Below are 57,268 nucleotides of genomic sequence, written 5' to 3'. Positions count from 1 at the left end.
GCAGGGTCAGCGAGTCCGCGTCGTACTCGTCCTCGAAGGTCGCGGTACTGGTGAGCTCGTCATCCTCGATCTCGAGTTCCTGGACGATGATCGAAGAGATCCTGTCTCGCAGGTTTTCAGATGTCTGTGCAACGTCCTGAGTCACCGGATTCTCCCTATTGCGGTCAGTGGACAAAATCGCCGAGCTGTTCCACTGTCGACGACTGCCGTGTTCACGGTCTACCGGGAATACGTCAGCGACGCTAAGTCAGGAAATGGCACGCTGGCAATTCAGGTGCGCCCAAAGGGGTAGTGTACCCGTCGGAAGTGGTACGTCAGGCGCACTGACGTACCACGTCGTAATCTCCCTTGGAGGGGGAGTGTGCGATTTTTATCCACGATTGATGTCGCTTTGATGTGCGCCGCGTATGAATTGCCGAGCGGAAACGAACTTTCTTCCCTCAGAAACCGGAGAAGAGGATGTCTGTGCCCGAGCGCGGCGTTAGTGAAGTCGACGACCACCCGGCGCTGAGCTTCCAGCGGACGGTGGACCGCTCGCTGGTGCATCGAACGGCCATCGCCGAGGTCTTCGTGGTCGACTCGATCGCGACCGGCGACCGCCAGTGTGAGGTCGGCGCGCAACTCCCGCTGACTCACGGCTACTACAGCGACCATCTCGCCGAACCCGCACGCTACGACCCCATCCTGCTCCTGGAAATCTGCAGGCAGGCGGCCATCTACGGGTCTCACGCGATCGTCGGCGTCTCCCTCGGCACAGCGATGATCATCGGCTCGTTCACCTTGCGGCTGCACAACGACGGACTTCGCACCGGCAGCCGGCCGGGCGACCTCGTGCTCGTCACCACGTATCGCGGCGAGCCGACCAAACGGGGGCGGGTCCGCAACGCGGGTGTCAGCCAGGACCTCGTCCTCGACGGCACCGTCGTGGGCAGGCACGAAATGAAACTCACCGCCTTGCGCGACAGCGAGCTGGAGGCGCTGCGCAGGCATCAGCGCGGCGCCACTCCGCCGAGCACGGCCGACTACCAGGGACACGCGAGCGGGCATCCGGTCCCGTCGCACCTGGTCGGCAGGCGGGATCCGCGCAACGTGGTGCTCACGGACCTGCGGCGCGGTGACGGCGGCGTCACGGCCACCGTCTCACCGTATTTCGGAAACAATGCCCTTTTCGACCACGAATACGACCATCTGCCCGCGATGGTGATTACGGAAGCGGCGAGGCAGGCGGCCACGGCGACGGTGGACGACGGTACCGGCGCGCTCGTCCGGAACCACGTGATCACCGGAATAACCGCCTCCTTCGAGCACTACGCCGAGCTGGACCAAAAGCTCGTCGCCAGCACGTCCACCCGCGCGATGCCGGATGGCGCGAACACCGTGGACGTCGCCTTTTCGCAAGGCTCGTCAAGAGTCGCGGAGATCTCCTTGGAGATCGTTTCGCGCCGCGGTGGTGAATGACATGGGCAAGCGGATTTCGGCGGTGTGGACCGATTTCGGCGGAGTGCTCACTCCTCCGCTCAGTCACACCATGAGCAAGTTCTGCACCACGATGAAGCTCGATCCCGCGGCGGTGATGGACGCGGTCGGCAAGGTCACCCAGACCTACGGCACGACCGACATGATGGAGCCGTTGGACACCCCGCTGGTGACCGAGGCCGAGTGGCTCGCCCAGGTGGACGCGGTGTTGCGCGAGGACCACGGCGTCTCCACCCACCTGACCACGTTGGCCGATATCTGGTTCGACGGCAGGGAAACCAATCACGAGTGGGTGCGGGCTCTGCGCGAGTTCTCCGCGGCGGGCCTGTTCGTCGGGTTGATGTCGAACATGGTTCCCACCTGGGACGCCCACTGGCGGCGCATGGTGCCGGTATCGGAGCTGTTCGACGACGTCCTGCTCTCTTTCGAGGTCGGTTGCCGCAAGCCCGACCCCGCCATGTTCCAGCTCGCGGCCCGGCGTGCGGGGGTGCCCGCGGGAGAGTGCCTGCTCGTGGACGACCTGGAACACAACTGCGCCGGAGCGCGCGAGGCCGGCTGGCACGCGGTGCGGTTCGACGACGCGGCAGGAGCACTTGCCGAGATAACACCTTTGATCACCACGCGGGAGCTCGCATGACACGTTCAGTACTCATCACCGGTGGCAACCGGGGCATCGGCTTGGCCATCGCGGAGGCGTTCGCCGCGGCGGGCGACAAGGTCGCCATCACCTACCGCACCGGCACACCCCCGCCGGGGTTCTTCCCGGTGCGCTGCGACGTGACCGACACCGACTCCGTGAACGACGCGGTCGAGCAGGTCACCTCCCAGCAAGGGCCGGTAGAGGTCATGGTGTCCAACGCCGGGGTGATCAACGACGGACTGCTGTTGCGCATGTCCGACGCCGACTTCCTGCGGGTGCTGGACACCAATCTGCTCGGTGCGATGCGCCTGACCCGTGCGGTCATGCCGGGCATGATCTCCGCTCGGTGGGGCCGGTTGATCTACGTGTCGTCGATGACCGCGCTACTCGGCGCGCCGGGTCAGACCAATTACGCCTCCGCCAAGGCAGGCCTGATCGGCTTCGCCAGGTCCGTCGCGCGCGAGCTGGGCACCCGCCGCATCACGGCCAATGTCGTGATGCCCGGTCTGGTGGACACGGACATGACCAAGGAGATCACCGACCAGCGTCGCGCACAGATCCTCACGCAGACGGCGCTCAACCGCGCTGGCACCCCCGAGGAGGTCGCGGCCGCCGTCACCTTTCTCGCCTGCGAGAACGCCAGCTACATCACCGCCGCCCTGTTGCCCGTCACCGGCGGCGCGGGCACCGGGAACTGACCGGAAGACGAGGTGAATCGGAATGTGTGAAGAACTGGCCGAACGAGCCCGGCGGATGAGTTCCAGCCGGGAGCCGGCCGCCGGAGCCGGTGTTCCGGCAGCCACGCGGAGGCAGGGGTGAGCATCGACGAGGCCGCCCGGGCTTCCGTCTCGACCGGTGTGGCGCCTGGCGACACCTTCCGCGCCCAGGTCGCCGAGCTGGCGCGCATGAAGGAGGCGCTCAAGGCCGGTCCGGGGCCGCAGGCCACCCAGCGGCAACACGACAAGGGGAAGCAGACGGCGCATGAGCGGATAGCCGCCTTGCTGGACGACGACTCCTTCGTCGAGATCGAAGGGTTCCGGCGTCATCAGGTGACCGGATTCGGACTGGAGCACAACCGGCCGCACGGGGACGGGGTGATCGTCGGCTGGGGCACGATCGAAGGCCGCCAGGTCTTCCTGTACGCCACCGACTTCAGGGTGTTCGGTGGCTCACTGGGCGAGGCACACGCGGAGAAGATCCACAAGGTGATGGACCTCGCGCTGGCCACGGGAGCACCGTTGATCGCGCTGAACGACGGGGCGGGCGCCCGGATCCAGGAAGGGGTCGGCGGGCTCGCCGGGTACGGCGGGATCTTCCAGCGCGCGGTGCGCGCGTCCGGGGTCATCCCGCAGATCAGCGTGATCCTCGGTCCGTGCGCGGGCGGGGCGGTGTACGCGCCGGCGCTCACCGATTTCGTGTTCATGGTGCGCGGCACCGCGCAGATGTTCCTCACCGGTCCGGACGTCGTGCACGCGGTGACCGGCGAGCAGATCACCCATGAGGATCTCGGCGGCGCCGGAGTGCACGCGACCAGCTCCGGCGTGGCGGCGTTCGTGTCGGACGACGAGCGCTCGTGTCTTCGGGACGTGCGCTATCTCGTCTCACTGCTGCCATCGAACAATCACGAGGCGCCGCCGTCCGCATCGACCGCGGGCGTGCCGGAGGCCGACGGCGAGCGGTTGCTCGACATCGTCCCCGCCAATCCCCGCATGCCCTACGACATGGTGCGAGTCATCGAGGAACTGGTGGATCACGGGGACTTCCTCGAGATGCACGAGACCTGGGCGAGCAACATCATCTGTGGGCTCGCCCGCATCGGCGGCGAGGTGGCCGGGATCATCGCGAACCAGCCCGCCGTCTTGGCGGGCGTGCTCGACATCGCGGCGGCGCAGAAGGCCGCGCGGTTCGTGCAGACCTGCGACGCGTTCAACATTCCGCTGATCACCTTGGTGGATGTGCCGGGATTCCTGCCCGGCTCGCGCCAGGAGCATGACGGGATCATCCGGCACGGCGCGAAGCTGCTGCACGCCTATTGCGCCGCCACCGTGCCGCGCGTTCAGGTCATTCTGCGCAAGGCGTACGGCGGTGCGTACATCGTCATGGACTCGCGGTCGATCGGCGCGGACCTCTCGTTCGCCTGGCCGATCAACGAAGTCGCGGTGATGGGCGCCGAGGGCGCGGCGAACATCATCCACCGCAAGGCGATCGCCGCCGCACCGGACCCGGACGCGGAACGGCAGCGGCGCATCAAGGAGTACCGCAGCGAGCTGATGCACCCGTACTACGCCGCGGAGCGCGGGCTGGTCGACGACGTCATCGATCCGCGCTCGACGCGACGTGTACTCATCCGTTCGCTCTCGGCGCTTCGCCGCAAACGGACGCCGAACGTGGACCGCAAGCACGCGAATCCGCCCTTCTGACCTCGGGCCGGTGCTGGAAAGGAAGTCAGGAATGGACCTTCGAATCGTCGGCGGACAGCCCGACGAGACAGAGATCGCCGCACTCGTCGTCGCACTGCACGTGGTGTCGCGCGAGCCGGACACATACCGGCAGGCAGGCGAGTCGCGGCCAGGATGGGGCGGCCGCGCCCGCGCCGGAACCTGGTCACCCACGAGCGAATGGGGGATGTTTCATGGATGACGCCGCCGTCGTCGACGCCATCGGTCATTTTCTGCCCGAAGGCCGGGAAACGAATGAGGAACTGGCGAGTCGCATCGATACCAGCGACGAGTGGATCAAGACCAGGACCGGTATCGCCGCCAGGTCCCGTGCGGACGCCGACCAGCCGACTTCGGAGCTCGCGACCGCGGCGGGCCGGGACGCTCTGCGGCGCGCCTCGGTGGACGAGGTGGACACCGTCATCGTGGCCACCACGACTCCGGACATGAAGTGCCCGGCGACAGCCCCGGTCGTGGCCGACGCGCTCGGCCTGGCAGGCACGGCGACGTTCGACATCAACAGCGCTTGCACCGGGTTCCTCGCGGGCCTCGCCACCGCCTCCGGCCTGATCGCCACCGGCAACGCCCGCTCGGTGCTGCTGATCGGGGCGGAGAAGTACTCCTCGATCATCTACCCGTACGACCGGGGCACCGCACCCATCTTCGGTGACGGCGCCGCGGCCATGGTGCTGCGCTCGGGCACCGCGCGGGAGTGGGGAGCGATCGGCCGGGTACACCTCGGCTCCGACGGCGGTTTGTGGAGCCTGGCTCATGTGCGCACCGGCGGCAGCCAGTACCCGGTCGCCTCGGACGATCCGCATGACCCCTATCTGCGGATGGACGGCCGGGCGACCTACCGGCACGCGGTGGAGCGGATGACGCAATCCTGCGTGCAGGCACTCAAGCACGAGGCGATCACCAAGGAATCGGTGGATCTCCTGGTGGCACACCAGGCCAATGCGCGGATCCTCCGGGAAGTCGCGCGAGAGCTCGAGATACCACCGGAGCGGGCACTCGTGGACCTCACCGATGTCGGCAACACAGCGGCCGCGTCGATCCCGCTCGCGCTGAGCCGGGCGCAGCAGCGCGAGGACCTGCGGGGCGGCGAAACGCTGTTGCTGACGGCGTTCGGCGCGGGGGCCAGCTGGGGCGCGACGGTGTTGCGGTGGCCCGCACTCGGAATGGCGAACAAGGAAGGGTGAAACGGATGCACGAGATCACTGTTACCGAGGTGGGCGAGTTCCTGCGCGGCCTCGCAGAGCGGTTGGACCTTGATCTGGACGGCGTGGAGATCACCGCGGCGTCCTTGCTCGAGGAAGACCTGGAAATGGACTCACTGAACCTGATGGACTTCCTGGTCATGCTGGAGCGCAAGTACCAGGTCAAGATCACCGACGAGAACCTGCGCGAGGTCGACACGGTCGCCGATGTGGTGACCCTGCTCAACGAGCTGACCCGAGCGAGCACGGTGGCGAACTGATGACCGTGGTAGCGGAGACGGCGCGATTCTGCGCGGACGTGCTCACCTGTGCGGAGCTTCCGGACGGGGACACCGTGTACGACGACGCGCATCCTCTCTGGCAGAAGTTCGTCGCGGCGGGGCTCGCGAACTGGTGGTTACCCGAACGGTACGGCGGACGGGCGTTCTCGCTGGGCGATTCGGTCGAGATCTCGGCGCGGCTGTCCTACCACGACCCGGGGTTCGCGTTCAGCGCGTTCCTGCCGATACTGGCTTCGCGCATGCTCGAATTCTTCGGTAGCGCCGAACTGGCCCAGCGATATCTGCCGGAGCTGAGCGGCACGGGATCCTTCTGCGCCACACTGGGCAGTGAGGCCAGGGCCGGGAGCGAACTCACGAACACCGAGACGACGTTCCGGCGGCACGGGGACAGCTTGGTGATCAACGGGCACAAGCAGTTTTCCACGAACCTGGCCTTTGCGCGCTTCTGCCTCGTCCTCGCGCGCAACGCCGACGACGAGCGTGACTTCGCGGTGATCCTCGTGCCGGGAGAGGCGGAGGGATTCCGGGTCGAGCAGCGCTGGCGGATGTCCGGCCTCCTGGGCACCGGAACCTATGCGGCTACCTTCACCGACTGTGCTGTGCCCGCGGGCAACGCGCTGAACGGCAACGGCATCCGCGTTCTCGAAGTGGGACTCAACGGGAGCCGGATCCTGATGGCCGCCATGGCCATCGGTATGAGCAGGCGAATCCGTGACCTCAGCATGGAGTACGCGGCCACCAAGCGACTCGGCGGGGCGCCACTGAGCCGGAACGCCGTGTTCGGCGCCCGAATGGGTCAGCTGGAAATGGAACTCGAAACCATCAAAAGCCAGTGCGACCGCGCGGCGCGGGACTACGACGAGCTCTATCTAGGCGCCCGGCCCGCGGAGAAATTCCTCGGTCAGGGCGTCCTGAAGTCGGCGGTCGTGGCGAAGATGCACAGTGGCCAGGTGGGCTGGAAGATCGCCAGCGCCGCCTCGGAGGGTTTCGGTGGGCTCGGGTACACCGAGCAACACGAGATCCAGCGCCTGATGCGTGCGATGCGGCATATCTCGATCGTCGAAGGCAGCGACGACGTGCTCCGGGACCTGATCTACGGCCGATACGTCAGGCGCGCCTCGCGGCGTGGGTGAGTCCTGCCGCACCGGCCCTGCCCGCCTGCCAGTCATTCCGACAGATGCGTCCAGGAAACGCGCCGCCCTAGCTTCGGACACAAGCGACTGGACGTTGCGATAACAAGGAAAGGTTTCCCATGGGTGTGCAGCAGAGCACGACCGCACAGACTCGCGACGGCCTTCTCTTTCTGGGGGAGTTCGCACGTCGTCCACTCAAGACCGCTGCCATCGCGCCGAGTTCCCCGGCGCTGGCGGCCGGCATGGTCGCGCCGGTTCCCGAGAGCGGTCAGCCCGTCGTCGTCGAACTGGGCGCCGGGACCGGCTCGTTCACCAAGGCGATCCAGCACAAACTGCGTGGTCGTGGCAGACACGTGGCCATCGAACTGAACCCGAAGCTGGCCGATCTCCTCCGGCATCGCTATCCCGGTGTCGATGTGGTGTGCGCCGACGCGACCGAGCTGCCGTCGGTGCTCGAACAGCGCGATCTCGGCCCGGTGGACGTGGTCGTCAGCGGTCTGCCGTGGGTTTCGTTCCCGACCGAGGCGGGCAGGTCGCTCGCCACGTCGGTGGCCGATTCGTTGTCGCCGAACGGGGTGTTCACGCAGTTCACCTACTCGTGGACGAGGTGGGCGAACCCGGCGCGGACCAGACTGCAGGCACTGCGCGAACGGTTCGAGGAAGTGGTCGTCAGCACCACGGTGTGGCGCAACCTTCCGCCCGCGGCGGTGTACGTCGCGCGTCGAGCCCGGCGAGTGGAGGCTTGACGGCTTGAGTATGTGAACGGTCTTCACCAGAACGCATTCGTCACTCCCGTCGGGCGCCACGCGGCCCCGACGGGAGTGATCCTCACGTATCAGCCCAGGCAGGCCGCTCGGCGACCGGTCGCTGCCGGACCGTCGAGCGGTGTGGCGTGGCTTTCTCCACCGTGAGGACTTCAGGGCAGGGCGTGAGGACGGGACCTCCCCAAGACAGTGCTGACGTCCGCGACGATGCTGCGCACCAAGGGCCCGGGGTCGTCCTGGAAGTAGAAGTGGCCGCCGGGAAAGTGCCGTACGCCGAGGAATTCGTTGGTGTGCTGGGACCAGTTCGCCGCGTCGGTGATCCCGGCGACCGGGTCGCGGTCGCCGCAGAACGCCGAGACGGGCCGGGTCAGCAGGCTGCCGTGGCGCGTCGGATGCCAGGTCTCCGCGGCTTCGAGATCGGCGCGCACCAGTGGCTCCACCCGTTGCCAGAGCCACTTGTCGCGCAGCACCCGATCAGGTAGCCCGTCAAGCGCGATCAGTTCGGCTCGCAGGTCGGCCGACGGCAGACCGTACAGCGGCGGCCGTGTGCGCGTGATCGAATGGAACGGTCCGGGATGACCGGACACGCCGACCCATTCGGGCTGCGGCATGCCCCCCGCCTGCAGCGCGAGGGCGGTGTCGAACGCGACCAGGCCACCCATGCTGTGGCCGAACATCGCGTAGGGCGTCGGCCGCCGCTCATCGAGATGGCGGGCGAACGCGTCACTGAGCGTGGTGATGTCCCGAGCGGCGGGATAGGAGGCCTTCGCTCGGCCCGGCGCGATGACCAGCCGGACCTCCCAGCTCTCGGGGAGCAGGGCAAGCCAGGGCCGGAACACGGTATGCGAACCACCCGCGTGGTGCAGCAGGTAGAGCCGCAACTTCGCGTCCGGCACCGGTTTGGGGCACACGATCGAGAGGATCCCGCCGGTCATGCGGCCTGCCTCAGCACGACAAGCGCGTGGGCGCGCCCCAAGACCTTCGTGGTGCCCTGGTGGACGGTCAGCCGGATCCGGAACCGGCCAGGCCCCGGCGTCGCGGTGACGATCCCCCCGACCGACAGGCACACGCCCGTGTCATCGTCGGGCACCACCACCGGCTGGGTGAAGCCCGCCCGGCAGTCGAGAACCACCGCCTGTGGCCCGGCCCATTCGACGACCGCGCGGATCGCCAGCCCCAGCGTCAGCATGCCGTGCGCGATCACCCCGGGCAGGCCGGCTCGCCGCGCACTGCGGTCGCTCCAGTGGATCGGATTCAGGTCTCCGGACGCGGCGGCGTACCGGATGAGGTCGGACCGGGTGACGGTGAACTGCCGGATCGGGAGGCTGCTGCCCTCGGTCGGCACTGTCGGCGTGATCGCCTGCGCTGACGCGGTCATCCCGCCCTCCTGCCCGGCGTCGCGAGCGCGACGATCGTCGACGTCGATGTGCACACATGGTTACCGGACATGTCGTCGATTTCCGTGATTGCGGTGATGACACCGGCCTTGGCGATCGATTCGCTGTCGGACAGGGAAACCGTCGCGGTGAGGACGTCACCGGAATGAATGGGGCGCGTGTAGGCGAAGTGCTGGTCCCGGTGCACGACCTCGGACAGTTCCGCGCCGTACTGGGCGAGCGCCGACTCGAGTGCGCGCATCGACAGCGCCAGTGGAAAGGTCGCGGGAGCCGTCAACTCGCCGTCCCAGTCGTCAGCCGGAAATCCGAGCGCGATGGTGAAATCTCGAATCTGCTGGCGGCTTACCTCGATCTCGACAGTGGTGACTACCTTTTGTGCCGGTGGATGTTCGTTGGGTTCCACATAGGTCATGATACTGAGAATTACGATGTCGAGGAATGGCCCGATTGATGACTTTCGGCGGCGGCGTGATGTTCCTTTGGAGGCACGCCGCGGCATCTTCGGATTCGAACGTCCACAGGGTTCGGCAAGGACACTACACTGAGGGATGGTACATACTTCTGGGGAGGAATCGTGCTGCTGAACATCCTTGGCCCGCCGGAATTGTGTGGCCGCCGCCGCGATACGCGGATCACCGGGGGAAAACTCAGTAAAGTGGCCGGGCTGCTCGCCGTTCGGGCGAATCAATATGTCGCCATGCAGACGATCAGCGAAGAGTTGTGGGCCGGCTCTCCACCGCGAAATGAGCTGACGACAATCCGCACGCACGTGTACAACTTGCGGCGAATACTGGAGTCGGTGCAGGGCGAGCCACCGCAGGCCCGCTTGCTGACCCGGCCGATGGGGTACCTGCTCTCGGTTCCCGCCGAGCTGGTCGACGTCGCGGTGTTCAAACAGGGCGTGACGCGCGGTCGCGTCCTGCTCGCCGAGGGCAGGAACGCCGAAGCCGCGGACACCTTCCGGGACGCCCTCGCGGTGTGGCGGGGAAGTGCGCTCGCCGGGGTGGCCGCGGGCCCGGTGCTCGCCGGTCACGTCGCCGAGCTGACCGAACGGCGCGCGAGTGCTCTCGAGTACCGCATCGAGGCGGACCTGCTGGCGGGGCGCCACCGTGATCTGGTTCCCGAGCTGCGGGAGCTCGTCGGTGCCGATCCGCTGAACGAATGGATGCAGGCTCGGTTGATCGAGGCACTGGTCCGGTCAGGCCGCTCCGGTGAGGCCTTGCGCAGCTTCCAGGACGCGCGTACCCATCTCGACGAGCAACTCGGCCTGGAGCCCTCGATCGAGCTGCGCCAGGCGCAGCACCGGATTTTCGCGGCGGCGAACGGTCAGAGGTAGGCCGGTAGCAAGGACGCCCCTTGGGCTTTGCGCACCGCGTCTATGCGGGAATTCGCGTCGAGCTTCTCGAATATGTTGCGCAGGTGGCGTTTGACGGTGCCTTCGGTGATGGACAGACGCGTGGCGATCTGCCGGTTGCTGAGGGCCTCGGCCACCAGGTCCAGCACCTCGAGCTCCCGTCTCGACAGCGAGATCGGTCTGTCGGCGGGGTCGGTGCCGTCGCCCAGCCCGCCGGACGTCGCCACGATCACCGCCTGCCCGGCCCGCACACTGCGGATCGTGGACACGAGGTGCTGGCGGCTCACGTTCTTCGACACGTAGGCCGAAACGCCCGCGTTGAGCAGCTTGTGGACCGACGCGGCGCCGTCGTGCATGGTCAGGATGATGATGCGGGGCGCGGGGGTGATCTGCCGCAGGCCCGCCACCGTCCGGATCGGATTGTGCTTCGGCATCTCGAGGTCGAGCAGGACGATATGGGGCTTGGCGCGGGCGGCGACGGCGAGAACCTCTTCACCGTCGCCTGCGACGCCACTGACCTGCATGTCTTCCTCGACCAGAAGAGTGTCGCGGAGCGCTTCACGCAGTAGTGTGTGGTCGTCGGCGATGACGATGCGGATGTCTTCAGTTGACATGGTCGTCCAACTCCGTCCTGACGGGAATCCAGATATTGATTCGGGTTCCTCGGTTCGGCGCGCTGGTGAGCACGAACTTTCCGGACAGGTTCTCGACGCGTTCCTTCATGGACAGCAATCCGGTTCCGCCGAGCGTGCCGAGGTCGTCGGGAACCGCGAAGCCACGTCCGCTGTCCTTGATGACCGCACCGATCTGCCCGGCGGAGACTTCGACCATCACGAACGCGCTCGGCGCGCCGGCATGGGCGATGATGTTGCGCAGCGCCTCCCGGAGCAGGATGAACATCTCGCTTCGCATATGGCCGGAAATGGATCTTTCGTCGCCCTTGACGAAGATCTCGATGCTGGACGGCTCGACCTCGAGTGAATTCACGAACGACTGGAGCGCGGACCTGATGCTGTTCACCGGGGATTCGAGCCGGAGGCCCGCGGCGAAACGCCGCGTTCCTGTGAACAGGTCGGACAGCACCACGCGCAGTTGCTCGAGATAGTCGGCGCTGTCCCCGTGGTCGAGTTCGACCAGTTCGAGCCTGCGCAACGCCAGGCTGAGGTTGCTGCCGTACCAGTCGTGCAGTTCCCGGGCGATGCGCTCGCGTTCCGCGGTCTGCGCCTGCTCCGTCCGATGGATCGCCACCGTCTGGTACCAGGCGTTCGAGATCCGGCTCCGGGTGGCGATGCTGTGCTGCAGTGATCGTATCGTGAGCAATTGTCGGTCGGAAGTGTGCGCGGCGGGATCAGGCCAAAGGTGCTCGAGCAGCGAATCGAACATGCTGGACCACGCGTGGGTCAACTCGTCGAGTGGGATTCCCGCGTTCGCCGCCGCCATGCCCATTACCGAGGCGAGTGCCAGCTTTGCTTCGTTGACCACCACCCGCCCCAGGCGCATGGTCTCCGTGCAATCTGCGAGAACATAACCCAATTGGACGTAGCATTCGTTGAGCACGTCCTCGTTTCCGAGTAATTTGTCCGCGAACTGCGCGAGCCGGACGCGGTAATCGTTCCGTAGCAGTTCGATCTCGTCCGCAACGACGCAGCATCCTGTAGATCGATGTGACATTTCCCCCCCAATGTGGCACTGCCCCCCAAAAAACACCGGCCGCTGCACGCGGCTACAGCCGGCGCGGTCGCCTGTTACCCTGTGTGTGCACCCACTGGTAGTCGACCTCTCCGTAGCTATATCACAGTTTCACGGTCCGGTCCCGTTCGATTTCTTCGCGACCGGCGCGGTTCCTCTTTGTTCGCAAGCGATTTCGCACGGCGAGGGTGACGATCAGGAGAAGTCCGGCGACGCACAGCGCCGGAAGCCCGGCCATTGAGACCGCCATCTCCGTTCTTTGGTACGCGTCACCCGCGGTCCATCCGAGCGTGATCAGTGTGCACGCCCAGACGGTGGCGGCCGCGGCCGTGATCACGGCATGCCGCAGCCTCGAGACACCGGCCTGCGCGGCGAGCCTCGGGGCGACCGTTCGCAACACGCCCAGGCACTGGCAGACCGCGAGAGTCAGCGCTGCTCGCCTCTCCAAACCGTTCAGCAACGCGGAGGTACGGGTGGAACCAAGCCGGCGTGTCGTGGCCCGCCACAGGACGCCCTGGTGCGCGCGACCGCGCAAATACCCTACCTGGCTGCCCACCGCCGACGACAACGCCACGGTGGCGGCGATCGTCACCACCGGCACGACGTCGAAGCGCGCCAGGGCGCCGACGGTGAGCACGGTGGTGGCGGCCGGAAGGAACACGCCGATGGCCAAGCCCGACTCGGCGATGAGTAACGCCGCCAAGGCGAGATGGAGCAGTGGCCCGGGCAGCCCGGTCATGAACTCGATCACGTCACAACTCCCCCCACATGTCTTGCCGGGTTCGAGCATGCTGTGCTCGCCTGCGGAGCGAATCCGTCGCGATGACTGATATTCGTTGATAGGGTTGATCTGTGCTTCACGGCCGTGAGCAAGAAATCCATCTGATCCGTCGCCTCGTCGATGACGCCGGTCGTAGCGACCCCGGGGTTCTGGTGCTGCGCGGGCAAGCGGGGGTCGGCAAGACGGCCTTGCTGGACGAAGCGCGCGCCCGCGCCCACGCCGACGGCGTGACGGTGCTGTCCTGCTCGGGCCACGAACTCGAAGCGGGTTTCGCGTTCAGCGGACTGCATCAGCTCTTGTTGCCGGTTCTCGACCAGATCGACTCCCTGCCGCAGGCACAGTCGGCGGCACTGCGCAGGGCGCTGGGCATGACCAACGGCCAGGTAACGGATTTCGCGGTTTCCGCGGCTGCCTTTTCACTGATCACCACGATTTCCGAACAGAATCCGGTGCTGATCGTTGTCGACGACCTGCAGTGGCTGGACGGCGCCTCCCTGGCCGCGTTCATGTTCCTGGTACGCAGGCTGGTGGCCGATCCCATCGCCGTTCTGATGGCCGTGCGCGAACCCAGTGACCTCGACACCTCGTCCCTGCCGGAACTGCACCTGACCGGACTCACCAGTGACAGCGCCGCCGAACTGCTGGACCAGCACGGATGGCACTCGTCGCATCAGGTGCGCACGGCGTTGATCGAGACGACCGGTGGCAACCCGCTGGCGTTGATCGAACTCACCCGCGGTGGCGCGACCGGCCAGTTGGCCCACGATCTGATGCTGAGTGGAACCGTGCCGCTGAGTGACTCGCTCGGCAACGTCTTCGCGAAGCGAGCGGACGAACTGGGGGACCAGTCGCGGCTGTTGACCCTGGTCATCGCCGCGCAGAACGGGGCGGACGTGGGCCTCACCCTGGCCGCCGCACGCCGGCTCGGGATCACCGAGACCGCGATGGAGCCCATCGAGGCGTCCGGGTTGGCGCGGCTTTCCGGAGCGACGGTGGAATTCTCCCACCCGCTCATCCGGTCGGCCCTGTACCGGCGCGCCTTGTCGCGAAACCGGTCGCGGGTCCACCTCGCACTGGCCGCCGAACTCACCGAACGTGGCGATCACCTGCGCTCGATTCATCACCGGACGATGGCCGCGACCGCACCCGACGAGGCACTCGCGGCGGAACTGGAACGAGTGGCCGAGAAGGTGGTCGAGCGGGGCGGGGCCGCCGCCGCGGCGCACACCATGCAACGGGCGGCGGAGCTGAGCCCGGATCCGCTGGACCACCGAAGGCGACTGACCGCGGCGGCGTTCGCCGCCTGGCGATCGGGCCAGGCCGACGTCGCCCGTGCGATCACCGAGCGGATCGGTCCGGCACTGGCCGGTACCGGCACGAGCGTGGAGGCGCAGTTGTCGCGGCTGCGGGGGCTCATCGAGACCGACAGCGGCGACCCGTCGCTGGCCTTCTCGCTGCTCGTCCGCAGTGCCGAGAAGATCGCTCCAGAACTGCCCGAGGACGCGCTTTGGCTGCTGTTCCTGGCTACGGAAGCCGCCGGGCTCGCAGGCGATCCGCACGGCCAGGTGGAGGCCGCGAGGCGGCTCGCGAATCTCCGCATCGACAAGGCGTATGACCGGATCGGGCGCTGGGTATACGGCGCGGCTGTCGGGAACCTGGACCCGGAGAGCAGTGACCCGGACACGGTACTGGGCTCGATTCCCCCGTCCGTGCCGGCCAACGACCCGCGCCGGGTGATGTTGGTGCTGGGGGTCGGTATTCGCGGGCACAATCTGCGGCAGGTGCGGGACCACGCCGTGGAGATCTGTGCGCAGTTGCGTTCGGTGGGGATGACCAACGTCCTCACCACGATTCTCACCTGGCTCTCCGATCTGGAGTATCACCTCGGATTGTGGGATGCCGGGATCACGCATGCCGACGAGGCGGCCCGGCTCAGCCAGGACAGCGGGCAATGTTCGCGCAGGGCGGTCGCCGTCGCACTACTGGCGCGCTTCGCGGCGGTCAGGGGCGACGAGCAGTCATGCCTCGAGCATGCCGATCTCGCCCTGAACCTGGCGACGCCGCTGGGCAACCGGACGGCCACGGCGATCACGTTGTGGGCACGCGGGCAGCTCGACCTGGTCAAGGCGGATCCGCGTAGCGCGCTGGAGCGGATGCTCGCGATGACCTCCCCGCTCTCACCGCACGCCAACCCCATCGTGGCCAGGAGGGCGATACCGGACTTGGTGGAAGCGGCATACCAGGTGGGTGACCTCGATCGGGTCCGCGAGGAGCTACGGGCCTTCGAGCTGTGGGCCGGGCGGTCCAACCTCGGGTGGCCCGCGCTGTATGTGGACTGGTGCCGCGCGATGGCCGGACAGGGCGACGTCGAAACCTCCATGAAGCGCGTGCTCGCCGCGGCCGCGGTGGCCGAGTTCCCGTTCGACCGCGGTCGGATCCACCTGTTCTACGGTGGCTGGCTGCGTCGTAACCGCAGGTTGCTGGAAGCCCGCGAGCATCTCCGTGTGGCGGCTCAGTTGTTCGACAGCCTGGGTGCGAGCCCCTGGGAAGCCAACGCCACCACCGAGCTACGTGCGGCGGGCGGGCAGGCCACGCCGAGTGACGAGCGGACGGCGGCGTTGACCCCGCAGGAACTGCACGTGGCGCAGTTGGCGGCTCGCGGGCTCAGCAACAAGGAGATCGCGATGGAGCTGTTCATCAGCCCACGCACGGTCGGATATCACCTGTACAAGCTTTTTCCGAAGCTGGGGATCACCGCTCGGTCGCAGTTGCGGTCGCTCCGGATGTTCGAGAGAGCCTAGGCGTTCAGAAGGGAACCCTGCGCAACCAGAACTTCGTCTCGGTCATCCCGCCGGTCAGCAGCTTGTCCATCTGGCCGCTCAGCGCGTATGTGCCCATCGGTCCGTACGCCACCGCCGTCGGCGCCTTCAGCGGCCACGGTTCGACCCGGTTGACCAGCCGAGCCGTGTGCCAGCCGTCGGCACTGCCGAGCCCGATGACAGCGTCCAGCCCGCCAGGCGCGCCGAGGCTGTTCCGTGCGGCCAGCAGGGTTCCGTCGGGCCGCAGGGTGAAACCCTCGATGCCGCTGAGCGGTGCTTTCGTGGCGACCACCGAGGCCTTCGGCCGTCCGCCCAGGGAGATCCGGAACAGGGATCCGGTGTCGTATCGCGCCGTGAGAAGGTAGCCACCGGGATGCCAGGCGATCCCGTTCAGGCCGATGTCCGGGCTGCGGAATCGCGGATCGGTGATCAGCGCCCCGACGTTTCCGTGGCGATCGATGACCTGCACGGTGTCGGAGACACAGTCGGTCACATAGACCGAGCCGGTGGCGTGGTCGACCGTGAGGTCGTTGGCGAAGGTATCGGCACGACCGAGCGCGGTGTCGATCTTCCGCACTACACGTCCGGTGACCAGGTTGATGACGGCCACACCGGACGTGGGCGGCTGCGTGACGGGGACGAAACGCCGGACCCAGTAGTCGCTGTAGGCCACGTAGAGGCGCTTCCGCGACCGGTCCACCTCCATGCCCAACGTGGACACGAGCCCAAGACTCGGCACGAGTGGCCGTACCGTGCCGTCCAGGCCGACCACGGACACCGTGCCCTGGGTGGCCGAACCGACCAGCAAGGCGTGCCGGTACGGGTCCCATGCGGTGCCTTCGGGGTAGAGCGCGGGTGCCGTCGCGGTGATCAGCTCCGGGCCGCAGTTCGGCGCCATGCCGAGCGCGGCGGCGGACGCCGTCCGGTGGGGGACGACGAGTGTGGCCGCCCCCAACGAAGCGAACCCCGTGAGCGCCACCCTGCGCGAAATGCCCGCCATTTTCCGTCCTCCAGACGTTCGGTCTTTCACAGTGTCAGTCAACCGCCGCAGGCAGCGAATCCTGCGTGACTCGGGTGGTGTCGGTGCCACGGGCCGTGCTGTCGAGCGCCCGGCGAATGAACAACGCCGCGGGCACACCCGCGGCGACGACCACGACACCGAGCCAAAGGGCGTGCTGGGTTCCCACGGTGAAGGATTCGGCGGCCGTGGCCTGCGAGCCGGTACCCGAACCGGCCGCGCGCGAGCTGGTGAACCCGTGGGTGAACAGCGTGGTCAGCACCGCGATACCGAGGGCGCCACCCAGTTCCCGAACGGTGTTGTTCACCCCCGATGCCTTGTTGTGCTCGGCGTCGGCCACCGAGCCGATGACCGTCGCGGGATTGGCCGCGAATACCAGGCCCATGCCGATGCCCGCCAGGATGAAGGCCGGGATCATGGCGCCGTAGGACATTCCCGGTGCGATCGTCAGCGCGAGCCAGGCGAGCGCCGCGGCCTGCATACCGGAGCCGAGTGCCTGGAGAACGCCGCCCCCGACGCGCTCGATCAGCAGGCTCGCCAGCGGCACGACGACCACGGGCACGGCCGTCCACGGCAACGTGCGCAACCCGGCTTCGAACGGCGTGTACCCCATCGGGCCTTGCATGAACTGCGCAAGGAAGAACACCGAACCGAAGACGCCGAAGTGCGTCGTCAAGGCGACCACATTGCTCAGCATGAACGCCCGGACGCGATACATCCGCAGCGGAACGAGGGGTTCGGCGACACGCCGCTCGTAGAACACGAATCCGGTGAAGAGAACAGCGGCCGAGGCGATACCCGTAAGCGCGCGGCCGCTGCCCCAACCGTGGTCGGCGGCCCCGACGATCCCCCACACCGCGGCGACCACCGATCCGATGATCAGCACGCCGCCGACGAGGTCGATGCTCCGATCGTCACCACGGCTCTCCCTGATCGCCCACAGCGCCATCGGCAGAACGAGGAGCCCGATCGGCACGTTAATCCAGAAGATCCAGTTCCACTCCAGGTATTCGGTCACCAGCCCGCCTGCCAACGGACCGAGTGCGATCCCGAGACCATTCACCCCGCCCCACACCCCGACGGCCATGTTGCGTTGTTTCTCGGGAACCGCCGCGACGGCGAGGGTCAGTGAGACGGGGAGAATCATCGCCGCCCCGGCGCCCTGCAGGACGCGTGCGGCAACCAGTGTTTCCACGGAACCCGAGATCGCACAGGCCGCGGACGCCACCGTGAACAGGGCGATACCGAGCAAGAACACTCGGCGCCTGCCGAAGCGGTCACCGAGGGCTGCTCCCGCGAGCAAGAGGCCGGCGAAAGCGAGGACGTAGCCGTTGACCACCCACTGCAAGGTCGACTGCCGCACGCCGAAGTCCTCGGCGATTTTCGCCAGCGCGCTGGTGACGACCAGGTTGTCCAAGGCCACCATGAACATGGGTAGCGCGGATGCCAGCAATGCCCACAAGGTCCGCGGGGTCTTTCGCGTCATTCCTGGTCTCCTGGTCAGTCAATAGAACGTCGTTCCTTTGCCCGCGCATCGAGCGTTCTGATACGACGGTACTCGCGGCGATCCGCGCGCAGTGCGATATTCGTCCAAAGTGACACACGGGATGTGACTTAGGAACAGGATGGCGCCTGGTCCTGCGACCTGACTATTAGACTCTCACCTGCGCATCCTCCTGTGCCTGCGGTGCAAGAGAAATGTGATTTGACGAGGTCGCTCGACGGCACGTTGGCCCATTGAGCGGATAGGTTCGATTTCATTCACACGAAGGGAAACCGATGGTTGAAAACCTTGCTGAACTCGCTGAGGAAGTCGGCGCCAGCGGAGAAGTCGTCCAGCAGGTACTCGCCGTGCCGCCGGAGATGGTGGAGACGATCATCGGCATCGCCAAGGTCGTCGCGGCCGCTGACCTGGAAGGGGCGCGTAAGTATTTGAGCGCCGACTTCATCGACCATGAGTCGGCTCCGAATGAGCCCATCGGTCCGGAGGGCTTCATTTCGGTCGTGCAGGACGTGCACAAGGCGTTCCCCGACGCGACCTGGGAGCCGGAGGATTTGTTCGCCACGCAGGACCGGTACGCGGTCCGGGTGAAGTTCGAGGGAACGCAGCTGGGCGAGTTCCTGGGCTACCCGCCCACCGGAAAGCGGGTTTCGGTGACGCAGCTGCACTATTACCGCGTCGTCGACGGAAAGGCCGTCGAGCACTGGGGCGGGCGCGATGTCATCAAGATGCTTCGCCAGCTCGGCCTGTACTCGCGCGAGGACAGCATCGAGGCCATCGCGGCCGACCACGCCAAGGCCGCTGCCGCGGAGTGAAGGACCCCCGGCCATCTCGCACCGGCATCACCGGTGCGAGATGGCCGTTTTCGCGTCCCGGGCCGCCCCCGCCCCGTGACGCTCGCTGGAACACACGATGCGGGATCGGCCCCGCCGAGGAGCCGATCCCGATCGCGTCGAAGCGATCCGCGCTCAGACGGACGCTGACGTGTGCGGTTTCGCCGGCTCCGAACCGGTGTTCTCCGGGAGGCCGTGCCGTTCCCACCATCTGGCCATGGGGCCCGGCGCCCACCATGCCCATTTGCCGAGCAGTTTCATCGAGGCCGGCACCAGCAAGCCACGGACCACGGTGGCGTCGACAAGGATCGCCACCACCAGCCCGACCCCGATCATCTTCATCAGCGTGACGCTGGCGAGAACGAATCCGCCGATGACCACCAGCATCAGCAACACGGCGCCGGACACGATCCGCGAGTTCTGCTGTACCCCGGCGGCGATGGACTCGTCCACATCACCGGTGCGGTCCCAGCGTTCCTTGATCCTGGCGAGCAGGAAGACCTCGTAATCCATGGCGAGCCCGAACGCGATCGCGACGATGAACACGGGGAAGTTGACGTCGACCGCGCCGATCGGGACGAATCCGAGGAAGTCGTGCAGGAACCCGTCCTGGAAGATCACCTTGATCACGCCGAACGCGGCGGACAGTGACAGCAGGTTCAGCACGATCGCCTTGATCGGCAACAGCACGGACCCGAACGCGAGGAACATGACCACGAAACTCAGCAACGCGATGAACAGGATCACCCAGGGCAGCCGCGAGCTGATCATTTCCACGATGCCGAACCGCGATGCGGGCATGCCGGTCACCAACGCGGTCGCCCCGTCGGGAGGCCGCACCGCGTGCAGACCGTCGACCATGGCGCGTGCTTCTCTCGCCTGCGGATCCATCGAATAGTGCAGGGTGACCCTGGCGAGATCGTCCACGGTTCCCGTCACCGCGGCTCCGGTGATGCCCGGTACCGCGGCCAGCTTGTCCGCATAGGTGTCCAGCGCGGGCTTGGTCGCCGGGTCCGTCGCGGGCCCCGGTGTGCGCACCACGACGGTCATCAGCCGGGCCGGATCCTGCTTGAAGTCGTTCGCCATCCGTTCGGTGACCGTCCTGGCGTCCGCGCCCGGCGGCAAGACCCAGTCGCCGGGGCGCGCCCAGTTGGCACTGAGCACCGGAGCGCCGAGGCCGAGCAGCGCGGCCACGATGAGAGCGGTGGCCACCACGGGCCGCTTCATGACCAGCCGGGCCACCCGGGACCAACGCCCCTCCGTGGAGTCGGGCCGAGTCCGCCACGGCAGGGGTACCCGCAACGAGTCGATCCGGTGTCCGGCGATCCGCAACAGCGCGGGCATGAGGAGCAGCGAACCCAGCACGGCGAAGAGGACGACCGCGATACCGGCGTAGCCCATCGAATTGAGGAACTGTGCCGGGAAAAGAGTCAGACAGCCGAACGACGCGGCGGCGGTGAGGCCGGAGATCATCACCGTCCTGCCGGCCGTGGCCGAGGTGATCCGCACCGCCTCGTCGAGGCTCGACCCGGCCGCCAGTTGTTCGCGAAAGCGGCTCACCATCAGCAATCCGTAGTCGATGGCGAGGCCAAGGGCGAGAATCGTGATGACGTTGACGGCGAACGACGACACGTTGGTGAACATCGTGACGACGCGGACGACGACAAAGGAGCCCATGGCGACGAAGACCGCCACGGCGAGCGGAAGAGCGGCGGCGACCACGGTCCGGAAGACCACCAGCATCAGCACCAGCAGGATCGGGATCGAGATCATCTCCGCCCGCACGAGGTCACTGGTGTTCCGTTCGTTGACCTGATCGGTCATCGCGGTGAGGCCGCCGAACCGGGTTTGCAGCACCGGTGAGGTCAGGCCCGGTTCGATCGCCTCGAACTGGTCGACCCGTTCGTACTCGTCAGTGGACGGGAGCTGGATCGTGGCGTAGGTGGCGTGCCGGTCCTCCGAGACGAACGCGGGGTCGTTGCTCGTCCAGAAGGTGTCCAGGGACACCACGGCGCCGGGTGGCACCGTACCGACCGCGCTGCGCACCGCATCGGCGAACTCCGGCTGGTCTACGGTCAGCGTCGGGTGCTCGTAGAGCACGACCAGGTCGGCGGTCTTGCGTCCGAGTGGGCCGGCGAGAACCGCGTCCGCCCGAGCCGATTCGCTGCTCGGGTCCTCGAAACCCGCGCCGGTGCTCAGCGCGCCGAACACGCCGGCTCCCCAGATCGAGGCGAAGATGAAAAACAGAACTGACCCGATAGCGACGAGCCGGCGCCGGCGCGCCGCGAATTCGCCGATGGCGGAGAACATGGAGGTCCCTTTCTTCAAGGTATGGAACGGAGTGCTATCAGGTCGGTCACCGGAATATCAGCTGATCTGCGATTCCCCCAAGGAATTCCGGGGCCGATCGAGGCGCGGTCGGCGGGTCAGTCGATGCCTCCGGTGTCGATACCGTGAACGCCGAGCGCACTCGAAGCGCCGGCGGGAGTGGGCGTGCGCGTGGCATGCATCTCCATTCCCCACTCAGCTCCGGGCGGGCCGGTGAGGCCGCCGCGCCCCCAGAGACCTGCGGCGCGCAGGCGTTGCCGGACCTCGTCCTGTCCCCGGACCGCTGGGCGGCGCTGGCCGCGCGCAGCGGAGAGATGGTTCATGGCCGGTGTCCTTTGCCGCCGTCCTTCTGAGGCCGATCGCATCATCGGACCTCGAAGAGGTCGTCCACATCCGTCAAAGTGACTGGCTACTCAAAGTCGCCGAAATCGCCACTGACAGTTGCTTTCTCACCGAGTGGGTAAACCGCGGTTCAGGCAGGCAACTCGCCGTTGAGAACCGCCACGCCGACGACTGGCTGTCTTGTCATGCCAAAGCGCCACCACCTTGCCGGGATTGAAGATCCCGTGCGTGGTTTGAGCAGACCGACTCCGTGCTCTCCGGTCACCGTGCCGCCCAGCTCCTGCGTCGCCGCGATGATGTCGTCTCGCTCGTCCTCGAGCCCAGCGGGGCGAGTGCGCCGGCGGCGCTCGTCTCGTCCGCTGTCCACCCGCATCGGGCTGGTCAACTCGGGCGGGAACGTCGACGTGAGCCGGTTCGGCGAATTCCGCGGGTGCGCGGAGGCGTCGCCTGCGGGCGGGCCGGTCGGCGGCAGCGGCACTCCGGACGGGATACCGTGCACGGATTCCTCCGGAAGCACGTCCTGGCCGCACGAAAGGATGCTTCGGTCCGTGAGAGACGCGGAGTTCGACGAACTCGACATCGCGATCGTGGACGCGGTGAGGTCGGCGCCGCGCGTGAGCTGGCGTGACCTGGCGCCCGTCATGGGGGTCAACGCGGCGACGATCCGCAGGCGCTGGTCGCGCATGCAGGCGGCGGGCGTCGTCTGGGTGACCGCTCATCCCGCGGGCGAGGTCGATCATCGGGTTCGTGGTCGTGCACCGGCGACGGAGGCACAGCGCGCCACGGCGATGGCCGACGAGAACGCTGACGGCTGGGTTCCAGTCGAAGCCGTGCTCGGCCGTCAGTTTGATGACGTTGAATCACGGCGAGGATGGTGCAGGGCGCGGTATCCGGGCAGCGGCGATGGCCTCAGCGCCGGCAGCAGGATCATGACGGGGACGTTGATCAGGAAGGCCGAGCCTCGCGTCCTCGGCCTGGGCGGAACGGGCTGAAGCAGCCTTCATCCGTAGCCACTTCCGTCCTCGAAGTTTGTCATTCAGGTCAGTGTCGTGCACGAGCTTACAGCGCGTATGGAGTTGAGCTTGTCCCGCCGAGATCGATTATCGCGATGACAGATCGGTGATCGGGTTACCCGGCATCACTGACAAGCAGGCTCGTATGCGAATAAGGTCTACGCTTGGTTTCACAGGTGCTGTCCGCTGCCCACACTATCGAGTGGAGGCCAGGTGCTGGTGGCTGACGCCTGTTGTGCTCGTGCTCGGAGACTCGCACTCTGTTATTTGGTAATCCATCGACCGCCAACTATCCCGAGGGAAATTCAGATGGCTAGCAGAACTGCGGATCCTGTTGACGTTGTTATCGAAGCGGAGTTCGACAAACTGGACCTCGACCACGACGGCCAACTCGAATGGTCGGACTACGAGACCCTCATCGATCGGTACCGGCAGACGGCCGGTGTGGGCGAAGACGACCGTCGGATCAGGGAACTCCGGGCTTTCTACCAAATGCACTGGATGGAGTTGCTGCGTCACGCCCAGGTCGAGGGGCATCACCTGTCGAAGGGCCAGTTCGTCGGCGCGACTCGCCTCGCCTCGTCCGATACGAGCCGGATCAACGTCGCTCAGGTCGGCGGCCACGTGATCTTCGATCTCGTCGATGCCGACGGCGATGGCGAGATCAGTCACGAAGAACTCGGGCGCTACCTCCAAGGCGTCTGGCAGATCGACCAGTCCGATGCGAATTTCAGCTTCGATGCGCTGGACGCCAACAAGGACGGCAGGATTTCGAGGGCCGAGTTCGTCGACGGAATTCAGGAAGTCCTGACACCGAACCGCTGACCGCGGCCAAACGGGTGGTGTTCAGTCTGGATGAGGTAACGGACTGTCCGGGTGCAACTGGTATTGCTGCTGGGCTGTGCCATTGACGTTCGTGTCGGCACGTACGTCCTCCGTCTCGAAGTGTTTCGTCGACGGTTGACGTACGTGCCGATTTGTGTTTCGGCCGGTCAGGCGGAAGTCACCAGCGCACGAGCAGCCGTTCGAGCCCGCCGACGACCAGGCCGTCCCGGATTGCCAGATCCGCGGGCGGTTCGGCGAGTTCGAGCGCGGGGAGCTTGCGCAGCAGTACCTCCAGCACCACGTTCAGTTCGAGCCGGGCGAGAGCCTGACCGACACAGCCGTGCGGTCCGACGCCGAACGCGAGGTGCGGGTTCGGGGTGCGAAGCAGGTCCATGCGGTCGGCACCGGCGAACGCGCCGTCGTCCCGGTTGGCCGCGCCCAGGCTGCACACGACCATTGTGCCGCCGGGAATCGTGCGGTCCGCGATCTGGACATCGGCGGAGAGGTAGCGTGGCACCCCGAAGCCGGGGTTGGCGTCGAAGCGCAGCACTTCTTCGACGGCGGTGCGGACCAAGCCGGGTTCGGCGTGCAGCCGCGCCCAGCCACCCGGTGCGGAGAGCAGCAGCGCGACCATCTTGCCGATCATGCCTGCCGTCGTCTCGTATCCGGCCACCAGCAGGCCCTGGCTGGTGCCGATGAGTATCTCTTCGGAGAGTCGTCCGTCGAATTCGTCGGTGAACCGGATGAATTCACTGATCAGGTCATCGCCAGGGGCGGCCCGTTTGGCGGCGATATGCGCCGCGAAGTACGCGCCGAACTCCGACTGCGCGGCATCGATCTCCGCTTGCGTGAACCGGGTCATGTTGAGCATGGTGTCCGACCAGTGCGCGAACCGGTCCCGGTCGCTGTCGGGCACCCCGAGCTGGTCGCAGATCACCCATCGGGGCAGCGGAAATCCCAATCCCCGCAACAGGTCGCCCGGTGCGCCATGCTCGATCATCGCGGTGACGAGCGACTCGGCCATCTTCTCGATCCGCGGCCGCATGGCCTGCACACGTTTCGGTGCGAAGGCCCTGCTGATGATTTGCCGCCAGCGATGGTGCAGGTCGTCCTCTGTCAGCTTGCCGCCGAAGACCCCACCGCCCTCGTTCACGGTGACACGCGCGGCGCCGTCACCATCGGGGTGCCGGGTGAAGCGAGGGTCCGAGAGCACCCGCCGGACGTCTTCGTACCGGGTGAGCAGGAGGGCTTCGTCCCCACTGGGCAAGCGCACCGGCGCCACCGGCTCGTCCGCCCGCAGGGCTGCCCATTCCGACGGCGGGCTGAGCGCGTCAGGCAGACGGAACGGGTAGGCGGGCACTTTTTCGGTCATGGACAACTCCCGACATCGACTCGGTTTTGGCCTGAGTCGGTTGGTCAATTCCGGTTACGGCTGAGTTCCACCAAAGATCGCATGAGGACGATAACGGGACGGCCGCGCCCGCGCACCTATGACGGCGACCAGGCAGGAGGATCACGGTGATCGCGGCCGGGAATGTAGCCCTGGTAGGTGAAACATGCGCACGGACGTCCGCGAGTGCGGGTTGTGAGAGACGCATCCGGCGAGCTCGCCGGCGTCACCTTGGCACCACTCTTGGTGTGAGGAAAGGGCTCGATCTCGTCACTTACAGTGCTATCCCGCAGACTCGGCTGGGCGTATCCGGCCGGAACACCCGATCTTGCGAAAAGTCCCGTAAGGGGTTGTTGTTTTGGTCGGTGAACTCATAAATGTAAGTGTTGATCAGTGGTGTCGAGGCCTGCTGCCGGGTCGGGTTCGACAAGGTGGCGGCGGCTGACGAATATTTCCGGCGACTGACCGTGTACTGAAGGGTGGAATCGGATGGATCGCGAACGCTGTGGGGAAGCTACGCACTCCGCCAGCCGCGGCGACGCCGATGCACCATCGCTCTGGAATACCTACAATTCGGGCAAGGCGCCCTCCGGGCTGGTGTCGGTCGACTCGGTGCGGCTCGGTGAGTTGCCGCGGGTGCGTGGGGTGGACGACGAACACGTGGATGCGCTGGCGAAACTGGATATCCGCCTGCCGCCGATCATCGTGCACCGGCCGACCATGCGGGTGATCGACGGTGCCCACCGGCTACGGGCCGCCGAACTCGGCGCCCGTGAGCACATCGAGGCACGGTTCTTCGACGGTGACGAGCACGACGCTTTCGTGCTCGCGGTGGAGGCGAACACGGCCAACGGCCTGCCGCTCTCACTGACCGACCGCAAAGTGGCGGCCGCACGGATCGTCCTGACCCACCCCGACCGATCGGACCGGTGGATCGCACAGGTCACCGGGCTGGCCGCGACCACTGTCGGTTCGATCCGCAAGTGTTCGAGTGTCGAGGACGCGCGGTCGAACACGCGGATCGGCAGGGATGGCAGGCTGCGCCCGTTGGACAGTTCGGAGGGCAGGCGGCTGGCCGGGGAACTCATGCTGGCCGACCCGAACAGGTCGCTGCGCGATATCGCCAAGGCGGCGGGCATCGCGCCGTCCACCGTGCTCGATGTGCGCAACCGGCTGGGTGTCGGCAAGGATCTGGTGCCCGCGCAACGGAAAAGCGCGTCGCGGACCGCGGCCCGCTCGGGGCAGCGTCTGGTGACCGACGGGGCCGCACCGGACCTGGACCCCGCGGCGATCATGCGGACCCTGCGCAAGGACCCGTCGCTGCGGTTCAGCGAGGCGGGCCGAGCGCTGCTGCGCTGGCTGGACGCGCATATCGTCGCCAGCCAGGCCACGGTGCCACCGGTGACCGGTATCCCGGGGCACTGTCTCCACACGATCGCGGATCTGGCCCGGCACAACGCCCGGTTCTGGGCGGCGTTCAGCGAGCAGGCCGACGAACTCGAACACAACGGCCCGCGGGTCGAACAGGCCCGGTGACCCGACGTCGCTCTGCGAACGACAGCCAGGTCGGGCTGTGCGGTATGCCCACGCCCGTCCCGAAGCCCAGATCGGACCACAACATGCGGCGCACTGATCCCGTTCGCACCGGTCACGCGGTGCTGATCACCGGCGGCTGCGGCTTCGTCGGCACGCACCTTGCCGCCTGCCTGGCGCGGCAGGGGCGGCGCGTGGTCGTCGCCGATCGGCTGGCCTGGCCGGACCGGCTGGTCGAGTCCGCCCGCATGGACGTCGCGTCCTTCGCGGGGTGCGTCGAACTCGTGCGCGCGGTGGAGCCGCACGTCGTGTTCCACCTGGCCGCGTCCTCGACGATCGACTCGGCGTTCAGCGACCCGCACGCTTCGCTGGTCACCAATATCGGCGGGACGATGAACATGCTCGAGGCGGTGCGGACCGTCCGCGGCGACCGGGCCAGGTTCGTGCTGGCCTCGACGGACAAGGTCTACGGGGAGCTGATCGGCGGGGCGTACATGGAAACATCGCCGCTCGACGCGCGTGGTGTCTACGACGTGGGCAAGATGTCCGCGGACAACCTGGTGCGGCTTTACGGTGACGAACTCGGCCTGCCGGTCACGACATTGCGGCTGTGCAACGTCTTCGGCCCAGGTGATCCGAACATCGCCTCGCGGATCGTGCCGCGGACGCTGAGCAGGCTCTTCGACGTGGCCGGGCCACTGCCGCCGGTGATCTACCAGGGATCGATGGCGCACGGTCGCGACTACGTCTACGTGACGGATGTGGTCCGGGCGCTCATGAAGGTGGCCTTCGACCCGCGGGCGCGCGGCGAGGTGTTCAACATGGCCCCGGCCGCGCACCGTACGACGCTCGATCTGGTGGAGGAACTGATCGAGCGGTCCGGGAAGGCCTGCGAACCGTATGACCGGGACTGGGCGGACGCCATTCGCAAGAACGGTTATGAGGTAGTCGCCGAGAGTGGGCTGCCCAGTGCGCTGGAAAAGCAGCACTGCGACGCGACGAAACTCGGCGCACTCGGTTTTTCCAATCAGGTCTCGATGTGCGAAGGACTGCGTCGCACCATTGTCTCGTTCCTGCCCTACTGACCTCGGCGAACATGCCGATCGCTTGTCACGCGGGGTCGGCGTGGCTACGTTCGGTACTACGCCACAGAACGGGCGGACGCAGGCTCCAGTCGCCGGTCACGTGATGCGTTTCCCTACGCCGCAAGGCTTTCGCAGACTTTCGCATTAAGGGAAGGCGGAGCACGTTGGATGTCCGACAGCTTCAGGTACGAGCCGGGAAGGCCGCCGAACGGGCGATCTCGAACCTGTACGGCAGGCAGCGGGAGGACGGCTCCTGGGTGGACCGGCTGTCTTCCTCCACCATCGCCACCGCACTCGGCGCGCTTTCGCTCAACCGCGCCGATCCGGCCGGCTGTCAGGACCGCGTCGACGCGGCCGTCCGGTGGTTGCGCGAACATCAGCGTGAGGACGGCGGCTGGGCGATGGCCGATGCCGAATGGCCGAGCAGCCCGGGGATGACCGCGTTCGCACTGGCTGCGCTGCACGAGGTCGACCCGGAGGTCTCGCACGGAGCGATCGGGCGTGCGCGGGTGTTCCTCGACGAGCATGACGCGGTGAACGTCATCCCCGGCTTGGCGGGCGAGGCGCCGAAGACCTGGCCCGCCGCGCTGCCGGTCATCTGGGGGCTGACCGGCTTGCGTGATTTCGCGCAGCAGCCGGACCTGCCGGTCGAGACGATCCTGGTGCCGCGCCGCTGGCGCAACAAGGTGTCCATCGCGCTGCCCGCCATTCTCGGCCTCGGCGTCATGCAGAGCCGGACGCTGAAGCGTGGCCTGCCTCGCAGGCTTCTCGGCCGGATCGCGGAGCCGAAGGCGCTTGACTGGCTGCGGGAGATCTCCGGCACCAACGGCGGCATCGAGGAGTGCCCGATGATCGCCGGTTTCGTCTACCTCGGCCTGAGGCAGGCGGGTGTCGGCATGGATCTGCAACTGGCGTCCCTGCACTACCTGCTGCAGACCCAGCGCGAGGATGGTTCGTGGGCCATCGACCGCGACCTGGAGATCTCGGTCACCGCCTACGCGATCATGGCGCTGCGCGAGTTCCAGGACGTGGCGAACGAGCCGCTGCTGCGGGGAACCCGGGAATGGTTGCTGCGCAACCAATGGAACAAGCCGTTCAGCCAGTTCGGCATACCGGCGGGTGGGTGGGGCTGGGCCAACCCTTCCGGCTGGCCGGAATCCGAGGACACCGCGGTCGTGCTCGGCGTCCTGGCCGACCTCGGCGTGCCCCGCGCGCACCCCTCGGTCCAGCTCGGCATCCAGTGGCTGCTGAAGATGCAGAACCGCGACGGATCATGGTCGGAGTGGGTACGGGACACCCACATCATGAACGACCGGCCGTGCCCCGGGGTCACCGCCCACGTCATCATGGCGCTGCACCGGTGGGGGCTGCCGGACTCGCCGGGCTCGGCTCTGGCGCGAGCGCTGAAGTACCTGTGCGGCAAGCAGGAGGACGACGGTTCGATCTCGTCGGTGTGGTTCCGCGACGACACCCACGGCACCAGCAGGCTGCTGGAGGCTTTCGTGGACAGCGGGAACGGCGGCGCGCCCGCGGCCGGGGCGGCCAGGAAGTGGTTGCTGGCCAACCAAGCCGGTGACGGGGGATGGCCGCTGAGGCACGAACTCCCACCGGAAGGCAGTACCGCCGAGGAGACCGCGTGGGCCTTGTTCGCGTTGCTGAAGGCCGATGAGGACCCGTACGGCCCGGCCGTCCTGCGGGCCGTGGAGTGGCTGGTGAACCATCAGGACGACCAGGGCACGTGGCGGCCCAGCACCGTCGGGCTGTACTTCGACGACCTTTGTTACACCGACGACCTGATAGCGCATACGTTCGCGCTGCGTGGCCTCGGCCGGTGGATCAAGGTGATCGGTCGCAGTGGCGGCAGCAGCGGTGACATCCCATGACGAATGTCCTTTCGCGACAGAGCTGGGCCGCGCTGCGCGCCTGGTTCGGAGCCTTTGTGCGCCCGCCCTCTCGGCGTGCGATGCCGCCGGGTCCGAGGCTGCCCGCGGTGGTGCAGACCCTGCTGTGGGCCGTGGCACCGGTGAAGTTCGGCAAGGCCTGCATGCGGCGCTACGGGTCGCTGTTCACCGTACGTATCCTCGGGTTCGGTGAGGTCGTCTACATCTGCGCCCCCACCGGTATCCGCCGGATCCTGCGCGACGACGCCGGTAATTTCGACGCGGCGGCGGCCAACGAGTCGATCAGGTTCGTGGTCGGTGGGTATTCACTGCTGATGGCCGACGGCGCGGCGCACACGAGCAGGCGCAAGGCGCTGACGCGGCCCCTGCACGGCGACAACGTCGCCGCCTACGTCGAGGTGATGGTCTCGATCGCGGAACAGGAGGTCCGGCGGTGGCGGGCAGGCCACCGGGTCCGGCTGCTGGGCAGCTTCCAGCGGGTGACCCTGGAGGTGATGATCCGGGCGGTCTTCGGTATCACCGGCTCGGCTCGGCTGAGCCGGCTGCGCGAGCTGGTGCCCCGCTTGCTGGACCTCGACCCGGTGATCATCCTGCTGCCTTCCGCGCGCCGGGACTTCGGCGGATTCGGCCCCTGGGCGGGGTTCCAGCGGCTGCTGCGCGAGGTCGACCGGATCATCTACGCGGAAATAGCCGATCGCCGCGCGCAGCTGACGGCGGACCCCGCGAGCGCGGGCGGCGATGTGCTCTCGATCCTGCTGGGCCGGGGCCAGGACAGGGAGAACATCACCGATACGGAGTTGCGCGACCACCTCGTCACCTTGCTGGCCGTCGGCCAGGAGACCACAGCCACCCAGCTGGCCTGGTTCTTCGAACGCGTGCTGCGCGCGCCCGGCGCGCTCCAGCGGGTCAGGGCCGCGGTCGACGGCGAGGATTGGAAGGTGCTCGACGCGGCGATCCACGAGGCGATCAGAACTCGGCCGGCCACCTTGGACATCGGCCGGATCGCGGTGCGGCCGTGGGAGTACGGCGGGTACCTCTTCCCGGCCGGGACGATGTTCGCGGTGTCGCTGGGCCTGCTGCACTCCTCGAGTGAACTGCACCCCGAACCCGAAATCTACTCGATCGAGCGGTTCTTCCCGGCTGAGCCGCCGAGCGCGCATTTCCTGCCCTTCGGCGGCGGCAGCCACCGGTGTCTCGGTGCGTCGCTGGCCATGGTCGAGATGCGCACCATCATCAGCACGATCCTGCGGCACGTCAGGCTGGAACTCGCCGCCACCGCACCGGAGCGGGTGATGGCCAAGGGGCCGATGCTCGTCCCGCGCCGGGGCGCGGAGGTCGTCGTCACCGAGAACCACTTGCTGTCCGGTGCCACGCCGGCCGGACCGGTCCGAGAGTGAGGCGCCCGCGGATGTCTGCCCAGCTCTTCCCGTTCCCGCGCGCGTCCAGATTGGAGATCGAACCGGAATACCGGGCCCTGCAACGACTGGAGCCGGTCAGCCGGGTGACTTTCCCCTATGGCGAGGAAGCCTGGCTGGTCACCCGCCACGCCGATGTCCGCACCGTGCTGACCGATCCGCGGTTCTCCCGTGCCGCCTCACAGCGGCGCGACGTCCCACGGGTCACCGAGGAGAACTTCTCCGGCGGCCTCGTCGCGATGGATCCGCCAGAGCACACGCGGGTCCGTTCGATCTGCCGTCACGCGTTCACCCGCCCCACCGTGGCGCGGTTGCGTGAACGCGCCACGGCGATCGCGACGGAACTGATCAAGGAGGCGCTGGCGGGCGAGACCTTCGACGGCGTCGAGGAGTTCGCTTTGCCGTTCACCCTGAAGATGATCTGCGAGATGCTCGGGGTGCCCTACGCCGATCGTGAGCACTTCCGGCTTTGGGCCGAGGCGGGCCTGGCGACCACGTCGATCTCCGAGGACGAGCGGTGGACCGCGACCGGGAAGATGTGGGACTACGTCGCGGCCTTGGTGGCCGAGCGGCGGCAGCGCCCGCGGGACGACCTGATCTCGGCCATGGTCGCGGTGCGGGCCGGGACCGGCGGCGTGACCGACGACGAGCTGGTGATCGTCGCGATGACCATCCTCGTCGCGGGCTATGAGACGACGTCCACCCAGCTGCCGAACTTCATGTACACGCTGCTGGAGGACGACGGCCGGTTTCGGGCACTGGCGGGCGACCCGTCGTCGATCCCGTCGGCGGTCGAGGAACTGATGCGCTATGTGCCCTTGGAGGCCAACGGTACGACCCCACGCTACGCGATCGAGGACGTGGTGCTCAGCGGAATCGTGATCGAGGCCGGGGCACCCGTCGTTCCCGCGTCCGTGATCGCCAACCGGGACCCGGACGTCTTCGCCGATCCGGACCGGCTGGACTTCGGCCGCGACCCCAATCCGCACCTCGGTTTCGGCGCCGGAGCCCATTTCTGCCTCGGCGCGCCGCTGGCACGGCTGGAACTGCGGGTGGCGCTGGAGGTGCTGACCTCAAGGGCACCGGGGCTGCGGCTGGCGCACGGACAAGACGCGATCGACTGGAAGACCGGGATGCTCGTGCGCGGCCCGTCCCGGCTGATGCTGACCGGCAGTGCCTGATCACGGCGCAGGAGGGGAGAAAGCGATGACAGCACCCGAATCTCTGTCCGGACCGGCACCTGCCGCGACCGTGACGTCCCGGGAACCACCGCCGGTGGAACGGTTCCGGCCCGCCGATCTGGACGAGCGGGACTGGCGCGACCTGCGCTCCACCTGCCCGGTGTCGCGGGCCACCGGGCCCGACGGCTCGCAGGTCTGGCTGGTCAGCCGCTACGAGGACATCCGCAAGGTGCTGGGCGGTCGGACATTCAGCGTCTCGCCGATCGACCAGGAGCACGGCGGTGGCACGGCGGAGGCCAACGAGTCGATCTTCCAGGATCCGCCCGCGCATACCCGGCTGCGCGGCCTGGTCGCCGGTCCTTTCGCGGTCGGTCAGGTCGGCCGCTACCGGGATTCCATCCGGGCCAAGGCCGATCAGCTACTCGGGCGGATGGGTGCCGCGTCCGGGCCTGCCGACGTGATGGAGGACTTCGCCAAACCACTGACCATGAACGTCATATCCGAGGTGGTCGGTGTGCCGGAGCCGGATCGGGCGATGTTCCAGCGGTTGTCCGATCAGTTGCTCGTGCCGCTCTCCGAGGCACAGGGAGCGGTGGCACTCGAGGGATGGAAACAGCTCAACGACTCTGTGCGCGACCTGATCGCGCGGCGGCGCCGCACGACCGGCCGGGAGGGTGATGACCTGCTCGCGCACATGATCCGGGCTCAGCAGGATCAGGGCGCGGTCGACGACGTCGAACTGGCCACCATGGTGCTCGGCCTGCCGGTCGCCGGCTACGTCAGCACGGCCAACGCGATCGCCGTGGCCGTGCGCTACCTGCTGGAGTTCGGGTGGCTGGCTCGGCTGCGCACCGCGCCGGACGGGCCGGAGCTGCGCGAGAAGTTCGTCGAGGAGGTGCTGCGCGTCCAGTCCGGTGACAACGGGGAGTCGATGCCGCGGTTCGCGGCCAAGGACATCCAGCTCGGCGGCGTCACCATCCACCAGGGAGACATGGTGGTGGCTCCGCTGGTGGCGGCGAACCGGGACGACGGACTGTTCGCCGACCCGGACACGTTCGATCCCCGGCGGCCGGGTCTGGTCAGGCATGTCGCGTTCGGCTTCGGCATCCACCGCTGTCTCGGCGCCAACCTGGCCCGGCTGGAACTGCAGGTCGCCATCGATGCGCTGGCCGGGTGCGGGCTCGATTTCCGGATGCTGGAGAAGTGGAAAGAGGTGCCCTGGAAGGTGAACATGCTCGGTGACCGGTTCCCGGAGCGGATGCTCGTCCACGTGAGTGGCCCGAACGGGGCCCGGTGATGAAAAGGCACGTCCTGTTCGCGTCCATTCCGGCCTGGGGGCATGTGTATCCGGTGCTGGCGGGCCTCGCCGAGCTGGTCCGGCGCGGTCACCGGGTGAGCTGCCTGGCGTCCGCGAGCTTCGCTTCCGAGATCGGCGAGGTCGCCGATACGGTGCCCTACGACTCGCCCATGGACTCCGCGCGGGTGGAGCTGTCCGATATGGACACTGTGCTTCCGTTGATGCTGAAAGAGACGCGAGCGTCCTACGCGGCGCTCGACCGTGTCGTCCGCGAGCACCGGCCGGACGTGATCGTGTCGGACGTGCTGGCGATGTCAGGATGGCTGCTGGGCCGGGCCCACGACATCCCGGTGGTCCGCACGTGGCCCGTCTTCGCGTCGAACTCGGAGTTCTCGCTGCACCAGGACTACGAGTCGCGGACCGACACCGACGAATCGATGGCCGTGTTCTTCGGTGACGTGTCGGCCTTCTTGCACGAGATCGGCCTGGCGGACGAGGTGTCACCGGAGCAGTTCTTCGACAATGAGGCCGACCGCAACATCGTGCTGTTCCCGCGTGAGGTGCAGCCGCGCGGCGAGACCTTCGATTCGCGGTTCATCTTCATCACGCCGTGCATCCGGCCGGCCGAGCAGTCGCCGGAACTGGTTTGGCTGAGCGATTCCACGCCGTTGGCCGTGGTCTCGCTCGGAACGGTGTTCAACGAGAAGATCGGGTTCTTCCGTACCTGCGTCGAGGGTGTCGAACGGCTGGGCTGGCACGTCGCCGCCGCGCTGGGGGACAAGGTTTCCCCGGCGGACGTCGGCCCGGTCTCCGACCGGGTGCTGCTGCGGGCCAGGCTGCCGATGATCGACGCGTTGCGGCACGCGTCGATCGCGATCACCCACGGTGGGCTGACCAGCACGATGGAGGCGCTGGCGCAGGGGATTCCGGTACTGATCGCGCCGCAGATCGGGGAGCAGCGCGGTGTCGCGGACAGCATCGAGGCACTCGGCCTCGGCGTGCGCTTGGACGAGCCGTTCACCGCGGACGAACTGGCGGACGTGGTGAAGCGGGTAGCCGACGACGCGGAGATGGCCGAGCGGCTGGCCCGGTTCGCGCGGCGGCTGCGTGGCGGGCGCGGTGGCGACGAGTTCGCCGACGCCGTCGAAGGGGTGTTCCCGGCATGACCGAAGCGAGAGAGACAGTGGACGTACGGCAGGAGCGAATGGCCGAACCGCTGGTGGACTACCCGTTCGCCCGCGATTCGATCATCGATCCCGCACCGGCACTGGCCCGGTTGCGGGAGGCCGCGCCGATCCGGAAGGTCCGGATGGCGGGCGGGGGAGAGGCGTGGCTCGTCACGCGATACCGGGACGTGCGCGAGGTACTGGGCAATCCCGCGTTCGGCACGCGATACCCCGGGATGATCCCCGCCGCGGACGAGGACAACCTCGCTGCCGGCTTCATGTTCCTCAAGGACCCGCCCGAGCACACCCGGTTGCGCCGCAGCGTGACCCGCGCGTTCACCGCCCGCCGCATCGCCGTCCTGCGCGAACGCGCGCAGGAGGTCGCCGACGGCCTGGTCACCACGATGCTGGCCAAGGGCGGAGTGGTGGACCTGCAGGAGGACTTCGCCTACCCGCTGCCGATCTCGATCATCTCCGAACTGCTGGGCGTCCGCGCCGCCGACCGCGGCCGGTTCCGTCGCTGGGCGGATATCGTGCTGCGCTCGGTCGGCGGCTCCGCACCGGACGCCGGGGCCGCGTTCGGTGACCTGCAACGGTTCGTCATCGAACTGGTCGGCTCCAAACCGGACGGTGACGACCTGCTCAGCGATCTGGTGCGCCGGTCCGACGGGCCGGACGGGCTGAACCGGCTGGAGATCTCCTCGATGGCGATGGGCCTGCTGATGGCCGGGTACGTCACCACCGCGGCCGCCATCTCGCACGGCCTGCTGCGACTTTTCGAGAACCCGGCGGTGCTGCACCTGCTGCGGGCCGGTGAACTGGAGATCGACGAGGTGGTCGAGGAATTGCTGCGTCTCCAGGATGAGGAGGTGGGCATCCAGCGGATCGCCCAGTCCGATGTGGACATCTGCGGCGTGCGGGTCACCGTGGGTGAGACCGTGATCGCTTCCCGGGTGGGCGCCAACCGGGACCCCGGCGCCTTCGCCAGTGCGGACGAGATCACTCCGGCCGTCGGTCGCAGCCCCCATCTGGCGTTCGGTCACGGTATCCATCATTGCCTGGGCGCCGCGCTCGGCCGGATGGAGCTGGCCGTCGCGCTGGGCACCCTGACGACCCGAATCCCGGACATCCGGCCCGCCGGTCCGCCGCACGAGGTGCGGTGGCAGGTGGAGGGCCTGGACGTGAGCATCGAGCGCCTCCCGGTCACCTGGTGACCGGACGGGTGCGGACAGATCGAATCGAAAGGTGATGGGTGAAGATGGGTAAGGCGATTCCCCGGTTGACGCGGCCCTACGACACCGCGGCGGCGGACGAGGCGTTCCGCGACGAGGGCGCGGTCGTGCTGTCGGCCGCGTACTCGAGCGAAGAGTGTGACACCTACGTCGCGCAGGTCCAGAGCTATCTCGCCGAACACCCGGAAGAGGCCGAGTACGCGGCGAACTCGTTGCTCGCCCAGTTCCAGGGCGACACCACGGTGACACTGCACCAGCTGATCGGCACCATTCCCTGCGTGCCGGACATGGTGCTGCACCGCGACATCGTCGACGCCGCCCGCCGGCTGCTGGCCCCGTTGTCGGACACGATCCTGCTGATCATCGCCGAGTACATGGGCCGCAAACCCGGCGCGCCTCGTCAGCAGATGCACCGTGACACGTTCTCGTGGCGCCACGCGCCGTACGGGGAGAACCCGATCGCACTCTCGGTGATGTGCGCGATGAGCGACTTCACCGCCGAGAACGGGGCGACCTGGGTCGTCCCCGGTGCCCATGGCGGCTCACCGCTCGAACCCCCGCCGGAGTGGAGCGAAGCGGTGCAGATCGAGATGGCGAAGGGCGACGCGCTGCTGTTCCGCCAGGACCTGTTCCACGCCGGTGGCGCGAACGACACCGAGTCGGACGAGCGGCATATCCTCTCGTTCGGGTTCCAGGTGGGCTGGTTACGCCAAGTGGAGAACAGCCTGCTGAGCGTCCCGCCGGAGAAGGTCGTGGAACTTCAGCCCGAACTACGGGAGCTGCTGGGCTACTCGCACGAGCTGGTCCTCGGCCTCTACAAGGGTGGGGACCCGAAGAACGCGCTGAAGATCTGACCGCGGTCGTGAGTGGCGGCACCCCTGTCGCTTGAAGTACAGGAAGGGGTCCTTCCTGTACTGGGGAAGGTGTGAAGGTCGCGTTTCTTCGGCGAGTCCTTCACGGACCCGCCTCGCCCGCCGTAGGCACCTAGAACACCCTTGGCCCTAACCCGAATCGCCACTCACGACCCCCTGGGGTTCGTACCGCCGGCGCATCAGCCGCCGGGCCAGCGCCGTCAGCAGTATCGAGGGCACGCCGACCACCAGGGCCAACTCGATCCGGCCGGCGGCCGCGATCAGGAACGTGCCGAGGATGATCCGCTCGACCACTACGATCTCGTGGGCCCGCAGGCTCACCGCCCGGTCGATCGGCCGCGGTGCGCGGATCACGCTGTACAGCGAGACCCAGCCCAGGACGATCGCGACGGTCAGCGGCACGTAATAGGCCACCGGATCGACCCGGTCACCGAGTACCACCGGGCAGAGCAGTGCCAGGACCACCCAGCCCACGTAGAACCGCACCAGGCCACGGACGGTCGCCTCGTCGCCGTACTTGACGGGGTAGGTGAGGTAGCCGCCCCGGCGGTCCCCGTCCCGGTCGCACAGGGCGCCGAGCAGGTTCGACCCGGAATCGTGGACCCAGAACATCAGCGACAAGGCGGCGAGTTGCGGGGCGGGCAGCGGCTGCACCGTCATCGAGCCGTAGAGCACCGTCAACGCGCTGGGCAGGCCGCGGCTGGCGTTTCCCCACAGTCCTTTTCCTTTCAGCCACCGCGCATACGCGATGCCGAATACCGTCGCGGGTATCGCGAGCAGCACGGTCAGCGGGTTGACCACGACCGCGAGTACCATTCCCGCGCCGATGAGAAAGACCATCGCGTTGCGTGCGGTGACCGGCCGGATCCGGCCGGACGGTATCGGCCGGTGGGGTTTCGTGAGGCCGTCGAGCTCACGATCGAAATAGTCGCCGCCGTACAGCGAAGCGATCCACGCGAGTGTCGGGACGAACCAGGCAAGAAACAACAGACCGGCGGGCGCGTCCGGCCTGGTGAGAATCGCCCCGCTCAATCCGATCGTGCCTGCGTAGAACATGGTGTCGGGGCGGCATGCCTCGACGTGGGCGAGTAGTCGAATCCGGATCGACTTGGCATCTTGCATGATCCCGAAAGTAGCAAGAATCGCTATTGTTCCGGCCGTACGGACACGAACTGGGCAGCCGGTGAAGGGAGAACGCTGATGATTCGTTCCGTCAATGTGATCGGCGCCGGAATAGCGGGGCTGGCCACCGCGGTGGCGCTGGCTGGCAGGGGCTGGGCCGTGCGTGTCTTCGAGCGCGGCCCGGAGCTGCGCGCCACCGGCGGCGGTATCGGCATCACCCCCAACGGGATGCTGGCCCTCGACGCGATCGGCGTAGGCGACGCCGTGCGGGCCCGCGCCGTGGTTCAGCACGAGGGCGGGGTGCGGGTCCCCGGTGGCCGGTGGATCGCGCGCAGCGGTCTGCGCTTCGTGGAAGAGCGGTACGGCGAGCCGATTCGCGCGTTGCCCCGGCTGGATCTGGTCAAGGCACTCGCGGACGCCCTGCCGCCCGGCGCGGTCCGGTTCGGGGCGTGCGCCGAGCCCGCCGGTGCGGGTGACGCGCGTACGCCCGCCACGATCCGGGTGGGCGGCACCGAACTGGTGTCGGACGTGGTGGTCGCCGCCGACGGCATCCGTTCGGCGGCCCGGCACGCCCTGCACCCCGGGCACCCCGGGCTGCGCTCAACCGGATGCGTGAGCTGGCGCTGTGTGGTGCCCGCTGACGGGCTGAGCCTTGCGGCGGCGGAGACCTGGGGGCCGGGCCTGCGGTTCTCGATCCTGCCACTGCCCGGCGGGCGCGTGCACTTCTCCGCGCTAGCAAGGATGACCGGCCGTCGCCGGGTGGTGGGCGCCGACGGCCCGGTGCCGCTTTTCGGGAGCTGGCACGACCCGATTCCGCGGCTGCTGGAGCGCTCGGCGCCGGAGGTGTTGTTCTTCGACCGGATCGAGGAACTGGTGTGCCCGGTGGACAGCTTCTTCGCCGGCCGTGTGGTCTTGGTCGGCGACGCGGCGCACCCGATGACGCCCAACGTCGGCTCGGCGAATCTCGCGTTGGAGGACGCTGTCGAACTCGCGCACGCCATCGGTCCTGCCCGCTCGTGGGACGAACTGCGGTCCGGCCTCGCCGCCTACGACGCGAGCAGGCGGCCGCGCACGTCCCGGCTGAGCCGGATGTCGCGCTGGATGGGGCGGTTCGCCGAGCTGTCCTCGCCGGTGGCGATCGCGGCCCGCAACAGCGGCGTATGGCTCGGCGGGTTCTTGCCGGAGGCGGCTTCCCGGCGCTCGATGGACGCCATGGTCCGGTGGGTGCCGCCCGGCGGCTGATCGGGCCCGGCGTTCGCGCCCGCGATATTGCGCCTTTTCCGCAGGACTGTTTGAATCGCCGTGCCGGTCGGAAAATTCCGATGCGAAGACGGGACAGTATGGAAACGCGAGATTTCGAGCTGCTCATCGGTCAGAACATCATCGACAAGTACCATTCGGATTCGGGCAGGCCGGATGTGTTCGAATTGGTCGGCCTGGAGTGGGATCTGCTCGATGACGTCTGGCCGCCATCCTATTCTCCTGGCGGCGAGCTGTTCGCCGACCTGATTCCGTTCGCGAGTATGTCCTCATTTCTGGAGATGGGATGCGGCACCGGCATCATGTCGGTGCTCGCGGCACGTGCTGGGGTCGAGCGGGTGATCGGGCTGGACATCAACCCGGCGGCCGTCCGGAATACCGGGATGAACGCCGAGCGGCATGGTGTCGCCGACCGGGTCACCGCCAGGGAAAGCGACCTGTATTCGGCGGTCGGGCCGGACGAGCGATTCGATGGGCTCTACTGGAATCCGCCGTTCTTGAACGCGCCGGAAGACCGGGTGGACACCTCGATCTGGCACGAGACGATGTTCGACCCGGAGTACGCCAAGATGCGCCGGTTCCTTTCCGAAGGCCGCGAGCTGCTGACCACGCGGGGCCGGGCCTACCTGTGGTTCGGTGAGGCGCTGGGCAACCCGGCACTGGTCGGCGACCTGGCCGAGGAGACCGGCTACGAACTCGACGTACTCAAGAAGATCGAGATGTCGGAGATCCCCGACGCGCTGGCCGACGCGTTCCCCGCGGACCTGGTCGGCGGAGAGGGCGGACAGCACGCGGCATGGCACCTGCACTTGCTGGAGTTGAGCCCCCGGTAACGGGACCATGAACCGGCACAAGGGGGTATCACCAATGAGGGAACGGCCGCTTCGAGTCTGGCTGGTGCAGCAGGGTGTCTGGGCGATGTCGCTCGAATCGATGCCACTGGCCTCCGGCTATCTGAAGGCGACCGCGCTGCGGGACGAACGCATCGCGGCCGCCATGGAGATCGAAATCCACAACTTCGACGGCGGTGCCACGCTGTTCGGCATGGCCAACGAACTGTTCGCCACCGGCGCACCGGACGTAGTGGCGTTCTCCGTGCTCGGCTGGAACTATCAGGAATTCGCCGCGCTGACCGAGACGTTCAAACAGATCAACCCGGACGGCTGGGCGGTCTTCGGTGGCAACCACGTCTCCCAGCAGGCCAAGCGAGTGTTCGGCATGCATCCCTCTGTGGATGTCGTGGTCAACGGCGAGGGCGAGTTCACCTTCCGGGATCTGCTACTGGCCCGCCTTGACCAGGAATCGGTGCGGTCGCTGCACGGCATCGACGGCATCTCGTTCCGGAATGACGCCGGTGAAGTGGTGACCACAAAGGACAGACAGCGGATCGAAAACCTCGACGAGATCCCGTCGCCGTTCCTCACCGGCGCGATTCCGTTGACGGACAAGGACGGCAGGTTCCCCTACGACGTCGCACTGCTGGAGACCAACCGCGGCTGTCCTTACAAATGCTCCTTCTGTTACTGGGGCGGCGCCGTGGGACAGCAGGTGCGTAGGTTCTCCCGTGAGCGGTTGCGTGGGGAGATCGAACTCTTCGCTCAGCACAAAGTGCACACGCTGGTGTTATGCGACGCCAACTTCGGGATGATGCCGAGCGATCTCGAGTTCGTCGAGGACGTCATCGCGATGCGCGAGAAGTACGGCCATCCGCGGAGCATCGAGGCTTCCTGGGCGAAGAACAAGTCCGCGACGTTCCACAAGATCGTCAAGCTGATGAAGGACGCGGGCCTGCACAGCTCGTTCACCCTCGCGCTGCAGACACTGGACGACGACACGCTGGACCTGATGGCTCGGCGCAATATGAAGGTCAACGACTGGGAGAGCCTGGCGGAATGGCTCGGCAAAGAAGGCTTGGACTGTTACGCCGAGCTGATCTGGGGCGCTCCCGGCGAGACGGTCGAGACCTTCATGAAGGGCTACGACCGGTTGGCCAATCACGTATCGCGGGTCGCGGTGTACCCGATGCTGATCCTGCCGAACACCACCTACCATACCGATCGCAAACGGTTCGGGCTGGTGACCGTGCGCGGCAACACCGACGACTTCGAGTACCTGCTTTCACACGACACGATGTCGCCGCGGGACAACCAGTACATGCACCGGTTCATCTTCGTTTCGCGGCTGATCGCCGAGAACCCGGTTTTCCGCTATCTCTGGGGCCCGATGCGCACCCTTGGCGGGATCACCCAGTCCGAGCTGATCCGGTCACTGATGGACTTCTTCGAGAACGACGCGCACCCGGGCACGGAACCGTTCCGCGCCGGAATGGTCAACTCGTTCACCGATTCCGATGTGCTGGCTCCCGTGATGACCCGGCTTTACGGCAGCGACGAGGCCAAGGACATGCTGTGTCGCTGGTGGGACGAGTCGGTGATACCGCTCGTGCCCGAGAGTGTACGTTCTATTGTGGACACCATCTTCCGGTTCGACCTGCTCACCCTGCCCGCCTACACCATCCCGGGCCGCGACCCCTCGACCAGGTTCGCCAACGAGACACTGCCCGAAGTGCAGATCGACGGCGACGGATATTACGTGTGGCGTGACATCTGGAACGGGTTCGACGTGCCGGCTTTCACGCTGGCGTTGCTCCGCGAGGAGCCCTGCGAACAACTGCTCACCGAGACGGTCAGCTCCGTCTACTACAAGGTCGGCGCTGACCGCTTCCTCCCGTCCACCAATCACGAGGAAATCATCTACTACATGGGACGGCTCGAAACACAGCTGGTACGACCGCGACGCGGGCGGCTGTCCGGTCGTACCCAGCAGGGAGGGAAACGATGACCGGTTATGTGACGGTGGACGAGACGGCGAGCGGCGCGGAGTCCCCGGACTGGTCACCGGGTGCCGGTACGCCCGCTCTGCTGGTCGAAAGGATCAGTGACCGGCTGGCAAAGCGCTGGCAGGCCGAGACGAGCCTGCTCGGCGAGATGTGCGTGCACGCGCTCGTGCCGTCCGGCAAGCTGTTCCGGCCGATCCTGCTGCTGGAATCGGCACTGGCCGTCGGCGGTGACGCCGAGGTGGTCCTGCCCGCGGCGATCGGCGCGGAATGCGGGCACGTGGCGAGCCTGGTGCACGACGACATCATCGACAACGACGACCTGCGCCGCGGCCGGCCTTCGGTGCAGTACAAGTTCGGCGCGGACAACGCGATCGTCACCGGGGACGCGCTGATCTTCGACCTGTTCGCAGGACTGGCCGAATGCCGCGGCACGGGCGCTCGGGCCGACCGGATCGTGGCGGCGCTCGACGTGGTCGCCCGGTGCGGTATCGACCTGTGCCGTGGTCAGAGCCTCGAGGCGGAACTGTGTGAACGGATGGACTTCGACCTCGGTACCTACCTGACCGTGGTGAGACTGAAGACGGCCACGCTGTTCAAGAGCGCGTGCGAGTGCGGAGCGCTCCTGGCCGGTGGCGACGAGACGATGGTGCGGACCTTGGGCGCCTATGCCGAGAACCTGGGGTGCGCCTTCCAGATCCACGACGATGTGATGTCGTACACGCGGAAAACCGGCGTGATGGGCAAACCCGACACCAGCGACATCCGCAACGGCCGGGTGACGTTGCCGGTGATCCTGGCCTACCAGACCGGCACACCTGACGACCGCGCGGACATCACGGAAATGCTAGTCGGCGACGGAGATCCGGCCATCAGAAGAGACATGCTCGTGACCATTTTGGACCGTACCGGCGCACTGGCCGCCGCCAGTGGACTGGCCAGGGAGTATTCGGAGAACGCTATTGCCACAGTGAACGGGTTGCCGGTCACCGCCAGCCGTGGCCGGTTGTGCGGCTTCGCGCAGGCGGCCATCGACAGAGACCGCTGAACTCGTGGCCACGCATCCTTCGCCGGGAGAAGACCTGGGCCAGGAGCCTGACCCGCCGACAGGTCCCCTCACCCAGCCGAGCGTCCTCGACCTCCCTCCCGCCTTGCGGCAGATGCAGAACACGTGCCCGGTGTCCCGGTTCCGGACCATGGTCGGTGACGAGGCGTGGATGGTCACCCGCTTTGACGAGGCGAAGCGGCTTTTCACCGACTCGCGGCTGACTCGGTCCCACCCTGAGCCGGCGAAGGCCCCGAAGGTCACCAACTCCGCCCTGGTCGATGGTTCGGACTGGGCATACGAGGACTACCAGTCCGAATTGGACAAGGAGGCCGCGATGCGAGTGTTGTTGTCGAAATCCTTCTCGGCCAAGCGTATGGCCGCACTGAAGCCATGGATCGAAGGACTGACGGACGATCTGCTGGCGGCGATGGCCGAGCACGGCCCACCGGTGGACCTGATCGAATCACTGGCCGCCCCGCTGCCGACACTGGTCATCTTCGAATTGCTCGGCGTGCCGCAGGCCGAACGCGAGCGATTCCTGAAGTGGTCGGTGCAAGGCGCCGATCCGGCCGACGCGCGGTGTTCCCGCGCGGCGATGGAGAACCTCTTCGCCGGAATGGAGGAGTTGCTGGAACACAAGCGAGTCGAACCGGCGCAGGACGTGCTGTCGGATCTCGCTGCCGCGTGTACGTCCGGTGCGCTGACGATGTCCGAGGCGAGCACGATGGCGAGCGGCCTGCTGTTCGCCGGGAACGGGACCACGGTCGACGTCATCCAGTGGGGCGCCCTGCACCTGCTGGCCAACCCGGATCAACGGGAAGCTCTGCGACGTGACCCCTCGCTGCTCGAGTCCGCCGTCGAGGAAATACTCCGGCGCCGGATGACCGGTGGGGACACACTCGCCCACTACGCAGGTGCGGACATCGAGATCGGTGACGTGACGATCCGGACCGGGGACGCCGTAGTGATCAACTTCGTCGGGGCCAACCACGACCCGCGCGTCTTCCCCCAGCCGGACCGGTTCGACATCACCCGGACACCCAACCCGCATCTGGCTTTCGGACACGGCAGGCATCTGTGCGTCGGCCGGAGCCTCGCTCGCGGCGAACTGCGGGCGGTGTTCGGCAAGCTGTTCGAGAGGTTCCCGACGTTGCGCCTCGCGATACCCGTGAACCAGATGCGGTCGAATGACAATCCGATTGTCGGCGGCCTGCGTGAGCTGCCGGTGGCGTGGTGACCATGCCCCGGCCTGTTCGAAAGGTACGGATGATGACGCACCAGGATACGGCCCGCGTGATGGACATGGTGTTCGGTTTCGTCCCGGCACAGATCGTGCGCACCATGGCGGCACTCGACCTGGCCGACCAGCTCGCCGGGGGACCGGTCTCACTGGAAGAACTGGTGAAGCTGACCGATTGCCACGAGCCGTCGTTGCGGCGCCTCCTCCGTGGCGCCGTTTTCGTGCGACTCGTGATCAGGAACGAAGAAGGCGCCTACGAGCTCACCCCGGCCGGACAGCTGCTTCGCGCGGACGCACCAGGCTCGGTGAAGTATCTGGCCCTGCAGTTGACCGGTGAACCGACGTGGAGTGCCTGCGGGAACATCGAACACACCGTGCGCACCGGTCAACCGGCTGTGCAGCACGTTTTCGGCCAGTCGAGCTATGCGTGGCTGGCGGACGATCCGACCACTCAGGCGCTGTTCTACCAGTGCTATATGGAGGTGGCGCGGCAAGACGTGCCAGGCCTTGTCGAGGCGCTGGACTTGGCGGGCATCCATGACATCGTGGACGTAGGCGGCGGCAACGGCGTTCTGATGGCCGGACTGCTGGACGGTAACCCCGGGCTCAGCGGCGCCATCTTCGACCAGCCGGCCGGCTTGGAGAACACTCAGGCCGTACTGGCGGACGCGGGCGTGGCCGATCGTTGCACGCTGATCGCCGGAGACTTCTTCACCGATCCGCTGCCCGCCGAACGCGATGCTTACCTGGTCAAGAGCGCGCTCTGCGACTGGGGCGACGACGACGTCGTCCGTATCCTGCGCGCCTGTCGTCAGGCGATGTGTGCCGACAGCACCTTGTTCGTGATCGACATGGTCCTTCCGGAGGGGGACGCCACACCCGATCCGGTGGCTCTGATGAGCGACTTGTGCACGCTCGCGTGTGGTGGTGCCATCCGCACCGAGAAGGAATTCGGCGCCTTGTTCACCGAGGCAGGCCTGCGACCGGTGGGGACCGGCGGAAGGCAGCCCGGTACTCATACGAACATCCTGCGTGCCGTCAAGATCTGAGCACCCACACGCCGGGAAAGGTCGAGTCGGAAAGCGCAGAAGGCTGTGACGCACGCTCGCGGACCGGCTGGCTAGCGAGAGCCATGGTTGCGGCCTTCCGCCGTGATCGTTCCTGCCGGCGGTTTAGACGCGCGCGTCGGTGGCAACACTGTCGATCGTGGAAGCCTCTTCGACAAGGTGTTTGCCTACGGTGCGCACGCTGGACGAGCTGGTCGGCTTGTTCGAGTCCGAGGGCGGCGATGAGCTTTATGTCCGGTGGTCGCGCGGGCCGGAGGTGGACCTGGGTGATGGGTTCGAGCAGGCGAGCCGGGATGGGCTGACCGGAACACGGCTGCCCGGCTTGTCGGCCAATTCGTTGCGCCTGGAGCCGTGGTGGAATGGGCGGTCGGTGCGGTTGTGGCTGGCCCGCCGTCTTTACGACTATCAGCATCTGCCCGATTTGCGCGGCCCCGGGGTGCGTCCGTGGGTGCTGCGGGGACGCCAGGTTGCCCGGGGTCCGGACAACGAGCCCTTGGTGCTGTGCGAGCGTCCGGTGGCATGGGTCGCGAACGAGGTGCTGCGCGAAGCCCGTGAGCTCGTCGACGAGCAGGGGTCCCGAGAGTGGGGACCGATGGACCGACGCTGATCAGCCTCACGCGAAGGTGGTGTGCAAAGGCGCTGCGGGCGGGGAAGACGTTTGTGACCCTGCCGGCTCGCTGTTGAACCGGCAGGGCCCGGATCGCGCACCCCAGGCGAACGACCCACTGGGGGATGTCCATCGTGAGACGCGGTAAACCGCTTGCCGCTGACTAACTTCACCTCTGGGTTCCCTCGATACGTTGTTGCGGGTTGATTTCCAGCAGGAACACTGTCCGATGCCGGGCCGTGGAAGAACTCGATGCTGAAGTGCCGTGGTCCTGGTCGACGCGCTCGCCCGACGGGGGCGCGCAGTACGTCAGCCACCCTTCTGGGGCCCGAATAGTGGCCGCCTGACGGTTCCACTGGACGACAAAATTTGTTCCCTCGCCGCCGATCGCGTCCGGGGGCCCTCGTCTCTGATGGGTGATTGAGCGGCTACGACCTGCGCATATCGCGCGTTGTTAGGCCGTTCGGGTTACGGTCGTCGCAGGCCGTCGGATGAGTGGGTTCGCCCTGGTCGGCTCGGGTGACGGGAGCTGGTGATGGCGCGGCGGGCAAGCGACTCGGATGGAGCCGATGTTCCGGCCTGGGTGAAGCCGATGCTGGCTAAACCGGACAGTGGTCGGCTGCGGGAGGGCCCGGAGTGGGCCTACGAGTACAAACTCGACGGCTATCGGGCGTGCATGCGGATCGCCCCGGCCGGTACGACGATATTGACCAGCCGTAACGGTATCGATTTCACCGCGGAGTTCGCCGACCTCGCCGGCGTGCTCACCGACGTGCTGGAGGGACGGGCCGCGGTGCTGGACGGTGAGGTCGTCGTCTACAACGAGGCCGGGCAGATCGACTTCGGGGCTTTGCAGGAACGCCGGGGCCGCTACCAGACCCACAGCACAGGCCGGCCCGGCAGGCCTTTCGAAGACGTCCCGGTCCGATTTCTCGCCTTCGACCTGCTGCAGCTGGGTACGGAGCAGTTGCAGCGCGAGCCGTATGACGAGCGACGGCGGCTGCTTACCCAGTTGCCGATGCCCGACCCCTTCCGGATCTCGGTGGTGCGCGCGTTCACCTTCACCGAACTCGCCGCGGATCGCCGCACCCCGCAGCACTTGCTTGAGCACGTCGTGGCCAGCGGGCATGAAGGCCTCGTCGCCAAACACCGCACCTCGGCCTACGACCCTGGCCGCCGCAGCGACGCCTGGCTCAAGCACCCGCTGACCCAGACCACCGAGGTCATCATCTGCGGCTACCGTCCCGGCCAGGGCCGGATCGCCGGCCGGATGGGTGGGCTCCTGCTCGGTGCCCACGACCCTGACACGGGCGATCTCGTCTACATCGGCGACGTCGGGACGGGATTCACCGAAGCCGAACGCACCCGGCTGCGGACACGGCTGGATGAGCTGACACGGCAGAAGCACCCGTTCGCTGTCACCCCGCCGCGCGAGGACACCGCGCGAGCACACTGGGTGAAACCGGTCCTGGTCGGCGAGGTCGAGTTTCGGCAGTTCACCCGCGGAGCGGGTCGTCTGCGCCACACCGCCTGGCGAGGGCTGCGCGCGGACAGACAACCCGTCGAGGTTCTCCTGCCTCAGCAGCGTGAACCCCGCGACGGCGCTTCGGCACGAACAGCCAGCCGACCGATCGCGACACCCGTGACCGATGCCGAGGAGCGCCCGACAGCGACCGTGGGACTGGGCTCGAAGATCACCGTGCAGGCGGGACAACGCCAACTCACTCTGTCCAATCTGGACAAAACCCTGTATCCGGACGGATTCACCAAGGGCGAGGTCATCAACTACTACTCCCGTATCGCCCCGGTCCTGTTACCGCACCTGGCCGGACGGCCCGTGACGTTCATCCGATTCCCCGACGGTGTCACCGGCGAGCAGTTCTTCGAAAAGAACGTTCCCCAAGGAGCCCCGGCCTGGCTGCCCACGGTGCGCCTGGCCCGCTCCGGCTCCCGCGGCACGAACGGGGCGATCACCTACGCCCTGCTCGAGGAACTCGGCGCCCTGGTGTGGGCGGCGAACCTGGCCGCCCTCGAACTCCATGTTCCACAATGGACCGTGGCTGGCGACGGGCTCCGGCGGCCACCGGACCGGCTGGTGTTCGACCTCGACCCCGGACCCGGAACCTCGATCGTGCACTGCTGCCGCGTCGCGGAACGACTCCACGACATCCTGAGCGACGACGGACTCGCGCCGTCGGCGAAAACATCCGGCTCGAAAGGCATGCAGCTCTACTGCGCCATCACCACCGACGACCCCGCGGCGCCGTCGGTTTACGCCAAGAAACTCGCCCAGCGCCTGGCACGGGAAACACCGGACCAGGTGACCGCGGTGATGGCCAAAGCCCAGAGGACAGGCCGGGTGTTCATCGACTGGTCTCAGAACAACCCCGCCAAAACCACGATCGCCCCATACTCGCTGCGTGGCCGCGACCACCCCACGGTGTCCACGCCGATCACCTGGGACGAGGTCCACGGCTGCCGCCGCTCCGCACAGCTGGAGTTCACCGCCGACGACGTCCTCGATCGCGTCGACAAGGTCGGCGACCTGCTCGCCGAACTCGACGACACCCGAACAGCGCTGCCTTAGGACATGCCAACGCGGCCCGCGAGTCGGGGTGCCGGTGGATGGTGAGCAGGAGGTGGACGAACTGGGTGCAGCCTCGAGACCGCAGCTGGCTGTCTGAACCGCGCAGAACATCCCAAATACCACAAGCCGTCAGCCGGAGCGAACACCCTCATCGGGCGGCTCAGGTGTCAACCAAACCCTGGGCAGCCCCCCACACGCACTGCGCCTCCCGCTCTACGACTCACCACACTTACCAGGCCGCGCCACGACCCCAGGCGGCCGTGGCGTAGCCGGCGAAGTCGATCGGGTCGCGGCCGAGCACGGCAGCGACGTCCGGGCTCACCGGCTCGTGCTCGCCGCGCCGGATCCTGCCGAACACCATCGCCAGCAGTTTCGCCCAGCTCTCCGGGACCCCGGCGGCTTCCTGCTCCTTGAGGAACTCGTCGTCGGTGACGTCGGTGAACGTCACCTTCCGCCCGGAGGCGCTGGCGATCTCCGCCGCCGCGTCACCGAAGCTCAACGACCGTGGGCCGGTGAGCTCGTAGGTCTGTCCGGTATGGCGGGGATCAGTGAGCGCCGCCACGGCGACCGCGGCGATGTCGGTGGCGTCGATGAAAGGCTCTCGCCCGTCACCGGTCGGCACGCGCAGGTCGCCGGCGAGCACGTAGTCGCGGAACTGGCCGAGGTCGAAGTTCTGGTTGAACCAGCTCGGCCGCAGGATCGTCCAGTCCACACCGGACTCACGGACCGCGTGCTCCACGTCCATCAGCTCCGGCAGCCCGTACTCCTCGATGCCCCGCCCGGACAGCGCGACCAGACGGCGTACGCCGTGCTCGACGGCGAACCGGATGAACGGCCGGGCCCCGGTGACGTCGTCGTCCGGGAACACCAGGTAGGCCGCGTCGGCGCCGGTCACCGCAGCGTCCCAAGTGGACTCGTCGGTCCAGTCGAAGCGCACCTCACCGGAGCGGGACGCGGGCCGCACCCGGTGCCCCGCGGCACGCAGGCCGGAAACCACGTGACGGCCGGTCTTGCCGGTGCCGCCGAGAACCAAGGTCGTTGTCGTCATGGGGCCAGTTAACCGGTCTTACGCAGAGACAGAACATCATCGATCTGCTCATTTACATGTCCATTCGTCTACGCTGATGTCGTGGATCCTTTCGCCGACCTGGTTCGCGGTGTCCGTGCAGACGGTGCTCTTCTGGGCCACTCAGTGCTCACACCGCCCTGGTCGGTGCGGTACGTGCACGAGGCCCAGCTGACCCTCTGCGCGGCGGTGGAAGGCTCCGGCTGGGTGCTGCCCGCCGACGGTGAGCCGGTACGGCTGATCCCCAACGCGATGGCCGTGGTCCGCGGGCCGGAGCCGTTCGTGGTCGCCGACGAACCGGACCGTCAGCCCCTCGCGACCGTCCGCCGGGGTGAGTTGTGCACCGTCGCTTCGTCCGGCGAGTTCCTGGTGGGCAGCGCTGCCCCCGGCCCCCTGGCCACCGGAGATGGCGCCACCCTCGTGGTCGGCGCGTACCGGGCGCCCGGAGAGGTGGGCAGGCGGCTGCTGGACGCGCTTCCTCCGGCGCTGGTGGTATCGGGCGAGTCCGTGCCGTTTGTGGAATTGAAGCTGTTCGTCAACGAGGTGTGTTCGCTCGAACCCGGGCAGCAGGTCGTTCTGGACCGGCTGCTGGATCTTCTTCTGGTGTGCACGCTGCGGGCTTGGTTCGCGCACGAGGACACCGAGCCGCCTGCGTGGTTCTCCGCGCTCGGCGACCCGATGATCGGGCCGGTGTTGCGTGCCATGCACGCGGAGCCGGGCCGTCCGTGGACGGTGGTCACCCTGGCCAAGGTCGCCGGTGCGTCCAGGGCGGCGTTCGGCCGCCGGTTCACCGCGCTGGTCGGCGAGCCACCCCTGGCTTACTTGACCGGCTGGCGGATGACGCTGGCCGCCGACCTGCTGCGCAGGCAAGGTACGTCGGTGGCGTCGGTGGCGAGCCAGGTCGGCTACGCGGACGGCTTCGCCTTCAGTTCGGCATTCAAACGGGTCCGCGGTGTGAGCCCGAGCGTCTATCGCGCGGGCTGAGCCGCAATGCCGTGCCGCCGGATTTCCGGCCGACGACCTGCCACCGATTCGCGCGACCTCGAGGATTGCCGCAAGGAAGACGAACGAGCCTTCGCTTCGCACCCGAGTCGTTGTCGCACTGCCATGGCAACGCGCTCTCATGCCGCCAACCGGTCGTTCAGGACGCAAGCGTTGCCAAATCGCTGGGCGATTACCTTCTTTGCTTCTGCCCCGCCGTTGGCGGCACCAAGTGGAGCGGTTGCACTTGTCGTGGGTAGCGCCATAGTGCGGTTCGAAACTGACCCCATCGGATCACGCCGCGCGACACAAATCAGCCGAACAGATCGAATGCCCGTAGTAGGAAGAACGCCGCCACTCCGAGGACGAGTGCGCCGATGAGTGCCAGTGCGACCGCTGGTATCACTTTGGTCGGTATGGGCTGAGGGTGCGACAGGCCGGAGGTCTGCCCGGCGTCGGGTGGGGTGTCTCCAGGGGAAACGGAACCGCCCTTTTCCAGACCCGGTACCTCATCCGGCTCCGGTCCCGGCGTGGTCATGAGCGCGGTCCGGAAGGGGTCTGTGCGTACGGGTGATCTTTCATCGGTTCCGCCTGTCCTGATTCGGCCAGTGTCCGTGCACGCGTTCTTGCTCGGGCAGCGGCTGGTGCACGTTGCCTGTGGTGGGTTCGGAGTGCTGTCGGGTTTGTGCGGCCAGCCGGAACAGGGGACCGACCAGTTTGTCGTAGATCAGCGGCAGGAGCCGGAATCCGGCGATCACGACTGGATTTCCCGGTCCGACCGGCACGGATACGTGCCTGCGGGGCCGGTCGGCGAGCCGTACGATCGCCGCGGCCGCGCGTTCCGGGGACAGGACCGGCCACGGCGGCCGGACGACCTGCCCGGAGTAGTTGGCGGCCTGGTAGTAGATGGGAGTGTTGATGCTTCCGGGGCTGACGATGCAGACGTGCACACCGGGTTCGTCCCGGGTTTCTTGCTGCAGGGTGCGCAGTACGGCGCGTTGTCCCCATTTCGATGCCGCGTAGGCACCCATGTGCGGGACGGTGACCGAGCCGAGCAGTGAGTTGATTCCGATGAATGTGCCCGCGTGCTGGCGGCGCATGACCGGGAGGACTGCTTGGCTCAAATGGACGGTGCCGTGCACGGCGGTGTCGACGACAGTGGTGAAAACGTCCGCAGGCATCGCTTCGACGGTGCCGTAGCCCATCACCGTCGCCGAGTGCACGACGACGTCGACGCGTCCGTGCCGGTCGAGGGTTCGCGCGACGATCCGGGCTGCCGCCGCCGGATCACCGATGTCGTCCACGATCGTGTCCACGTCGCCCGGTCCCGCGCTCCGGCACGCCGTTTCCGCGGCTTCGAGCGCGTCGCCGCTGCGCGAGACCAGCACCAGATCGTCGTCGCGCGCGGCGAACGCGATCGCGGCGGCCAGGCCGATCCCGCTGCTGGCTCCGATGATGACCACGACCCGCCCGGTCACGGGTTGAGCACTACCTTGACGCAGCCGTCGTGCTTGTCGCGGAACATCTCGTAGCCGCTCGCGGCTTCGGCGAGGGGAAGATGGTGTGTCGTGAGGTCCAGCGTGCCGAGCGGGTCGGCCTGGTCGAGCAGCAGCGGCAGGATCTCGTCGGTCCAGCGGCGCACGTGGGCTTGGCCCATCCGTAGTTGGATGCCCCGATCGAATATCTCCATCATCGGCAGCGCGTCGAGTTCTCCGCCGTACACGCCGGATATCGACGCGGTCCCTCCTCGCCGGACTCCCTTCAGTGCCGCGTGCAGGGCGTCGAGTCGGTCGACGGCGAATTTGTCGGTCACCTTCTGGGCGAGAGCGTCGGGGAGGAGACCCATGGCTTTCTGGGCTGCGGCGACGAGCCGCCCGCCGTGGGCTTCCATGCCGACGGCGTCGATGGTGGCGTCCGGGCCGCGGCCGTCGACCAGATCGATCAACGTGGCGGCGACGTCGTCGACGTCATCGAGGTCGACGGGTTCGGCGCCGTACCGCGCGGCGAGCGCGAGCCGTTCCGGTACCCGGTCGACCCCGATGATCCGGCCGGCACCCAGGTGTGCGGCGATGCGGACGGCTAACTGCCCGACGGGGCCGAGACCGAGGACCGCCACGGTGCCACCGGGTGGCACGTCGGCGTAGCGGACGGCCTGCCAGGCGGTCGGCAGGATGTCGGACAGGAACAGGAACCGTTCGTCCGGCGTGCCCTCGGGGACGACGATCGGCCCGAACTGGGCCTGCGGCACACGGAGATATTCGGCCTGCCCACCGGGCACGGAGCCGTAGAGGGCGGTGTAGCCGAAGAGACTCGCGCCCTTGCCCTGATCGCGGACCTGCGTCGTCTCGCACTGGGCGAACAGGCCGCGGTCGCACATCCAGCAGTGACCACAGGAGATGTTGAACGGCACCACGACGCGGTCGCCCACCGAGAGATGATCGGCGGCCTCGGGGCCGACTTCTTCCACAACGCCCATCGCCTCGTGGCCGAGTACGTCGCCCGGCTTGAGGTACGGGCCCAGAACGCCGTAGAGGTGCAGGTCGGAACCGCAGATCGCGGTCGAGGTGACTTTGATGATCGCGTCGGTCGGCGCGTCGATGCGCGGGTCCGGTACGTCGGTGACCTCGACCTTTTCGTTTCCTTGCCAGGTGAGAGCTTTGATGTCGACTCCTCGGTCGTTGTTTCAGGTCGTCACGGATGACGCGCCGGCCAGGACTCGGGCCAGTGCGCTGTGGGAATCGTCCGGTGCTTCGTCGAGCAAGGTCGCGGCGGTGAAACCGGCCGCCAGACCGTCGAAGGTCCCGTGGCGGCGGACCATCGCGTGCCCGCCGTGAGCGACCCGGATCACCCCGACTTGAGCGGTACGGGAAAGCCGATCGGCCGCGGCCAGCGCCCGTTGCGGGCTCGCGACACGGTCGTCCGAACCGTGCACGAAGAGAATCCGCCGTCCGGAAGCGTCGACGTCACCATCGCGGGGATGAATCCACGGCGCCAACGCGACGACGCTGCGTACGTTTGCTTCGCCGGAGGCAAGGATCGCCGCGCGTCCTCCGAGCGAGTGTCCGATCAGGCCTATCGGTGTCGACGGCGGCAGCTGATCGCGAAGCTGCCGCAGGGCCCAGCGGACGTCGTCGACCGGGGTGTGCGCACCGTCCCACCCGCGTACCGAGTTCAGTAAGCGCCACACTGCCAGTCGCCCGCGGCCGACATGGGCGACGCGGTGGGCGATCGGGATCATGCGCACCACGGAAAGCTGTGTGGGGCTCACCGGCATCGCGCCGCCCCGGCCGCCGCCACCGTGCAGCACGACGACCGCTGCGGTCGGAGAACGCGGAACACGGGTGCGGATGAGGCGGGCGGTAGTCTGCAAGTCGAATCTCCAGTCCTGGCGTTATCGGTCATGGACGGCGTACCTTCACTCGCCGGTGGCAAACGGGCTACCGCCAGAACCGGGTCGGCAGCCGAACTGGCAGGTGACGACACGTTTTAACGGGATCGTGAAAAGTTCGGTTCACGGAGAGGCGCACTTACCTCATGGAGGTGCTGAAGAACGTGCCGGTAGGTCGTGAGAAGTCCGCACTGGGCGTAGTCGATCCCGTGGTCGACGCAGAACCGGTGTACGAGAGGCTGTGCACGACGCAGGTTGACACGCGGCATGCTGGGGAACAGGTGGTGTTCGATCTGATAGTTCAGGCCACCGAGGGTGAAGTCGACCCACGGGCCGCCGCGGACGTTCCGGCTGGTGAGGACCTGCTTACGTAAGAAATCGAGCTTGTCCTTGTCAGTGTAGGTAGGCATTCCTTTATGGCCGGGCGCGAACGAGCACCCCATGTACACGCCCCAGAGTCCTTGGTGGATGGCGATGAAAGCGATCGCCACCGCCGGAGACAGCACGACAAAAACAGCGCTCAGGTAGATCCCGCCATGCATGAGTAGTAGGGCGGCTTCGAGCCGTCGATTCTTCATTCTTCCGTGCCATACTGCAACAATGCTGGCCCAATGCAGGCTCAGTCCCTCCAGCAGCAGCAAGGGAAAGAACAATGCCGCCTGATGTTTCGTGGTCCAGCGCACGAACCCGCTCTTGTTGCCTGTCTGACCGCGAGTGAAGGCAAGCAGGGGGATGTCGATATCGGGGTCGTTGCCTTCGTGGTTGGGACCGGCGTGATGTTGGGTGTGTTTGCCCATCCACCATCCGTAGCTGATGCCGACGATGCCGGCGAAAGCGTAACCGATTCGGTCATTGGCCCGCCCGGTGCGGAAGATCTGATTGTGGCCCGCGTCGTGGCCCAGGAACGCGATCTGAGCAGACATCACCGCGAAAAAGCCTGCCAAGGCGAGCTGCCACCACGAATCGCCCAGCATTACGAACGCTGTGCATCCGAGGGCGAACGCCAGCAGGATAAGGCTGATTTTGGCGGTGTAATAGCGATAGCGCCGATCGAGTAGCCCTTCGTGTCGCACCAGTCGAGCGAGATGGCCGAAGTCACTACGTGACGTGCTGCCGACGGAACTGGGTTCGGTGCCGAGTGGCGTCTTCAGAGGATATGTAGCCATGCGCATCCTTGTTTCGAAGCTGTTCGTGGGGTGAGTAGTCAAGAGAAGGATTCTGGGTTGCGGGCGGGGAAGCGCAGGGTTATCTCGCGCACCGCATCGGACAACCGTGGATACACAGGCAGCCGCACATGGAGGGCGAACAATCGCAGAAGTCGCAGTACCGATGAGGTGGCGACCAGGCCTATTCGACGGTGCTCGAGCTGCGCTCGGCCGGTGGCTGCCTCCAATACCTGCAGACCCGCGGCGCCGAGAAACGTCACCCTGGAGAGATCGAGCACGGCGCAGGCGGGCAAGGGGAGGTCGAGATCCCGTTGGAGCCGCGGCGCGGTGGCCATATCCACATCACCGGACACTCTGAGGATCAGCAAGTCGGTGGTCTGTGGGTGTCGAGTCGTGCGTGTTGACGGCGGGCCGGAAGGGTGAGCGTAAAAACCGAGGTTGTCATTACCGGCGGCGCCGGCTTCGGGTGCTTGACGGTGATCAAGACGAGCCGCCGGCTGGAAGGGGGAAGGCATAGGTGGTCTCCCTGGCAGGGAACGACACAGGCCTGCAAGCTGGAACGTCGCAACGGGTGCGAAAGCTCGCGGGACGCGTCGCCAGGCCGCACTGCGGTATCCGGTTCAGGCCGTACGGCGGCGGACATTGACGTCGGTTACGCGAAGCTGCGGGCCGAACCCCACGCACCCTCACTCTAAGTCTCAGGAGACTTTTGTGCAGCAGTTCCTGCCAGGAACTTCGTGTTCTGAATCGAATTTGAAACGGTTTAGATGGTGGGTGACGGGGTACGGGGCGGTGTGGCGTTCAAGTGCCGGCCATGGACAGACGGTCGCGACACCAGGCGTTGACCTGGCCGGACAGAACGCTCGGCACACGGTGGCGCCTGCGCCCGTGAGTCCGGTATCGGACAGAGCCCACGGCAACCTCGACACGACCTGTTCCCGATGGCGACCGTGACGCGTCAGCCACCGCCGGACGACCTGAGGCCGCGACGTCGCCGTGATCTGCTGGTCCGATGGACTTTCGGCCACAGCTGCTCACAATCACCTAGATAGCTCGGTGTAAGCGGTCGAAATGGGGGTACTCGACGTCACGTGCGCCCGGTCCCAGGCTGGAGAACACCGTCCCGGAACCTCTGACAGGTGCGCAATCTGTCCGTTTCCACGAATACCGGAGGAAACACCATGACACCGACACCGACTACGGTCCGGCGGAGTCCTCGTCAGCTCTTTGCGTTGGTCGTAGGCGCGGTCTTCCTGCTTGTCGGCGTACTCGGCTTTATTCCTGGAGTCACCTCGAACTACGACCAGATCATGGGTGCCGGTCACGAGTCCGGCGCCTTGCTTCTCGGCGTCTTCCAGGTGTCGATCCTGCACAACATCGTCCACCTGGCGTTCGGCGTGGCCGGCCTGCTCATGGCGCGCAAGCCGGGTGGAGCGAAGACGTTCCTCGTCGCCGGGGGAGTGATCTATCTCGTGCTGTGGGTGTACGGCCTGCTCATCGACCACGGGTCAACGGCGAATTTCGTCCCGCTCAACGGTGCCGACAACTGGCTGCACCTCGGCCTCGGTCTCGGGATGATCGCCTTGGGTCTCATACCAGTGTCCGGCGGCAAGGCTCCCATCGCGGATTCCCGCTGACTAACCTTTTTGGAGGATGCACGTGTTTCGTCATACCAAATTACTCCAATTCGAAGCCAAACCCGAGAAACCGGACGCGGTGTACGCGCGGAAGCTGCAGGAGCTGATCGGCGGCGCCTACGGTGAAATGACCGTGACCATGCAGTACCTGTTCCAGGGCTGGAACTGCCGGATCGAGGGCAAGTACAAGGATTTGATCATGGACACGGCGACCGAGGAGATCGGGCATGTCGAAATGCTCGCCACGATGGTCGCCCGGTTGCTCGAAGGCGCGCCCGCGACGGTGACCGCCGAAGCGGTCAAAGACCCGGTGACGGCGGCGATCCTGGGCGGGATGGA

At 67.0% G+C, this 57,268-nt stretch carries 54 protein-coding genes (1 of these 54 cut by a window edge); 34 read left to right on the top strand and 20 right to left on the bottom strand.

Annotated features, from left to right (window positions below):
- On the bottom strand, positions 1-145 hold the 5' portion of the coding sequence (locus tag BS329_RS13825; protein ID WP_158075780.1) for an acyl carrier protein. The gene continues 131 nt to the left of window position 1, outside the view; only the first 145 of its 276 coding nucleotides appear in the window; its start codon is at positions 143-145; its stop codon lies beyond the left edge, outside the window.
- A 314-nt stretch (positions 146-459) separates the two neighbouring features.
- On the opposite strand from BS329_RS13825, the gene BS329_RS13820 reads away from it, so the two are divergent.
- The 9 genes from BS329_RS13820 (at position 460) to BS329_RS13780 (ending at position 7,934) form a co-directional block, all read left to right on the top strand.
- Positions 460-1,458, top strand: a complete 999-nt coding sequence (locus tag BS329_RS13820) for an AfsA-related hotdog domain-containing protein (protein WP_084749673.1) — start codon at positions 460-462, stop codon at positions 1,456-1,458.
- 1 nt (position 1,459) lies between these two features.
- Complete coding sequence (locus BS329_RS13815; protein ID WP_076160429.1) at positions 1,460-2,113, top strand: HAD family hydrolase; 654 nt, start codon at positions 1,460-1,462, stop codon at positions 2,111-2,113.
- Complete coding sequence (locus BS329_RS13810) at positions 2,110-2,814, top strand: SDR family oxidoreductase (protein ID WP_076160427.1); 705 nt, start codon at positions 2,110-2,112, stop codon at positions 2,812-2,814. The genes BS329_RS13815 and BS329_RS13810 overlap by 4 nt, the downstream gene beginning before the upstream one ends.
- Positions 2,815-3,021: 207 nt before the next feature.
- The gene (locus tag BS329_RS13805; RefSeq protein WP_084749722.1) at positions 3,022-4,536 is read left to right on the top strand and encodes an acyl-CoA carboxylase subunit beta; all 1,515 of its coding nucleotides are present in this window, start codon (positions 3,022-3,024) and stop codon (positions 4,534-4,536) included.
- A gap of 31 nt (positions 4,537-4,567) precedes the next feature.
- Entirely contained in the window at positions 4,568-4,756 is a 189-nt protein-coding gene (locus tag BS329_RS42520; protein ID WP_076160425.1) for an acyl-CoA carboxylase subunit epsilon, read from the top strand.
- Positions 4,749-5,756, top strand: coding sequence for a beta-ketoacyl-ACP synthase III (locus BS329_RS13795; RefSeq protein ID WP_076160423.1), 1,008 nt, complete (start codon positions 4,749-4,751; stop codon positions 5,754-5,756). The genes BS329_RS42520 and BS329_RS13795 overlap by 8 nt, the downstream gene beginning before the upstream one ends.
- Positions 5,757-5,761: 5 nt before the next feature.
- Positions 5,762-6,034, top strand: a complete 273-nt coding sequence (locus BS329_RS13790; protein WP_143253021.1) for an acyl carrier protein — start codon at positions 5,762-5,764, stop codon at positions 6,032-6,034.
- Positions 6,034-7,188, top strand: a complete 1,155-nt coding sequence (locus BS329_RS13785; RefSeq protein WP_076160419.1) for an acyl-CoA dehydrogenase family protein — start codon at positions 6,034-6,036, stop codon at positions 7,186-7,188. The genes BS329_RS13790 and BS329_RS13785 overlap by 1 nt, the downstream gene beginning before the upstream one ends.
- 119 nt (positions 7,189-7,307) lie before the next feature.
- Complete coding sequence (locus BS329_RS13780) at positions 7,308-7,934, top strand: class I SAM-dependent methyltransferase (RefSeq protein WP_076160416.1); 627 nt, start codon at positions 7,308-7,310, stop codon at positions 7,932-7,934.
- Positions 7,935-8,104: 170 nt separating this feature from the next.
- Here the strand turns inward: BS329_RS13780 and BS329_RS13775 are convergent, their stop codons facing one another.
- Genes BS329_RS13775 through BS329_RS13765 form a run of 3 tightly spaced genes read right to left on the bottom strand, consistent with a single transcriptional unit; the run spans position 8,105 to position 9,848 of the window.
- Positions 8,105-8,887 carry a thioesterase II family protein gene (locus BS329_RS13775; protein ID WP_076160413.1) on the bottom strand — a complete coding sequence of 261 codons (783 nt, stop codon included), beginning with the start codon at positions 8,885-8,887 and terminating at the stop codon, positions 8,105-8,107.
- Positions 8,884-9,330: a MaoC/PaaZ C-terminal domain-containing protein gene (locus BS329_RS13770; RefSeq protein ID WP_076160411.1), complete on the bottom strand. Its 447-nt coding sequence runs from the start codon at positions 9,328-9,330 to the stop codon at positions 8,884-8,886. The genes BS329_RS13775 and BS329_RS13770 overlap by 4 nt, the downstream gene beginning before the upstream one ends.
- A complete protein-coding gene (locus BS329_RS13765) occupies positions 9,327-9,848 on the bottom strand; it encodes an FAS1-like dehydratase domain-containing protein (RefSeq protein WP_084749671.1) in 522 nt (173 codons plus the stop codon). Before BS329_RS13765 ends, BS329_RS13770 begins: the two co-directional genes overlap by 4 nt.
- A 75-nt stretch (positions 9,849-9,923) precedes the next feature.
- Here BS329_RS13765 and BS329_RS13760 point away from each other — a divergent pair, with 75 nt between their 5' ends.
- Positions 9,924-10,685: an AfsR/SARP family transcriptional regulator gene (locus BS329_RS13760; RefSeq protein ID WP_143253020.1), complete on the top strand. Its 762-nt coding sequence runs from the start codon at positions 9,924-9,926 to the stop codon at positions 10,683-10,685.
- Here the strand turns inward: BS329_RS13760 and BS329_RS13755 are convergent.
- From BS329_RS13755 to BS329_RS13745, 3 genes are all read right to left on the bottom strand, one after another.
- Positions 10,676-11,317: a response regulator gene (locus BS329_RS13755; RefSeq protein ID WP_076160407.1), complete on the bottom strand. Its 642-nt coding sequence runs from the start codon at positions 11,315-11,317 to the stop codon at positions 10,676-10,678. The two genes, BS329_RS13760 and BS329_RS13755, sit on opposite strands and share 10 nt — an antisense overlap.
- Positions 11,307-12,260, bottom strand: a complete 954-nt coding sequence (locus tag BS329_RS13750; protein ID WP_158075779.1) for a sensor histidine kinase — start codon at positions 12,258-12,260, stop codon at positions 11,307-11,309. Before BS329_RS13750 ends, BS329_RS13755 begins: the two co-directional genes overlap by 11 nt.
- A 235-nt stretch (positions 12,261-12,495) precedes the next feature.
- The gene (locus BS329_RS13745) at positions 12,496-13,143 is read right to left on the bottom strand and encodes a DedA family protein (protein WP_076160403.1); all 648 of its coding nucleotides are present in this window, start codon (positions 13,141-13,143) and stop codon (positions 12,496-12,498) included.
- Positions 13,144-13,244: 101 nt separating this feature from the next.
- Here BS329_RS13745 and BS329_RS13740 point away from each other — a divergent pair, with 101 nt between their 5' ends.
- Positions 13,245-15,974, top strand: coding sequence for an ATP-binding protein (locus BS329_RS13740; protein WP_076160401.1), 2,730 nt, complete (start codon positions 13,245-13,247; stop codon positions 15,972-15,974).
- 4 nt (positions 15,975-15,978) lie between these two features.
- Here the strand turns inward: BS329_RS13740 and BS329_RS13735 are convergent, their stop codons facing one another.
- Both BS329_RS13735 and BS329_RS13730 read right to left on the bottom strand, forming a co-directional pair.
- Entirely contained in the window at positions 15,979-16,992 is a 1,014-nt protein-coding gene (locus BS329_RS13735; RefSeq protein ID WP_143253018.1) for a hypothetical protein, read from the bottom strand.
- 34 nt (positions 16,993-17,026) lie between these two features.
- Positions 17,027-18,496, bottom strand: coding sequence for an MFS transporter (locus tag BS329_RS13730; protein WP_084749665.1), 1,470 nt, complete (start codon positions 18,494-18,496; stop codon positions 17,027-17,029).
- A gap of 293 nt (positions 18,497-18,789) precedes the next feature.
- Between BS329_RS13730 and BS329_RS13725 the strand changes: the two genes are divergently transcribed.
- Positions 18,790-19,326, top strand: coding sequence for an ester cyclase (locus BS329_RS13725; RefSeq protein WP_076160384.1), 537 nt, complete (start codon positions 18,790-18,792; stop codon positions 19,324-19,326).
- Between the two features lie 153 nt (positions 19,327-19,479).
- Here BS329_RS13725 and BS329_RS13720 read toward each other — a convergent pair whose 3' ends face one another.
- Positions 19,480-21,555, bottom strand: coding sequence for an MMPL family transporter (locus tag BS329_RS13720; protein WP_208619208.1), 2,076 nt, complete (start codon positions 21,553-21,555; stop codon positions 19,480-19,482).
- Between the two features lie 589 nt (positions 21,556-22,144).
- Complete coding sequence (locus BS329_RS43340) at positions 22,145-22,513, bottom strand: hypothetical protein (RefSeq protein WP_158075778.1); 369 nt, start codon at positions 22,511-22,513, stop codon at positions 22,145-22,147.
- A gap of 49 nt (positions 22,514-22,562) precedes the next feature.
- Here BS329_RS43340 and BS329_RS43335 point away from each other — a divergent pair, with 49 nt between their 5' ends.
- Positions 22,563-23,006, top strand: a complete 444-nt coding sequence (locus tag BS329_RS43335) for an AsnC family protein (RefSeq protein ID WP_158075777.1) — start codon at positions 22,563-22,565, stop codon at positions 23,004-23,006.
- Between the two features lie 234 nt (positions 23,007-23,240).
- On the top strand, positions 23,241-23,852 hold the full coding sequence (locus BS329_RS13705) for an EF-hand domain-containing protein (protein WP_143253017.1): 612 nt from the start codon (positions 23,241-23,243) through the stop codon (positions 23,850-23,852).
- A gap of 178 nt (positions 23,853-24,030) precedes the next feature.
- Here BS329_RS13705 and BS329_RS13700 read toward each other — a convergent pair whose 3' ends face one another.
- Complete coding sequence (locus BS329_RS13700; RefSeq protein ID WP_143253016.1) at positions 24,031-25,224, bottom strand: cytochrome P450; 1,194 nt, start codon at positions 25,222-25,224, stop codon at positions 24,031-24,033.
- 615 nt (positions 25,225-25,839) lie between these two features.
- Between BS329_RS13700 and BS329_RS13695 the strand changes: the two genes are divergently transcribed.
- The 9 genes from BS329_RS13695 (at position 25,840) to BS329_RS13655 (ending at position 36,906) form a co-directional block, all read left to right on the top strand.
- Positions 25,840-26,778: a ParB/RepB/Spo0J family partition protein gene (locus tag BS329_RS13695; RefSeq protein ID WP_244197140.1), complete on the top strand. Its 939-nt coding sequence runs from the start codon at positions 25,840-25,842 to the stop codon at positions 26,776-26,778.
- A gap of 83 nt (positions 26,779-26,861) precedes the next feature.
- Positions 26,862-27,860, top strand: coding sequence for an NAD-dependent epimerase/dehydratase family protein (locus BS329_RS13690; protein ID WP_076160367.1), 999 nt, complete (start codon positions 26,862-26,864; stop codon positions 27,858-27,860).
- 164 nt (positions 27,861-28,024) lie between these two features.
- On the top strand, positions 28,025-29,743 hold the full coding sequence (locus BS329_RS13685; protein WP_076160365.1) for a prenyltransferase/squalene oxidase repeat-containing protein: 1,719 nt from the start codon (positions 28,025-28,027) through the stop codon (positions 29,741-29,743).
- The gene (locus tag BS329_RS13680) at positions 29,740-31,158 is read left to right on the top strand and encodes a cytochrome P450 (RefSeq protein ID WP_084749655.1); all 1,419 of its coding nucleotides are present in this window, start codon (positions 29,740-29,742) and stop codon (positions 31,156-31,158) included. The genes BS329_RS13685 and BS329_RS13680 overlap by 4 nt, the downstream gene beginning before the upstream one ends.
- A gap of 11 nt (positions 31,159-31,169) precedes the next feature.
- Positions 31,170-32,357, top strand: a complete 1,188-nt coding sequence (locus BS329_RS13675) for a cytochrome P450 (protein ID WP_076160360.1) — start codon at positions 31,170-31,172, stop codon at positions 32,355-32,357.
- A gap of 25 nt (positions 32,358-32,382) precedes the next feature.
- Positions 32,383-33,654 carry a cytochrome P450 gene (locus tag BS329_RS13670; RefSeq protein ID WP_084749653.1) on the top strand — a complete coding sequence of 424 codons (1,272 nt, stop codon included), beginning with the start codon at positions 32,383-32,385 and terminating at the stop codon, positions 33,652-33,654.
- Entirely contained in the window at positions 33,654-34,820 is a 1,167-nt protein-coding gene (locus tag BS329_RS13665; protein WP_076160354.1) for a macrolide family glycosyltransferase, read from the top strand. The genes BS329_RS13670 and BS329_RS13665 overlap by 1 nt, the downstream gene beginning before the upstream one ends.
- The gene (locus tag BS329_RS13660; RefSeq protein ID WP_084749650.1) at positions 34,817-36,034 is read left to right on the top strand and encodes a cytochrome P450; all 1,218 of its coding nucleotides are present in this window, start codon (positions 34,817-34,819) and stop codon (positions 36,032-36,034) included. Before BS329_RS13665 ends, BS329_RS13660 begins: the two co-directional genes overlap by 4 nt.
- 44 nt (positions 36,035-36,078) lie before the next feature.
- The gene (locus BS329_RS13655) at positions 36,079-36,906 is read left to right on the top strand and encodes a phytanoyl-CoA dioxygenase family protein (RefSeq protein ID WP_244197165.1); all 828 of its coding nucleotides are present in this window, start codon (positions 36,079-36,081) and stop codon (positions 36,904-36,906) included.
- A 147-nt stretch (positions 36,907-37,053) separates the two neighbouring features.
- Here BS329_RS13655 and BS329_RS13650 read toward each other — a convergent pair whose 3' ends face one another.
- Entirely contained in the window at positions 37,054-38,046 is a 993-nt protein-coding gene (locus tag BS329_RS13650) for a UbiA family prenyltransferase (protein ID WP_084749647.1), read from the bottom strand.
- 78 nt (positions 38,047-38,124) lie between these two features.
- On the opposite strand from BS329_RS13650, the gene BS329_RS13645 reads away from it, so the two are divergent.
- The 8 genes from BS329_RS13645 (at position 38,125) to ligD (ending at position 48,691) form a co-directional block, all read left to right on the top strand.
- Positions 38,125-39,288 carry an FAD-dependent oxidoreductase gene (locus BS329_RS13645; RefSeq protein WP_076160345.1) on the top strand — a complete coding sequence of 388 codons (1,164 nt, stop codon included), beginning with the start codon at positions 38,125-38,127 and terminating at the stop codon, positions 39,286-39,288.
- 98 nt (positions 39,289-39,386) lie between these two features.
- On the top strand, positions 39,387-40,139 hold the full coding sequence (locus tag BS329_RS13640) for a methyltransferase (RefSeq protein WP_076160343.1): 753 nt from the start codon (positions 39,387-39,389) through the stop codon (positions 40,137-40,139).
- Between the two features lie 34 nt (positions 40,140-40,173).
- The gene (locus tag BS329_RS13635; RefSeq protein WP_076160341.1) at positions 40,174-42,147 is read left to right on the top strand and encodes a KedN5 family methylcobalamin-dependent radical SAM C-methyltransferase; all 1,974 of its coding nucleotides are present in this window, start codon (positions 40,174-40,176) and stop codon (positions 42,145-42,147) included.
- Entirely contained in the window at positions 42,144-43,190 is a 1,047-nt protein-coding gene (locus BS329_RS13630) for a polyprenyl synthetase family protein (RefSeq protein WP_084749643.1), read from the top strand. The genes BS329_RS13635 and BS329_RS13630 overlap by 4 nt, the downstream gene beginning before the upstream one ends.
- A 4-nt stretch (positions 43,191-43,194) precedes the next feature.
- The gene (locus BS329_RS13625) at positions 43,195-44,427 is read left to right on the top strand and encodes a cytochrome P450 (protein ID WP_143253015.1); all 1,233 of its coding nucleotides are present in this window, start codon (positions 43,195-43,197) and stop codon (positions 44,425-44,427) included.
- Between the two features lie 32 nt (positions 44,428-44,459).
- On the top strand, positions 44,460-45,479 hold the full coding sequence (locus BS329_RS13620) for a methyltransferase (RefSeq protein WP_158075776.1): 1,020 nt from the start codon (positions 44,460-44,462) through the stop codon (positions 45,477-45,479).
- A gap of 190 nt (positions 45,480-45,669) precedes the next feature.
- Positions 45,670-46,104: a DUF6098 family protein gene (locus BS329_RS13615; protein ID WP_244197139.1), complete on the top strand. Its 435-nt coding sequence runs from the start codon at positions 45,670-45,672 to the stop codon at positions 46,102-46,104.
- A gap of 592 nt (positions 46,105-46,696) precedes the next feature.
- Positions 46,697-48,691 (top strand): DNA ligase D, encoded by a 1,995-nt coding sequence (gene ligD / locus BS329_RS13610; protein ID WP_244197138.1) that lies wholly within the window; start codon positions 46,697-46,699, stop codon positions 48,689-48,691.
- 229 nt (positions 48,692-48,920) lie between these two features.
- On the opposite strand, the gene BS329_RS13605 is transcribed toward ligD, so the two are convergent.
- Positions 48,921-49,739, bottom strand: coding sequence for an NAD(P)H-binding protein (locus tag BS329_RS13605; protein WP_076160334.1), 819 nt, complete (start codon positions 49,737-49,739; stop codon positions 48,921-48,923).
- 81 nt (positions 49,740-49,820) lie between these two features.
- Here BS329_RS13605 and BS329_RS13600 point away from each other — a divergent pair, with 81 nt between their 5' ends.
- Positions 49,821-50,741 carry an AraC family transcriptional regulator gene (locus tag BS329_RS13600; protein WP_076160331.1) on the top strand — a complete coding sequence of 307 codons (921 nt, stop codon included), beginning with the start codon at positions 49,821-49,823 and terminating at the stop codon, positions 50,739-50,741.
- Positions 50,742-51,051: 310 nt separating this feature from the next.
- Here the strand turns inward: BS329_RS13600 and BS329_RS44520 are convergent, their stop codons facing one another.
- The 6 genes from BS329_RS44520 to BS329_RS13570 form a co-directional block, all read right to left on the bottom strand.
- Positions 51,052-51,276 (bottom strand): DUF6480 family protein, encoded by a 225-nt coding sequence (locus BS329_RS44520; RefSeq protein ID WP_076160328.1) that lies wholly within the window; start codon positions 51,274-51,276, stop codon positions 51,052-51,054.
- Positions 51,277-51,316: 40 nt separating this feature from the next.
- Positions 51,317-52,216: an SDR family NAD(P)-dependent oxidoreductase gene (locus BS329_RS13590; protein ID WP_208619207.1), complete on the bottom strand. Its 900-nt coding sequence runs from the start codon at positions 52,214-52,216 to the stop codon at positions 51,317-51,319.
- A complete protein-coding gene (locus BS329_RS13585) occupies positions 52,213-53,400 on the bottom strand; it encodes a zinc-dependent alcohol dehydrogenase (RefSeq protein ID WP_076160322.1) in 1,188 nt (395 codons plus the stop codon). The genes BS329_RS13590 and BS329_RS13585 overlap by 4 nt, the downstream gene beginning before the upstream one ends.
- Positions 53,401-53,421: 21 nt before the next feature.
- Positions 53,422-54,108 (bottom strand): alpha/beta hydrolase, encoded by a 687-nt coding sequence (locus BS329_RS13580; protein ID WP_076160319.1) that lies wholly within the window; start codon positions 54,106-54,108, stop codon positions 53,422-53,424.
- A gap of 116 nt (positions 54,109-54,224) precedes the next feature.
- The gene (locus tag BS329_RS13575; RefSeq protein WP_084749719.1) at positions 54,225-55,292 is read right to left on the bottom strand and encodes a fatty acid desaturase family protein; all 1,068 of its coding nucleotides are present in this window, start codon (positions 55,290-55,292) and stop codon (positions 54,225-54,227) included.
- 38 nt (positions 55,293-55,330) lie between these two features.
- Entirely contained in the window at positions 55,331-55,807 is a 477-nt protein-coding gene (locus BS329_RS13570; protein WP_084749637.1) for an STAS domain-containing protein, read from the bottom strand.
- A gap of 666 nt (positions 55,808-56,473) precedes the next feature.
- Between BS329_RS13570 and BS329_RS13565 the strand changes: the two genes are divergently transcribed.
- Together BS329_RS13565 and BS329_RS13560 are read left to right on the top strand one after the other, a co-directional pair.
- Entirely contained in the window at positions 56,474-56,929 is a 456-nt protein-coding gene (locus BS329_RS13565) for a DUF4383 domain-containing protein (protein WP_076160314.1), read from the top strand.
- A 22-nt stretch (positions 56,930-56,951) separates the two neighbouring features.
- Positions 56,952-57,268: manganese catalase family protein (locus BS329_RS13560; RefSeq protein WP_208619215.1), on the top strand; the 317-nt coding region annotated here is incomplete at its 3' end.

The organism is Amycolatopsis coloradensis (assembly GCF_001953865.1).
GTDB classification, from domain to species: Bacteria; Actinomycetota; Actinomycetes; order Mycobacteriales; family Pseudonocardiaceae; genus Amycolatopsis; species Amycolatopsis coloradensis.
The sequence above is the reverse complement of the archived record's forward strand: the minus strand, read 5'-3'. Positions and strand labels throughout refer to the sequence as shown.

Bases quoted from the DNA above. Each gene is read 5' to 3' on its own strand.
- BS329_RS13620 (WP_158075776.1), top strand. From the start codon at position 44,460: ATGACGCACCAGGATACGGCCCGCGTGATGGACATGGTGTTCGGTTTC.
- BS329_RS13795 (WP_076160423.1), top strand. From the start codon at position 4,749: ATGGATGACGCCGCCGTCGTCGACGCCATCGGTCATTTTCTGCCCGAA.
- BS329_RS13770 (WP_076160411.1), bottom strand. From the start codon at position 9,330: ATGACCGCGTCAGCGCAGGCGATCACGCCGACAGTGCCGACCGAGGGC.
- BS329_RS13780 (WP_076160416.1), top strand. From the start codon at position 7,308: ATGGGTGTGCAGCAGAGCACGACCGCACAGACTCGCGACGGCCTTCTC.
- BS329_RS13660 (WP_084749650.1), top strand. From the start codon at position 34,817: ATGACCGAAGCGAGAGAGACAGTGGACGTACGGCAGGAGCGAATGGCC.
- BS329_RS13690 (WP_076160367.1), top strand. From the start codon at position 26,862: ATGCGGCGCACTGATCCCGTTCGCACCGGTCACGCGGTGCTGATCACC.
- BS329_RS13630 (WP_084749643.1), top strand. From the start codon at position 42,144: ATGACCGGTTATGTGACGGTGGACGAGACGGCGAGCGGCGCGGAGTCC.
- BS329_RS44520 (WP_076160328.1), bottom strand. From the start codon at position 51,276: ATGACCACGCCGGGACCGGAGCCGGATGAGGTACCGGGTCTGGAAAAG.
- BS329_RS13765 (WP_084749671.1), bottom strand. From the start codon at position 9,848: ATGCCGCGGCGTGCCTCCAAAGGAACATCACGCCGCCGCCGAAAGTCA.
- BS329_RS13635 (WP_076160341.1), top strand. From the start codon at position 40,174: ATGAGGGAACGGCCGCTTCGAGTCTGGCTGGTGCAGCAGGGTGTCTGG.
- BS329_RS13730 (WP_084749665.1), bottom strand. From the start codon at position 18,496: ATGACGCGAAAGACCCCGCGGACCTTGTGGGCATTGCTGGCATCCGCG.
- BS329_RS13645 (WP_076160345.1), top strand. From the start codon at position 38,125: ATGATTCGTTCCGTCAATGTGATCGGCGCCGGAATAGCGGGGCTGGCC.
- BS329_RS13570 (WP_084749637.1), bottom strand. From the start codon at position 55,807: ATGCCTTCCCCCTTCCAGCCGGCGGCTCGTCTTGATCACCGTCAAGCA.
- BS329_RS13605 (WP_076160334.1), bottom strand. From the start codon at position 49,739: ATGACGACAACGACCTTGGTTCTCGGCGGCACCGGCAAGACCGGCCGT.
- BS329_RS13565 (WP_076160314.1), top strand. From the start codon at position 56,474: ATGACACCGACACCGACTACGGTCCGGCGGAGTCCTCGTCAGCTCTTT.
- BS329_RS13810 (WP_076160427.1), top strand. From the start codon at position 2,110: ATGACACGTTCAGTACTCATCACCGGTGGCAACCGGGGCATCGGCTTG.
- BS329_RS13675 (WP_076160360.1), top strand. From the start codon at position 31,170: ATGTCTGCCCAGCTCTTCCCGTTCCCGCGCGCGTCCAGATTGGAGATC.
- BS329_RS13670 (WP_084749653.1), top strand. From the start codon at position 32,383: ATGACAGCACCCGAATCTCTGTCCGGACCGGCACCTGCCGCGACCGTG.
- BS329_RS42520 (WP_076160425.1), top strand. From the start codon at position 4,568: ATGGACCTTCGAATCGTCGGCGGACAGCCCGACGAGACAGAGATCGCC.
- BS329_RS13640 (WP_076160343.1), top strand. From the start codon at position 39,387: ATGGAAACGCGAGATTTCGAGCTGCTCATCGGTCAGAACATCATCGAC.
- BS329_RS13725 (WP_076160384.1), top strand. From the start codon at position 18,790: ATGGTTGAAAACCTTGCTGAACTCGCTGAGGAAGTCGGCGCCAGCGGA.
- BS329_RS13785 (WP_076160419.1), top strand. From the start codon at position 6,034: ATGACCGTGGTAGCGGAGACGGCGCGATTCTGCGCGGACGTGCTCACC.
- BS329_RS13655 (WP_244197165.1), top strand. From the start codon at position 36,079: ATGGGTAAGGCGATTCCCCGGTTGACGCGGCCCTACGACACCGCGGCG.
- BS329_RS13700 (WP_143253016.1), bottom strand. From the start codon at position 25,224: ATGACCGAAAAAGTGCCCGCCTACCCGTTCCGTCTGCCTGACGCGCTC.
- BS329_RS13790 (WP_143253021.1), top strand. From the start codon at position 5,762: ATGCACGAGATCACTGTTACCGAGGTGGGCGAGTTCCTGCGCGGCCTC.
- BS329_RS13805 (WP_084749722.1), top strand. From the start codon at position 3,022: ATGAAGGAGGCGCTCAAGGCCGGTCCGGGGCCGCAGGCCACCCAGCGG.
- BS329_RS13775 (WP_076160413.1), bottom strand. From the start codon at position 8,887: ATGACCGGCGGGATCCTCTCGATCGTGTGCCCCAAACCGGTGCCGGAC.
- BS329_RS13820 (WP_084749673.1), top strand. From the start codon at position 460: ATGTCTGTGCCCGAGCGCGGCGTTAGTGAAGTCGACGACCACCCGGCG.
- BS329_RS13650 (WP_084749647.1), bottom strand. From the start codon at position 38,046: ATGCAAGATGCCAAGTCGATCCGGATTCGACTACTCGCCCACGTCGAG.
- BS329_RS13665 (WP_076160354.1), top strand. From the start codon at position 33,654: ATGAAAAGGCACGTCCTGTTCGCGTCCATTCCGGCCTGGGGGCATGTG.
- BS329_RS13755 (WP_076160407.1), bottom strand. From the start codon at position 11,317: ATGTCAACTGAAGACATCCGCATCGTCATCGCCGACGACCACACACTA.
- BS329_RS13575 (WP_084749719.1), bottom strand. From the start codon at position 55,292: ATGGCTACATATCCTCTGAAGACGCCACTCGGCACCGAACCCAGTTCC.
- BS329_RS13815 (WP_076160429.1), top strand. From the start codon at position 1,460: ATGGGCAAGCGGATTTCGGCGGTGTGGACCGATTTCGGCGGAGTGCTC.
- ligD (WP_244197138.1), top strand. From the start codon at position 46,697: ATGCTGGCTAAACCGGACAGTGGTCGGCTGCGGGAGGGCCCGGAGTGG.
- BS329_RS13735 (WP_143253018.1), bottom strand. From the start codon at position 16,992: ATGGCGGGCATTTCGCGCAGGGTGGCGCTCACGGGGTTCGCTTCGTTG.
- BS329_RS13680 (WP_084749655.1), top strand. From the start codon at position 29,740: ATGACGAATGTCCTTTCGCGACAGAGCTGGGCCGCGCTGCGCGCCTGG.